The organism is Pseudomonas sp. PVC-5-1, assembly GCF_057444345.1.
The window spans coordinates 497,501-553,283 of record NZ_CM172024.1; the positions used below are offsets into that span (position 1 = coordinate 497,501).

Annotated in this window: 57 protein-coding genes, 6 tRNA genes and 3 rRNA genes (1 of these 66 only partly in view); 64 read left to right on the plus strand and 2 right to left on the minus strand. The window is 58.3% G+C overall.

Annotated features, from left to right (window positions below; genetic code table 11):
- From AC2T3R_RS02150 to bfr, 55 genes are all read left to right on the plus strand, one after another.
- Window positions 1–160 (plus strand): 16S ribosomal RNA (locus AC2T3R_RS02150); it begins 1,377 nt to the left of the window's first position.
- Window positions 161–237: 77 nt separating this feature from the next.
- Window positions 238–314: transfer RNA gene (locus tag AC2T3R_RS02155), tRNA-Ile, on the plus strand.
- Between the two features lie 6 nt (window positions 315–320).
- Window positions 321–396 (plus strand) — tRNA-Ala (locus AC2T3R_RS02160).
- 243 nt (window positions 397–639) lie between these two features.
- Window positions 640–3,531 (plus strand): 23S ribosomal RNA (locus AC2T3R_RS02165).
- Between the two features lie 131 nt (window positions 3,532–3,662).
- Window positions 3,663–3,778 (plus strand): 5S ribosomal RNA (gene rrf / locus AC2T3R_RS02170).
- Together the 16S, 23S and 5S rRNA genes with 2 tRNA genes alongside form the textbook arrangement of a ribosomal RNA operon.
- 284 nt (window positions 3,779–4,062) lie before the next feature.
- Window positions 4,063–5,022 (plus strand): bifunctional biotin--[acetyl-CoA-carboxylase] ligase/biotin operon repressor BirA, encoded by a 960-nt coding sequence (gene birA / locus AC2T3R_RS02175; protein ID WP_486745262.1) that lies wholly within the window; start codon window positions 4,063–4,065, stop codon window positions 5,020–5,022.
- The gene (locus tag AC2T3R_RS02180; protein ID WP_013970624.1) at window positions 5,012–5,761 is read left to right on the plus strand and encodes a pantothenate kinase; all 750 of its coding nucleotides are present in this window, start codon (window positions 5,012–5,014) and stop codon (window positions 5,759–5,761) included. The genes birA and AC2T3R_RS02180 overlap by 11 nt, the downstream gene beginning before the upstream one ends.
- 7 nt (window positions 5,762–5,768) lie before the next feature.
- Window positions 5,769–6,194, plus strand: a complete 426-nt coding sequence (locus AC2T3R_RS02185) for a hypothetical protein (RefSeq protein WP_023662661.1) — start codon at window positions 5,769–5,771, stop codon at window positions 6,192–6,194.
- A 152-nt stretch (window positions 6,195–6,346) separates the two neighbouring features.
- Window positions 6,347–6,430: transfer RNA gene (locus AC2T3R_RS02190), tRNA-Tyr, on the plus strand.
- A 24-nt stretch (window positions 6,431–6,454) separates the two neighbouring features.
- Window positions 6,455–6,528 (plus strand) — tRNA-Gly (locus tag AC2T3R_RS02195).
- A gap of 29 nt (window positions 6,529–6,557) precedes the next feature.
- Window positions 6,558–6,633: transfer RNA gene (locus AC2T3R_RS02200), tRNA-Thr, on the plus strand.
- A gap of 78 nt (window positions 6,634–6,711) precedes the next feature.
- Window positions 6,712–7,905: an elongation factor Tu gene (gene tuf / locus AC2T3R_RS02205; protein ID WP_013970626.1), complete on the plus strand. Its 1,194-nt coding sequence runs from the start codon at window positions 6,712–6,714 to the stop codon at window positions 7,903–7,905.
- A gap of 54 nt (window positions 7,906–7,959) precedes the next feature.
- Window positions 7,960–8,035, plus strand: a tRNA-Trp gene (locus AC2T3R_RS02210).
- Window positions 8,036–8,079: 44 nt separating this feature from the next.
- Window positions 8,080–8,448, plus strand: coding sequence for a preprotein translocase subunit SecE (gene secE, locus AC2T3R_RS02215; protein WP_003257081.1), 369 nt, complete (start codon window positions 8,080–8,082; stop codon window positions 8,446–8,448).
- 9 nt (window positions 8,449–8,457) lie between these two features.
- On the plus strand, window positions 8,458–8,991 hold the full coding sequence (gene nusG / locus AC2T3R_RS02220) for a transcription termination/antitermination protein NusG (RefSeq protein WP_003255501.1): 534 nt from the start codon (window positions 8,458–8,460) through the stop codon (window positions 8,989–8,991).
- Between the two features lie 119 nt (window positions 8,992–9,110).
- Window positions 9,111–9,542, plus strand: coding sequence for a 50S ribosomal protein L11 (gene rplK, locus AC2T3R_RS02225; RefSeq protein WP_003255500.1), 432 nt, complete (start codon window positions 9,111–9,113; stop codon window positions 9,540–9,542).
- Window positions 9,542–10,237, plus strand: coding sequence for a 50S ribosomal protein L1 (gene rplA / locus AC2T3R_RS02230; protein WP_013970629.1), 696 nt, complete (start codon window positions 9,542–9,544; stop codon window positions 10,235–10,237). The genes rplK and rplA overlap by 1 nt, the downstream gene beginning before the upstream one ends.
- Before the next feature lie 197 nt (window positions 10,238–10,434).
- The gene (rplJ, locus tag AC2T3R_RS02235; protein ID WP_003257082.1) at window positions 10,435–10,935 is read left to right on the plus strand and encodes a 50S ribosomal protein L10; all 501 of its coding nucleotides are present in this window, start codon (window positions 10,435–10,437) and stop codon (window positions 10,933–10,935) included.
- 78 nt (window positions 10,936–11,013) lie between these two features.
- On the plus strand, window positions 11,014–11,385 hold the full coding sequence (gene rplL, locus AC2T3R_RS02240) for a 50S ribosomal protein L7/L12 (RefSeq protein WP_013970630.1): 372 nt from the start codon (window positions 11,014–11,016) through the stop codon (window positions 11,383–11,385).
- A 220-nt stretch (window positions 11,386–11,605) separates the two neighbouring features.
- Window positions 11,606–15,679 carry a DNA-directed RNA polymerase subunit beta gene (rpoB, locus tag AC2T3R_RS02245; protein ID WP_013970631.1) on the plus strand — a complete coding sequence of 1,358 codons (4,074 nt, stop codon included), beginning with the start codon at window positions 11,606–11,608 and terminating at the stop codon, window positions 15,677–15,679.
- Window positions 15,680–15,743: 64 nt separating this feature from the next.
- Complete coding sequence (gene rpoC, locus AC2T3R_RS02250; protein WP_410953387.1) at window positions 15,744–19,943, plus strand: DNA-directed RNA polymerase subunit beta'; 4,200 nt, start codon at window positions 15,744–15,746, stop codon at window positions 19,941–19,943.
- A gap of 211 nt (window positions 19,944–20,154) precedes the next feature.
- Entirely contained in the window at window positions 20,155–20,526 is a 372-nt protein-coding gene (rpsL, locus tag AC2T3R_RS02255) for a 30S ribosomal protein S12 (RefSeq protein ID WP_003257088.1), read from the plus strand.
- Between the two features lie 106 nt (window positions 20,527–20,632).
- On the plus strand, window positions 20,633–21,103 hold the full coding sequence (rpsG, locus tag AC2T3R_RS02260; RefSeq protein ID WP_003246741.1) for a 30S ribosomal protein S7: 471 nt from the start codon (window positions 20,633–20,635) through the stop codon (window positions 21,101–21,103).
- Window positions 21,104–21,133: 30 nt separating this feature from the next.
- On the plus strand, window positions 21,134–23,281 hold the full coding sequence (fusA, locus tag AC2T3R_RS02265; protein ID WP_410953386.1) for an elongation factor G: 2,148 nt from the start codon (window positions 21,134–21,136) through the stop codon (window positions 23,279–23,281).
- Between the two features lie 27 nt (window positions 23,282–23,308).
- A complete protein-coding gene (tuf, locus tag AC2T3R_RS02270) occupies window positions 23,309–24,502 on the plus strand; it encodes an elongation factor Tu (RefSeq protein ID WP_013970626.1) in 1,194 nt (397 codons plus the stop codon).
- Window positions 24,503–24,643: 141 nt separating this feature from the next.
- Entirely contained in the window at window positions 24,644–24,955 is a 312-nt protein-coding gene (gene rpsJ / locus AC2T3R_RS02275) for a 30S ribosomal protein S10 (RefSeq protein WP_003186070.1), read from the plus strand.
- Window positions 24,956–25,035: 80 nt separating this feature from the next.
- Window positions 25,036–25,671, plus strand: coding sequence for a 50S ribosomal protein L3 (gene rplC / locus AC2T3R_RS02280; protein ID WP_003257089.1), 636 nt, complete (start codon window positions 25,036–25,038; stop codon window positions 25,669–25,671).
- 12 nt (window positions 25,672–25,683) lie between these two features.
- Window positions 25,684–26,286: a 50S ribosomal protein L4 gene (gene rplD / locus AC2T3R_RS02285; RefSeq protein WP_008089819.1), complete on the plus strand. Its 603-nt coding sequence runs from the start codon at window positions 25,684–25,686 to the stop codon at window positions 26,284–26,286.
- Window positions 26,283–26,582, plus strand: coding sequence for a 50S ribosomal protein L23 (rplW, locus tag AC2T3R_RS02290; RefSeq protein ID WP_003255484.1), 300 nt, complete (start codon window positions 26,283–26,285; stop codon window positions 26,580–26,582). Before rplD ends, rplW begins: the two co-directional genes overlap by 4 nt.
- Before the next feature lie 14 nt (window positions 26,583–26,596).
- Entirely contained in the window at window positions 26,597–27,421 is an 825-nt protein-coding gene (rplB, locus tag AC2T3R_RS02295; protein ID WP_015268750.1) for a 50S ribosomal protein L2, read from the plus strand.
- A 16-nt stretch (window positions 27,422–27,437) separates the two neighbouring features.
- On the plus strand, window positions 27,438–27,713 hold the full coding sequence (gene rpsS / locus AC2T3R_RS02300; protein ID WP_003255482.1) for a 30S ribosomal protein S19: 276 nt from the start codon (window positions 27,438–27,440) through the stop codon (window positions 27,711–27,713).
- 11 nt (window positions 27,714–27,724) lie between these two features.
- On the plus strand, window positions 27,725–28,057 hold the full coding sequence (rplV, locus tag AC2T3R_RS02305; RefSeq protein WP_003103908.1) for a 50S ribosomal protein L22: 333 nt from the start codon (window positions 27,725–27,727) through the stop codon (window positions 28,055–28,057).
- A gap of 13 nt (window positions 28,058–28,070) precedes the next feature.
- Entirely contained in the window at window positions 28,071–28,757 is a 687-nt protein-coding gene (rpsC, locus tag AC2T3R_RS02310) for a 30S ribosomal protein S3 (protein WP_003255481.1), read from the plus strand.
- Window positions 28,758–28,769: 12 nt separating this feature from the next.
- Window positions 28,770–29,183, plus strand: a complete 414-nt coding sequence (gene rplP, locus AC2T3R_RS02315; RefSeq protein WP_003255479.1) for a 50S ribosomal protein L16 — start codon at window positions 28,770–28,772, stop codon at window positions 29,181–29,183.
- A complete protein-coding gene (gene rpmC, locus AC2T3R_RS02320) occupies window positions 29,183–29,374 on the plus strand; it encodes a 50S ribosomal protein L29 (RefSeq protein WP_002555481.1) in 192 nt (63 codons plus the stop codon). Before rplP ends, rpmC begins: the two co-directional genes overlap by 1 nt.
- A 2-nt stretch (window positions 29,375–29,376) precedes the next feature.
- Window positions 29,377–29,643, plus strand: a complete 267-nt coding sequence (gene rpsQ, locus AC2T3R_RS02325; protein ID WP_003255478.1) for a 30S ribosomal protein S17 — start codon at window positions 29,377–29,379, stop codon at window positions 29,641–29,643.
- A gap of 23 nt (window positions 29,644–29,666) precedes the next feature.
- Window positions 29,667–30,035: a 50S ribosomal protein L14 gene (rplN, locus tag AC2T3R_RS02330; RefSeq protein WP_002555479.1), complete on the plus strand. Its 369-nt coding sequence runs from the start codon at window positions 29,667–29,669 to the stop codon at window positions 30,033–30,035.
- An 11-nt stretch (window positions 30,036–30,046) separates the two neighbouring features.
- Complete coding sequence (gene rplX / locus AC2T3R_RS02335; protein WP_013970637.1) at window positions 30,047–30,361, plus strand: 50S ribosomal protein L24; 315 nt, start codon at window positions 30,047–30,049, stop codon at window positions 30,359–30,361.
- 20 nt (window positions 30,362–30,381) lie between these two features.
- The gene (gene rplE, locus AC2T3R_RS02340; protein ID WP_003257095.1) at window positions 30,382–30,921 is read left to right on the plus strand and encodes a 50S ribosomal protein L5; all 540 of its coding nucleotides are present in this window, start codon (window positions 30,382–30,384) and stop codon (window positions 30,919–30,921) included.
- 13 nt (window positions 30,922–30,934) lie between these two features.
- Window positions 30,935–31,240, plus strand: a complete 306-nt coding sequence (rpsN, locus tag AC2T3R_RS02345; RefSeq protein ID WP_013970638.1) for a 30S ribosomal protein S14 — start codon at window positions 30,935–30,937, stop codon at window positions 31,238–31,240.
- Between the two features lie 209 nt (window positions 31,241–31,449).
- Window positions 31,450–31,842: a 30S ribosomal protein S8 gene (gene rpsH, locus AC2T3R_RS02350; RefSeq protein ID WP_009681971.1), complete on the plus strand. Its 393-nt coding sequence runs from the start codon at window positions 31,450–31,452 to the stop codon at window positions 31,840–31,842.
- Between the two features lie 12 nt (window positions 31,843–31,854).
- Window positions 31,855–32,388, plus strand: a complete 534-nt coding sequence (gene rplF, locus AC2T3R_RS02355; RefSeq protein WP_009681972.1) for a 50S ribosomal protein L6 — start codon at window positions 31,855–31,857, stop codon at window positions 32,386–32,388.
- Between the two features lie 10 nt (window positions 32,389–32,398).
- Window positions 32,399–32,749, plus strand: a complete 351-nt coding sequence (rplR, locus tag AC2T3R_RS02360; RefSeq protein WP_009397496.1) for a 50S ribosomal protein L18 — start codon at window positions 32,399–32,401, stop codon at window positions 32,747–32,749.
- A 3-nt stretch (window positions 32,750–32,752) separates the two neighbouring features.
- Window positions 32,753–33,253, plus strand: coding sequence for a 30S ribosomal protein S5 (gene rpsE / locus AC2T3R_RS02365; protein ID WP_003255465.1), 501 nt, complete (start codon window positions 32,753–32,755; stop codon window positions 33,251–33,253).
- Between the two features lie 2 nt (window positions 33,254–33,255).
- Window positions 33,256–33,432, plus strand: a complete 177-nt coding sequence (rpmD, locus tag AC2T3R_RS02370) for a 50S ribosomal protein L30 (protein ID WP_003255463.1) — start codon at window positions 33,256–33,258, stop codon at window positions 33,430–33,432.
- 3 nt (window positions 33,433–33,435) lie between these two features.
- Window positions 33,436–33,870, plus strand: a complete 435-nt coding sequence (gene rplO, locus AC2T3R_RS02375; protein WP_003257107.1) for a 50S ribosomal protein L15 — start codon at window positions 33,436–33,438, stop codon at window positions 33,868–33,870.
- The gene (gene secY / locus AC2T3R_RS02380) at window positions 33,871–35,202 is read left to right on the plus strand and encodes a preprotein translocase subunit SecY (protein ID WP_003257108.1); all 1,332 of its coding nucleotides are present in this window, start codon (window positions 33,871–33,873) and stop codon (window positions 35,200–35,202) included.
- Between the two features lie 28 nt (window positions 35,203–35,230).
- On the plus strand, window positions 35,231–35,347 hold the full coding sequence (rpmJ, locus tag AC2T3R_RS02385; RefSeq protein ID WP_002555468.1) for a 50S ribosomal protein L36: 117 nt from the start codon (window positions 35,231–35,233) through the stop codon (window positions 35,345–35,347).
- Between the two features lie 131 nt (window positions 35,348–35,478).
- Entirely contained in the window at window positions 35,479–35,835 is a 357-nt protein-coding gene (gene rpsM / locus AC2T3R_RS02390) for a 30S ribosomal protein S13 (protein WP_003257112.1), read from the plus strand.
- Window positions 35,836–35,853: 18 nt separating this feature from the next.
- Window positions 35,854–36,243, plus strand: a complete 390-nt coding sequence (gene rpsK / locus AC2T3R_RS02395) for a 30S ribosomal protein S11 (RefSeq protein WP_003255454.1) — start codon at window positions 35,854–35,856, stop codon at window positions 36,241–36,243.
- Window positions 36,244–36,258: 15 nt separating this feature from the next.
- Window positions 36,259–36,879 (plus strand): 30S ribosomal protein S4, encoded by a 621-nt coding sequence (rpsD, locus tag AC2T3R_RS02400; RefSeq protein ID WP_003257114.1) that lies wholly within the window; start codon window positions 36,259–36,261, stop codon window positions 36,877–36,879.
- Between the two features lie 22 nt (window positions 36,880–36,901).
- On the plus strand, window positions 36,902–37,903 hold the full coding sequence (locus tag AC2T3R_RS02405; protein WP_003255452.1) for a DNA-directed RNA polymerase subunit alpha: 1,002 nt from the start codon (window positions 36,902–36,904) through the stop codon (window positions 37,901–37,903).
- A gap of 42 nt (window positions 37,904–37,945) precedes the next feature.
- Window positions 37,946–38,332: a 50S ribosomal protein L17 gene (gene rplQ, locus AC2T3R_RS02410; protein WP_003255451.1), complete on the plus strand. Its 387-nt coding sequence runs from the start codon at window positions 37,946–37,948 to the stop codon at window positions 38,330–38,332.
- A gap of 172 nt (window positions 38,333–38,504) precedes the next feature.
- Window positions 38,505–39,944 (plus strand): catalase, encoded by a 1,440-nt coding sequence (locus tag AC2T3R_RS02415; protein ID WP_486744592.1) that lies wholly within the window; start codon window positions 38,505–38,507, stop codon window positions 39,942–39,944.
- Between the two features lie 163 nt (window positions 39,945–40,107).
- Window positions 40,108–40,572: a bacterioferritin gene (bfr, locus tag AC2T3R_RS02420; protein WP_003257116.1), complete on the plus strand. Its 465-nt coding sequence runs from the start codon at window positions 40,108–40,110 to the stop codon at window positions 40,570–40,572.
- Window positions 40,573–40,708: 136 nt separating this feature from the next.
- Here bfr and uvrA read toward each other — a convergent pair whose 3' ends face one another.
- Window positions 40,709–43,543, minus strand: a complete 2,835-nt coding sequence (uvrA, locus tag AC2T3R_RS02425; protein WP_410953384.1) for an excinuclease ABC subunit UvrA — start codon at window positions 43,541–43,543, stop codon at window positions 40,709–40,711.
- Between the two features lie 129 nt (window positions 43,544–43,672).
- On the opposite strand from uvrA, the gene AC2T3R_RS02430 reads away from it, so the two are divergent.
- From AC2T3R_RS02430 to AC2T3R_RS02440, 3 genes are all read left to right on the plus strand, one after another.
- Window positions 43,673–45,067, plus strand: coding sequence for an MFS transporter (locus AC2T3R_RS02430; RefSeq protein ID WP_061551338.1), 1,395 nt, complete (start codon window positions 43,673–43,675; stop codon window positions 45,065–45,067).
- Between the two features lie 9 nt (window positions 45,068–45,076).
- Complete coding sequence (locus AC2T3R_RS02435; protein WP_013970644.1) at window positions 45,077–45,619, plus strand: single-stranded DNA-binding protein; 543 nt, start codon at window positions 45,077–45,079, stop codon at window positions 45,617–45,619.
- 311 nt (window positions 45,620–45,930) lie between these two features.
- Window positions 45,931–46,389, plus strand: a complete 459-nt coding sequence (locus tag AC2T3R_RS02440; protein WP_039614600.1) for a hypothetical protein — start codon at window positions 45,931–45,933, stop codon at window positions 46,387–46,389.
- Window positions 46,390–46,621: 232 nt separating this feature from the next.
- On the opposite strand, the gene AC2T3R_RS02445 is transcribed toward AC2T3R_RS02440, so the two are convergent.
- The gene (locus AC2T3R_RS02445; protein WP_486744594.1) at window positions 46,622–48,004 is read right to left on the minus strand and encodes an aminotransferase-like domain-containing protein; all 1,383 of its coding nucleotides are present in this window, start codon (window positions 48,002–48,004) and stop codon (window positions 46,622–46,624) included.
- A gap of 199 nt (window positions 48,005–48,203) precedes the next feature.
- Here AC2T3R_RS02445 and AC2T3R_RS02450 point away from each other — a divergent pair, with 199 nt between their 5' ends.
- From AC2T3R_RS02450 to fdhE, 6 genes are all read left to right on the plus strand, one after another.
- Window positions 48,204–48,989, plus strand: a complete 786-nt coding sequence (locus tag AC2T3R_RS02450) for a sulfite exporter TauE/SafE family protein (protein WP_412481558.1) — start codon at window positions 48,204–48,206, stop codon at window positions 48,987–48,989.
- A 21-nt stretch (window positions 48,990–49,010) separates the two neighbouring features.
- Entirely contained in the window at window positions 49,011–49,772 is a 762-nt protein-coding gene (locus AC2T3R_RS02455) for an SDR family NAD(P)-dependent oxidoreductase (RefSeq protein ID WP_486744595.1), read from the plus strand.
- Between the two features lie 271 nt (window positions 49,773–50,043).
- Entirely contained in the window at window positions 50,044–53,112 is a 3,069-nt protein-coding gene (fdnG, locus tag AC2T3R_RS02460) for a formate dehydrogenase-N subunit alpha (protein ID WP_137108957.1), read from the plus strand.
- Window positions 53,112–54,062, plus strand: a complete 951-nt coding sequence (gene fdxH, locus AC2T3R_RS02465; protein WP_039614605.1) for a formate dehydrogenase subunit beta — start codon at window positions 53,112–53,114, stop codon at window positions 54,060–54,062. The genes fdnG and fdxH overlap by 1 nt, the downstream gene beginning before the upstream one ends.
- Complete coding sequence (locus AC2T3R_RS02470; RefSeq protein WP_100413299.1) at window positions 54,059–54,715, plus strand: formate dehydrogenase subunit gamma; 657 nt, start codon at window positions 54,059–54,061, stop codon at window positions 54,713–54,715. The genes fdxH and AC2T3R_RS02470 overlap by 4 nt, the downstream gene beginning before the upstream one ends.
- Before the next feature lie 4 nt (window positions 54,716–54,719).
- Window positions 54,720–55,640, plus strand: coding sequence for a formate dehydrogenase accessory protein FdhE (fdhE, locus tag AC2T3R_RS02475; RefSeq protein WP_410953383.1), 921 nt, complete (start codon window positions 54,720–54,722; stop codon window positions 55,638–55,640).
- The last annotated feature ends 143 nt before the right edge of the window (window positions 55,641–55,783 follow it).

Genomic DNA, 55,783 nt, shown 5'->3' on the forward strand with positions numbered 1-55,783 from the left:
CCGGGCCTTGTACACACCGCCCGTCACACCATGGGAGTGGGTTGCACCAGAAGTAGCTAGTCTAACCTTCGGGAGGACGGTTACCACGGTGTGATTCATGACTGGGGTGAAGTCGTAACAAGGTAGCCGTAGGGGAACCTGCGGCTGGATCACCTCCTTAATCGACGACATCAGCCTACTGATGAGCTCCCACACGAATTGCTTGATTCATGGTTGAAGACGATCAAGACCATATATAGGTCTGTAGCTCAGTTGGTTAGAGCGCACCCCTGATAAGGGTGAGGTCGGCAGTTCAAATCTGCCCAGACCTACCAATATGCGGGGCCATAGCTCAGCTGGGAGAGCGCCTGCCTTGCACGCAGGAGGTCAGCGGTTCGATCCCGCTTGGCTCCACCACTTTCGCCGTACGCAGTAGCTTGTCAGAACTTAGAAATGAACATTCAGCTCGAATGTTGATTTCTGACTTTTGTCAGATCGTTCTTTAAAAATTCGGATATGTGATAGATATAGACTGATGGCCAGTTTCACTGCTGGTTAATCAGGCTAAGGTAAAATTTGTGAGTTCTGCTCGAAAGAGCAACATGCGAATTTTCGGCGAATGTCGTCTTCACAGTATAACCAGATTGCTTGGGGTTATATGGTCAAGTGAAGAAGCGCATACGGTGGATGCCTTGGCAGTCAGAGGCGATGAAAGACGTGGTAGCCTGCGATAAGCTTTGGGGAGTCGGCAAACAGACTGTGATCCAGAGATCTCTGAATGGGGGAACCCACTCAGCACAAGCTGAGTATCTTGTACTGAATACATAGGTGCAAGAGGCGAACCAGGGGAACTGAAACATCTAAGTACCCTGAGGAAAAGAAATCAACCGAGATTCCCTTAGTAGTGGCGAGCGAACGGGGACCAGCCCTTAAGTTGATTTGAGATTAGTGGAACGCTCTGGAAAGTGCGGCCATAGTGGGTGATAGCCCCGTACACGAAAATCTCTTGTCAATGAAATCGAGTAGGACGGAGCACGAGAAACTTTGTCTGAATATGGGGGGACCATCCTCCAAGGCTAAATACTACTGACTGACCGATAGTGAACCAGTACCGTGAGGGAAAGGCGAAAAGAACCCCGGAGAGGGGAGTGAAATAGAACCTGAAACCGTATGCGTACAAGCAGTGGGAGCCTACTTTGTTAGGTGACTGCGTACCTTTTGTATAATGGGTCAGCGACTTATATTCAGTGGCGAGCTTAACCGAATAGGGGAGGCGTAGCGAAAGCGAGTCTTAATAGGGCGTTTAGTCGCTGGGTATAGACCCGAAACCGGGCGATCTATCCATGGGCAGGTTGAAGGTTAGGTAACACTGACTGGAGGACCGAACCGACTACCGTTGAAAAGTTAGCGGATGACCTGTGGATCGGAGTGAAAGGCTAATCAAGCTCGGAGATAGCTGGTTCTCCTCGAAAGCTATTTAGGTAGCGCCTCATGTATCACTCCAGGGGGTAGAGCACTGTTTCGGCTAGGGGGTCATCCCGACTTACCAAACCGATGCAAACTCCGAATACCTGGAAGTGCCGAGCATGGGAGACACACGGCGGGTGCTAACGTCCGTCGTGAAAAGGGAAACAACCCAGACCGTCAGCTAAGGTCCCAAAGTCATGGTTAAGTGGGAAACGATGTGGGAAGGCTTAGACAGCTAGGAGGTTGGCTTAGAAGCAGCCACCCTTTAAAGAAAGCGTAATAGCTCACTAGTCGAGTCGGCCTGCGCGGAAGATGTAACGGGGCTCAAACCATGCACCGAAGCTACGGGTGTCATCTTTGATGACGCGGTAGAGGAGCGTTCTGTAAGCCTGTGAAGGTGAGTTGAGAAGCTTGCTGGAGGTATCAGAAGTGCGAATGCTGACATGAGTAACGACAATGCGAGTGAAAAACTCGCACGCCGAAAGACCAAGGTTTCCTGCGCAACGTTAATCGACGCAGGGTTAGTCGGTCCCTAAGGCGAGGCTGAAAAGCGTAGTCGATGGAAAACAGGTTAATATTCCTGTACTTCCAGTTATTGCGATGGAGGGACGGAGAAGGTTAGGCCAGCCTGGCGTTGGTTGTCCAGGTTTAAGGTGGTAGGCTGGAATCTTAGGCAAATCCGGGATTTCAAGGCCGAGAGCTGATGACGAGTTGCCTTTAGGCGACGAAGTGGTTGATACCATGCTTCCAAGAAAAGCTCCTAAGCTTCAGATAACTGGGAACCGTACCCCAAACCGACACAGGTGGTTAGGTAGAGAATACCAAGGCGCTTGAGAGAACTCGGGTGAAGGAACTAGGCAAAATGGCACCGTAACTTCGGGAGAAGGTGCGCCGGCGAGGGTGAAGGACTTGCTCCGTAAGCCCATGCCGGTCGAAGATACCAGGCCGCTGCGACTGTTTATTAAAAACACAGCACTCTGCAAACACGAAAGTGGACGTATAGGGTGTGACGCCTGCCCGGTGCCGGAAGGTTAATTGATGGGGTTAGCGCAAGCGAAGCTCTTGATCGAAGCCCCGGTAAACGGCGGCCGTAACTATAACGGTCCTAAGGTAGCGAAATTCCTTGTCGGGTAAGTTCCGACCTGCACGAATGGCGTAACGATGGCGGCGCTGTCTCCACCCGAGACTCAGTGAAATTGAAATCGCTGTGAAGATGCAGTGTATCCGCGGCTAGACGGAAAGACCCCGTGAACCTTTACTATAGCTTTGCACTGGACTTTGAATTTGCTTGTGTAGGATAGGTGGGAGGCTTTGAAGTGGGGACGCCAGTTCTCATGGAGCCATCCTTGAAATACCACCCTGGCAACTTTGAGGTTCTAACTCAGGTCCGTTATCCGGATCGAGGACAGTGTATGGTGGGTAGTTTGACTGGGGCGGTCTCCTCCCAAAGAGTAACGGAGGAGTACGAAGGTGCGCTCAGACCGGTCGGAAATCGGTCGTAGAGTATAAAGGCAAAAGCGCGCTTGACTGCGAGACAAACACGTCGAGCAGGTACGAAAGTAGGTCTTAGTGATCCGGTGGTTCTGTATGGAAGGGCCATCGCTCAACGGATAAAAGGTACTCCGGGGATAACAGGCTGATACCGCCCAAGAGTTCATATCGACGGCGGTGTTTGGCACCTCGATGTCGGCTCATCACATCCTGGGGCTGAAGCCGGTCCCAAGGGTATGGCTGTTCGCCATTTAAAGTGGTACGCGAGCTGGGTTTAGAACGTCGTGAGACAGTTCGGTCCCTATCTGCCGTGGACGTTTGAGATTTGAGAGGGGCTGCTCCTAGTACGAGAGGACCGGAGTGGACGAACCTCTGGTGTTCCGGTTGTCACGCCAGTGGCATTGCCGGGTAGCTATGTTCGGAAGAGATAACCGCTGAAAGCATCTAAGCGGGAAACTTGCCTCAAGATGAGATCTCACTGGGATCTTGAATCCCCTGAAGGGCCGTCGAAGACTACGACGTTGATAGGTTGGGTGTGTAAGCGCTGTGAGGCGTTGAGCTAACCAATACTAATTGCCCGTGAGGCTTGACCATATAACACCCAAGCAATTTGCTAGCGCAGATTGCGGTGGTGAAGACGAAACAACCGAAAGTTCGCAACATCACAAATATCGCATATCCGAATTCGCTGGGCTGTCCATCTGGACATTCTGGCAACAGAATTTCTTGACGACCATAGAGCATTGGAACCACCTGATCCCATCCCGAACTCAGCAGTGAAACGATGCATCGCCGATGGTAGTGTGGGGTTTCCCCATGTGAGAGTAGGTCATCGTCAAGATTCATTTCGCAAAACCCCTATCTGCGCATGCAGGTAGGGGTTTTGTCTTTGTGGTGCAAAAATTCCCGGGCATACGCAGTCCCTGTGGGAGCGGGTTCACCCGCGAACACCGGCAAGGCCGGTGCCATCCACCGCGTCGCCTGCTTTGCGGCGAAAGCCCATAAGTGCGGCGGGGTCTTCAGGGTATGCTGCAGGATCCCCATCGCCTTGCCGGCGGGCCCTTTTCCTATGCAAGCCAACGGCCCATAGCTATCATGCCTGCCTTATTCCAAGTCGAGACTGGCATGCTGAAGTTGTTGAATCTCCTCAAGGATGGTCGGTTCCATTCCGGAGAAGCTCTGGGGGCGGCCCTCGGGGTAAGTCGCAGCGCCGTTTGGAAACAGCTGCAGCACCTGGAGAGCGAGCTGAACCTTAGTATTCACAAGGTTCGTGGGCGCGGCTATCAGCTGTCGGCGCCACTGGCTTTGCTCGATGCACATGCGATCTCCGAGTTTGCCGAAGGCGAGCATTGGCCCGTGTTCATCCACGAAAGCATCGACTCGACCAATGCCGAAGGCCTGCGGCTAGCCGGGGAAGGGCAGGTCGCTCCATTTCTGGTCCTGGCCGAGCGCCAGAGCGCCGGCCGGGGTCGTCGCGGTCGGCAGTGGGTCAGCCCGTTTGCCGAAAACCTGTATTACAGCCTGGTTCTCCGCGTAGATGGTGGCATGCGCCAGCTCGAGGGCTTGAGCCTGGTGGTGGGGTTGGCAGTAATGCGTACCCTGCAGGCTTTTGGGGTAAAGGATGTGGGGCTCAAATGGCCCAACGATGTCCTCGTACGCGGGCAAAAGATCACCGGTATCCTCCTGGAGTTGGTGGGCGACCCTGCAGATGTTTGTCATGTGGTGCTGGGTATCGGCATCAATGTGAACATGCAGACCAACGATCAGGTCGACCAGGTGTGGACCTCGATGCGTCGCGAAGTAGGTGCGGCAATCGATCGTAACCGGCTGGTAGCGTTGCTCAATCAGCAGTTGCAGCACGAATTGGCACGGCATCGTCGCTATGGGTTTGCCGCATTCCAGGAAGAATGGGAACAGGCGCACCTCTGGCAGGGGCGCAGTGTTTCTCTGGTTGCCGGTAGCATGCGTATTGATGGCGTGGTTCTTGGCGTCGACGGGCAGGGCGGCTTGCGCCTTGAGGTGGACGGGGTGGAGAAGAGCTTCAGTGGTGGTGAGCTCAGTTTGAGGTTGCGTGATGATTCTTGAGCTCGATTGCGGTAACAGCTTCATCAAATGGCGAGTAATCCATGTCGCTGATGCAGTGATTGAAAGCGGCGGTATCGTCGACTCCGATCAGGCGCTGGTGGCCGAAGTGGCTGCACTGGCTTCGGTGCGTCTCAGCGGTTGCCGCATTGTCAGTGTGCGCAGTGAGGAAGAAACCGATGCGCTTTGCGCGCTGATTGCCCAGGCGTTTGCCGTGCAGGCACGGGTGGCGCACCCGGCCCGGGAAATGGCGGGTGTGCGCAATGGCTATGACGATTACCAGCGCCTGGGCATGGACCGTTGGTTGGCGGCGCTGGGAGCCTTTCACTTGGCCAGGGGCGCCTGCCTGGTCATTGATCTGGGGACCGCTGCAAAAGCGGATTTCGTTGCGGCGGATGGCGAGCATCTGGGTGGCTACATCTGCCCGGGGATGCCATTGATGCGTAGCCAGTTGCGTACGCACACCCGGCGTATCCGTTATGACGATGCTTCCGCCGAGCGGGCATTGGCCAGTCTGGCGCCGGGACGCTCGACGGTCGAGGCGGTCGAGCGCGGTTGCGTGTTGATGCTTCAGGGTTTTGCGCGTACCCAGCTCGAACAGGCGCGTGCATTGTGGGGGGAGGATTTCACGGTGTTCCTCACAGGTGGCGATGCGCCGCTGGTAAAGGAGGCCGTCCCCCAGGCGCGTGTCGTGCCTGACCTGGTTTTCGTAGGCCTGGCCATGGCCTGCCCATTGGATTGAGGTGCCTATGCGTTGGTTGTTTCTGCTGTTACTGGTGCTTAACGTCTTCTATTACGTGTGGCACCAGCAGGAAGCCCCGCTGAAGGTCAAGGAAGTCGCGCCCTTGTCGCTGTACAAGGGCAATCAGCAAGAAATCCGCCTGTTGCGCGAAACAGGGGTGTCGGCACCGCCCAAGCGGCGGGACGAGTGCCTGGTGGTCGGTGGTGTGATGGGGCAGGGGCAGCTCGATGCGCTGCGTCAGCGTTTGGTGAGCTTGGATATTGCCACGCTGCCGGTGGTGGGGCAGCTGCCAGGGGCGGACGGTCGTTGGCTCAAGGTTGCCCCGGAAAGCGAGCGTTTGCTGGATCAAACCGTCCTTGCGACTCTTTCCAACGATTTCAAAGACTTAAAACACAAAATTATTTTCTGCCAGGGTATTGCAACTGGCGAATAGCTTGATAGAATGGCGCCCGCTTCACAGGGAACACCACTCAGGTGGCAGAACTGGAAGCAGTGTCAAAGCAGCTAAGTTTCAGATTTGATTGAAAAAATTTGAAAAAACGCTTGACACTAGGACGGCAGACAAATAGAATGCCGGCCACATCTGGAGGGATTCCCGAGCGGTCAAAGGGGACGGACTGTAAATCCGTTGCGAGAGCTTCGAAGGTTCGAATCCTTCTCCCTCCACCAGTTTTAGCGAGAGCCGCAAGCTCCGCGGGTATAGTTTAGTGGTAGAACCTCAGCCTTCCAAGCTGATGATGCGGGTTCGATTCCCGCTACCCGCTCCAAGTTTGCTGGATTTTGCACAAAGTGTTTCGCTCTTGTAGCTCAGTTGGTAGAGCACACCCTTGGTAAGGGTGAGGTCAGCGGTTCAAGTCCGCTCAAGAGCTCCATATAAACAAGGCAGATATGAAAATATCTGCCTTTGTTTTATCAGCGCAAGACTATTTCTTCTGCGGAGGATTGTATCGATGGCTAAGGAAAAGTTTGATCGTTCCCTTCCCCACGTTAACGTCGGCACTATCGGCCACGTTGACCACGGTAAGACCACTCTGACCGCAGCTCTGACTCGCGTCTGCTCCGAAGTTTTCGGTTCGGCAGTCGTTGAGTTCGACAAGATCGACTCGGCTCCGGAAGAAAAAGCGCGCGGTATCACCATCAACACCGCTCACGTCGAGTACAACTCGAACATTCGTCACTACGCTCACGTTGACTGCCCAGGTCACGCTGACTACGTGAAGAACATGATCACCGGTGCTGCTCAGATGGATGGCGCGATCCTGGTTTGCTCGGCCGCCGATGGTCCGATGCCACAAACCCGTGAGCACATCCTGCTGTCCCGTCAGGTAGGCGTACCTTACATCGTGGTCTTCCTGAACAAGGCTGACCTGGTAGACGACGCCGAGCTGCTGGAACTGGTCGAGATGGAAGTTCGCGACCTGCTGTCCACCTACGACTTCCCAGGCGACGACACCCCGATCATCATCGGTTCGGCTCGTATGGCCCTGGAAGGCAAAGACGACAACGAAATGGGTACTACCGCTGTCAAGAAGCTGGTAGAAACTCTGGATGCCTACATCCCTGAGCCAGTTCGTGCCGTTGACCAGCCGTTCCTGATGCCGATCGAAGACGTATTCTCGATCTCGGGTCGTGGTACCGTTGTTACCGGTCGTATCGAGCGTGGTATCGTCCGCGTTCAGGATCCGCTGGAAATCGTTGGTCTGCGTGACACCACCACCACCACCTGCACCGGTGTTGAGATGTTCCGCAAGCTGCTGGATGAAGGCCGTGCTGGTGAGAACTGCGGCGTTCTGCTGCGTGGTACCAAGCGTGACGACGTTGAGCGTGGCCAGGTTCTGGTCAAGCCAGGTTCGGTCAAGCCGCACACCAAGTTCACTGCAGAAGTCTACGTTCTGTCGAAGGAAGAAGGCGGTCGTCACACTCCGTTCTTCAAAGGCTACCGTCCTCAGTTCTACTTCCGTACCACTGACGTGACCGGTAACTGCGAACTGCCGGAAGGCGTTGAAATGGTAATGCCAGGTGACAACATTCAGATGACTGTCACCCTGATCAAGACCATCGCAATGGAAGACGGTCTGCGCTTCGCTATCCGTGAAGGCGGTCGTACCGTCGGCGCCGGCGTCGTAGCAAAAATTATTGAATAAGTAGTTGATTTACTTGATCAGGCCGGTATAATGGCCGGCCTGATACAGCGTTACAGGTCAGTAGCTCAATTGGCAGAGCGACGGTCTCCAAAACCGTAGGTTGGGGGTTCGATTCCCTCCTGACCTGCCATTTCACCTCGGTGTGATGGCTTTCTTCTCACAGGATCCTCCTCGATGACTCCCAAAACTGAAGCCCAAGAATCGCGTTTTGATCTGTTCAAGTGGCTGGCTGTAGTGGCTTTGGTGGTTGTCGGTGTAGTGGGTAACCAGTATTACTCCGCCTCTCCGATCCTGTATCGCGTCCTTGCACTTCTCGTCCTGGCTGCTGTCGCGGGCTTTGTAGCTCTGCAGACTGCGAAGGGCAAGTCGTTCTTTGCGCTGGCGAAGGAAGCTCGTACCGAGATTCGTAAAGTCGTGTGGCCGACCCGCCAGGAAACCACCCAGACCACGCTGATTGTCGTGGCTGTCGTGCTGGTTATGGCACTGCTGCTGTGGGGTCTTGATTCCCTGCTCGGCTGGGCGGTCTCCTTGATCGTTGGCTAAAGGTGTCCCGTGGCTAAGCGTTGGTATGTTGTGCATGCTTACTCGGGTTACGAGAAGCATGTAATGCGCTCCCTGATCGAGCGCGTCAAGCTGGCTGGCATGGAAGACGGTTTCGGCGAGATCCTGGTCCCGACCGAAGAAGTCGTCGAAATGCGCAACGGCCAGAAGCGCAAGAGTGAGCGTAAATTCTTCCCTGGCTATGTACTGGTCCAGATGGAGATGAACGAAGGGACTTGGCACTTGGTCAAGGACACCCCTCGTGTGATGGGCTTTATTGGCGGCACCGCAGACAAGCCTGCGCCGATCACCGATAAAGAAGCAGAGGCTATCCTGCGTCGCGTTGCCGACGGTAGCGATAAGCCGAAGCCGAAGACGCTGTTCGAGCCGGGTGAAGTGGTTCGAGTCATTGACGGTCCGTTCGCTGACTTCAATGGTAGTGTCGAAGAGGTTAACTACGAAAAGAGTCGCCTGCAGGTAGCGGTGCTCATTTTCGGTCGCTCTACTCCGGTGGAGCTCGAGTTCAGCCAGGTCGAAAAGGTCTAGGCGGACGAAGCATCCCATACCCCGCAGCCCTGTGTGCTGCGGGGTTTTGTCGTCACTGGGATAAAACGCAAGTCATCCGGGGAGCCAACAGGCGTTCGTACCCGATTTTGGAGTAGCTCATGGCTAAGAAGATTCAGGCTTACATCAAGCTGCAAGTTAAGGCCGGCCAGGCCAACCCAAGCCCACCCGTTGGTCCAGCACTGGGTCAACACGGTGTGAACATCATGGAATTCTGCAAGGCCTTCAACGCCCGTACCCAGGGTCAAGAAGCCGGCCTGCCGACTCCTGTGATCATCACTGTCTACAGCGACCGTAGCTTCACCTTCGAGACCAAGAGCACCCCTGCCTCGGTTCTGCTGAAGAAAGCTGCTGGCCTGACCAGTGGTTCGGCTCGCCCGAACACCGTTAAAGTCGGTACCGTTACCCGTGCTCAGCTGGAAGACATCGCCAAAGCTAAACAGGCTGATCTGACTGCCGCTGACCTGGACGCTGCTGTACGCACCATCGCTGGCTCTGCCCGCAGCATGGGCCTGAACGTGGAGGGTGTGTAATGGCTAAGCTGACCAAACGCCAAAAGGCAATCGCCGAGAAAATCGAAGCAGGCAAGGCCTACAACTTCGAAGAAGCGGCCACTCTGCTGGCTTCGCTGCCGGCTGCCAAGTTCGTAGAATCCTACGACATCGCCGTTAACCTCGGTGTTGACCCGCGTAAATCCGACCAGGTCGTACGTAGCGCTACCGTGCTGCCGCACGGCACTGGCAAGACCGTTCGCGTTGCTGTCTTCACCCAGGGTCCAGCTGCTGAAGCCGCTCTGGCTGCCGGCGCTGACCGCGTAGGTATGGACGATCTGGCTGCCGAAATGAAAGGCGGCGACCTGAACTATGACGTCGTTATCGCATCGCCTGATGCCATGCGCGTTGTAGGTCAGCTGGGTCAGGTTCTGGGTCCTCGCGGCCTGATGCCTAACCCGAAAGTTGGTACCGTGACCCCAGACGTAGCCGGCGCCGTCAAGAACGCCAAGGCTGGTCAGGTTCGCTACCGTACCGACAAGAACGGTATCATCCACACCTCCGTTGGCAAGGTCGGCTTCGAAGCCGGCAAGCTGAAGGAAAACGTTGAAGCCCTGATCGCTGATCTGAAGCGTATCAAGCCAGCTTCCTCGAAAGGTATCTACGTCAAGCGCGTTACCCTGAGCACCACCATGGGCCCAGGTCTGGTCATCGATCAGAGCTCGCTGAACGTGTAAGAACATGGTGGCGCGACCTGTCGCGCCACCAGCAAAAATTGGGGTCCCTGCCTGGCGGGGGCTATCCAAGACCGTAGGCGGCGCAAGCCTTAAAACACCAGCCCACGCAGATGGTGCTCCCGATTCGTTACCGAATCAGACACCAAAACGACATCCGGCCTCGGCCAGATGAAACGGTAAAAACCAGGAGTAAACCCGTGGCAATTAAACTCGAAGACAAGAAGGCCATCGTCGCTGAAGTCAACGAGGCTGCCAAAGTCGCTCTGTCCGCTGTCGTGGCTGATGCCCGTGGTGTGACTGTAGGCGCAATGACCGGACTCCGTAAAGAGGCCCGCGAAGCTGGCGTTTACGTACGTGTCGTACGTAACACCCTGCTGAAGCGCGCTGTTGAAGGCACCGAATTCTCGATCCTCAACGACGCGTTCAAAGGCCCGACCCTGATTGCTTTCTCCAACGAACACCCGGGCGCTGCTGCTCGTCTGTTCAAAGAGTTCGCCAAGGGTCAGGACAAGTTCGAGATCAAGGCAGCTGCGTTCGACGGCAAGTTCCTTGCCGCTAACCAGATCGACGTGCTGGCAACCCTGCCAACTCGCGACGAGGCTATCGCACAGCTGATGAGCGTAATCCAAGGTGCAACCAGCAAGCTGGCTCGTACCCTGGCAGCTCTGCGCGACCAGAAAGAAGCTGCTGCTGCCTAAGGCACGCGCAACTCTTTCAAAATCATACGTTTAATTTGATGGCTGCGTAGGCTGTCACCCCAATACAGGATTGAAGTCATGTCTCTGACTAACGAGCAAATCATCGAAGCAATCGGCCAGAAAACTGTTCTGGAAATTGTTGAACTGATCAAAGCGATGGAAGAAACCTTCGGCGTTACCGCTGCTGCCGCTGTTGCCGCTGGCCCAGCTGCTGGCGCTGCTGCCGCTGTTGAAGAGCAGACCGAGTTCAACGTCGTTCTGACCGAAGCTGGCGACAAGAAAGTAAACGTGATCAAGGCCGTTCGTGAACTGACCGGTCTGGGCCTGAAAGAAGCCAAAGAGAAAGTCGACGGCGCTCCTCAGGTTATCGCTGAAGGCGTTTCGAAAGAAGCCGCTGAAGACGCGAAGAAGAAGCTGGAAGAAGCTGGCGCTAAAGTCGAGCTGAAGTAATCTCGACCTTGCGACTCCAGTCCGAGCGTTGAGCGAAGGGCTGATGGCTGGTGGCTTATGCCACCGGCCTTTTTCCGTTATTGGTGGCCGGTCAGGCCGGCCCCGATAACAAGCTGCAAGACACCCATGTGGGTGGCGCAAACCAAGGGGTTTGCACGATTTTCTGGCTGCTCCCGCCGGGAGAAGCCAAACAAGCAGGTGACCAAGCTGGGGAACGCTGATGGCTTACTCATACACTGAGAAAAAACGTATCCGCAAGGACTTTAGCAAGTTGCCGGACGTCATGGATGTGCCTTACCTCCTGGCCATCCAGCTGGATTCGTATCGCGAATTCCTGCAAGCGGGAGCATCCAAGGATCAGTTCCGCGACGTCGGCCTGCACGCGGCCTTCAAATCGGTATTCCCGATCATCAGCTACTCCGGCAATGCTGCCCTGGAGTACGTAGGCTATCGCCTGGGCGAACCCGCCTTCGATGTGAAGGAATGTGTCCTGCGTGGCGTGACCTTCGCGGTCCCACTGCGGGTCAAGGTGCGCCTGATCATCTTCGACAAGGAGTCGTCGAACAAAGCGATCAAGGACATCAAAGAGCAAGAAGTCTACATGGGTGAAATCCCCCTGATGACTGAGAACGGTACCTTCGTTATCAACGGTACCGAGCGTGTGATCGTTTCCCAGCTGCACCGTTCGCCTGGTGTGTTCTTCGACCACGACCGTGGCAAGACTCACAGCTCCGGCAAGCTGCTGTACTCCGCTCGCATCATCCCGTACCGCGGCTCCTGGCTGGACTTCGAGTTCGACCCGAAGGACTGCGTGTTCGTACGTATCGACCGTCGCCGCAAACTGCCGGCCTCGGTGCTGCTGCGTGCCCTGGGTTACAGCACTGAAGAAGTGCTGAATACCTTCTACACCACCAACGTGTTCCACATTTCCGGCGAGAAACTCAGCCTGGAACTGGTACCGCAGCGTTTGCGTGGTGAGGTTGCAGTCATGGATATCCATGACGAAACCGGCAAAGTCATCGTCGAGCAGGGCCGCCGTATTACCGCGCGCCACATCAACCAGCTCGAGAAGGCCGGCGTCAAGCAGCTGGACGTTCCTATGGAATACGTCCTGGGCCGCACTACCGCCAAGGCCATCGTGCATCCGGCTACCGGCGAGATCCTGGCCGAATGCAACACCGAGATGACCACCGAACTGCTGATCAAGGTCGCCAAGGCACAGGTCGTCCGTATCGAGACCCTGTACACCAACGACATCGATTGCGGTCCGTTCATCTCCGATACCCTGAAGATCGACACCACCAGCAACCAGCTGGAAGCCCTGGTCGAGATCTACCGCATGATGCGTCCTGGCGAGCCGCCAACCAAGGATGCTGCCGAGACCCTGTTCAACAACCTGTTCTTCAGCGCCGAGCGTTACGACCTGTCCGCCGTTGGCCGCATGAAGTTCAACCGTCGTATCGGTCGTACCGAGATCGAAGGTTCGGGCGTGCTGAGCAAGGAAGATATCGTCGAGGTTCTGAAGACCCTGGTCGACATCCGTAACGGCAAAGGCATCGTCGACGACATCGACCACCTGGGTAACCGTCGTGTACGTTGCGTTGGTGAGATGGCCGAGAACCAGTTCCGCGTTGGCCTGGTGCGTGTTGAGCGCGCGGTCAAGGAACGCCTGTCGATGGCGGAAAGCGAAGGCTTGATGCCGCAAGACCTGATCAACGCCAAGCCGGTTGCGGCAGCGGTGAAAGAGTTCTTCGGTTCCAGCCAGCTGTCCCAGTTCATGGACCAGAACAACCCGCTCTCCGAGATCACCCACAAGCGCCGCGTCTCCGCACTCGGCCCAGGCGGTCTGACCCGTGAGCGTGCCGGCTTCGAAGTCCGTGACGTACACCCGACCCACTACGGCCGTGTGTGCCCGATCGAGACCCCAGAAGGTCCGAACATCGGTCTGATCAACTCCCTGGCAGCCTATGCCCGCACCAACCAGTACGGCTTCCTGGAAAGCCCGTACCGCGTGGTGAAGGAAGGCGTGGTCAGCGACGACATCGTGTTCCTGTCGGCCATTGAAGAAGCGGATCACGTCATCGCCCAGGCTTCGGCCGCGATGAACGAGAAGAAGCAACTGATCGATGAGCTGGTAGCTGTTCGTCACCTGAACGAATTCACCGTCAAGGCGCCGGAAGACGTCACCCTGATGGACGTTTCGCCGAAGCAGGTTGTTTCCGTCGCTGCGTCGTTGATTCCGTTCCTCGAGCACGACGACGCCAACCGTGCATTGATGGGTTCCAACATGCAGCGTCAGGCTGTACCGACCCTGCGCGCCGACAAGCCGCTGGTAGGTACCGGCATGGAGCGCAACGTTGCCCGTGACTCCGGTGTCTGCGTGGTTGCTCGCCGCGGTGGTGTGATCGACTCGGTCGACGCCAGCCGTATCGTTGTTCGCGTTGCCGACGACGAAGTGGAAACCGGCGAAGCAGGTGTGGATATCTACAACCTGACCAAGTACACCCGTTCGAACCAGAACACCTGCATCAACCAGCGTCCGCTGGTGAGCAAGGGTGACAAGGTTCAGCGTGGCGACATCATGGCCGACGGCCCGTCCACCGACATGGGTGAACTGGCACTGGGTCAGAACATGCGCATCGCGTTCATGGCGTGGAACGGCTTCAACTTCGAAGACTCCATCTGCCTGTCCGAGCGTGTGGTTCAGGAAGACCGCTTCACCACCATCCACATCCAGGAACTGACCTGTGTGGCGCGTGACACCAAGCTTGGCCCAGAGGAAATCACTGCGGACATCCCGAACGTGGGTGAAGCCGCACTGAACAAGCTGGACGAAGCCGGTATCGTCTACGTGGGTGCCGAAGTCGGCGCTGGCGACATCCTGGTCGGCAAGGTAACGCCAAAAGGCGAAACCCAGCTGACTCCGGAAGAAAAACTGCTGCGCGCAATCTTCGGTGAGAAGGCCAGCGACGTTAAGGACACCTCCCTGCGCGTGCCAACCGGCACCAAGGGTACCGTCATCGACGTACAGGTCTTCACCCGTGATGGCGTCGAGCGCGACAGTCGCGCCCTGGCCATCGAGAAGATGCAGCTGGACGAGATCCGCAAGGACCTCAATGAAGAGTTCCGCATCGTCGAAGGTGCAACCTTCGAGCGTCTGCGTTCTGCTCTGAACGGCCAGGTGGTCGACGGTGGCGCGGGCCTGAAGAAAGGCACCGTGATCACTGACGAAGTGCTGGATGGTCTGGAGCACGGGCAGTGGTTCAAACTGCGCATGGCCGAAGATGCACTGAACGAGCAGCTGGAAAAGGCTCAGCAGTACATCGTCGATCGTCGCCGTCTGCTGGACGACAAGTTCGAAGACAAGAAGCGCAAGCTGCAGCAGGGTGATGACCTGGCACCGGGCGTACTGAAGATCGTTAAGGTTTACCTGGCAATCCGCCGTCGCATCCAGCCGGGTGACAAGATGGCCGGTCGTCACGGTAACAAGGGTGTGGTCTCGGTAATCATGCCGGTCGAAGACATGCCGCACGACGCCAACGGTACTCCGGTCGATGTCGTACTGAACCCGCTGGGTGTACCTTCGCGTATGAACGTCGGTCAGATCCTCGAAACCCACCTGGGCCTGGCGGCCAAGGGTCTGGGCGAGAAGATCGACCGCATGATCGAAGAGCAGCGCAAGGCCGCTGAACTGCGCGTGTTCCTGACCGAGGTCTACAACGAGATCGGCGGTCGCCAGGAAAACCTGGACGAGTTCACCGACGAAGAGATCCTGGCCCTGGCCCACAACCTGAAGAAGGGCGTGCCAATGGCTACCCCGGTCTTCGATGGTGCCAAGGAGCGCGAGATCAAGGCCATGCTGAAGCTGGCCGACCTGCCAGAGAGCGGCCAGATGGTGCTGTTCGATGGCCGTACCGGCAACAAGTTCGAGCGTCCTGTGACCGTTGGTTACATGTACATGCTCAAGCTGAACCACTTGGTGGACGACAAGATGCACGCGCGTTCCACTGGTTCCTACAGCCTGGTTACCCAGCAGCCGCTGGGTGGTAAGGCGCAGTTCGGTGGTCAGCGTTTCGGGGAGATGGAAGTGTGGGCGCTGGAAGCATACGGCGCGGCATACACCCTGCAAGAAATGCTCACAGTGAAGTCGGACGACGTGAACGGCCGTACCAAGATGTACAAGAACATCGTGGATGGCGATCACCGTATGGAGCCGGGCATGCCCGAGTCCTTCAACGTGTTGATCAAAGAGATCCGTTCGCTCGGTATCGATATCGATCTGGAAACCGAATAACACGTGACGCGAAGGGGAGTGGGGCAGGTAATGCCCGCTCCCTGCTCCGCCAGGAGGAAAGGCCTTGAAAGACCTACTGAATTTGCTGAAAAACCAGGGTCAAGTCGAAGAGTTCGACGCCATCCGCATCGGTCTGGCGTCGCCTGAAATGATCCGTTCGTGGTCGTTCGGTGAAGTTAAGAAGCCGGAAACCATCAACTACCGTACGTTCAAACCTGAGCGTGACGGCCTGTTCTGCGCCAAGATCTTTGGCCCAGTCAAGGACTACGAGTGCCTGTGCGGCAAGTACAAGCGCCTCAAGCATCGCGGCGTGATCTGCGAGAAGTGCGGCGTTGAAGTTGCCCTGGCAAAAGTTCGTCGTGAGCGCATGGCGCACATCGAACTGGCCTCTCCGGTTGCCCACATCTGGTTCCTGAAGTCGCTGCCGTCCCGTATCGGCCTGCTGATGGACATGACCCTGCGTGACATCGAGCGCGTGCTCTACTTCGAGAGCTACGTCGTTATCGACCCGGGCATGACCACCCTGGAAAAAGGCCAGCTGCTGAACGACGAGCAGTACTTCGAAGCGCTGGAAGAGTTCGGTGATGACTTCGACGCCCGCATGGGTGCCGAGGCTGTCCGCGAACTGCTGCACGCTATCGACCTGGAGCACGAGATCGGTCGCCTGCGCGAAGAGATTCCGCAGACCAACTCGGAAACCAAGATCAAGAAGTTGTCCAAGCGCCTGAAGCTGATGGAAGCGTTCCAGGGTTCGGGCAACCTGCCTGAGTGGATGGTCCTGACCGTCCTGCCAGTGCTGCCGCCGGATCTGCGTCCGCTGGTACCGCTGGATGGCGGCCGCTTCGCGACCTCCGACCTGAACGACCTGTATCGTCGGGTGATCAACCGTAACAACCGTCTGAAGCGCCTGCTGGATCTGTCGGCGCCGGACATCATCGTGCGCAACGAAAAGCGCATGCTGCAGGAAGCGGTCGACGCCCTGCTGGACAACGGCCGTCGCGGTCGCGCCATCACTGGCTCGAACAAGCGTCCGCTGAAGTCCCTGGCCGACATGATCAAAGGTAAGCAAGGTCGCTTCCGTCAGAACCTGCTCGGTAAGCGTGTGGACTACTCTGGCCGTTCGGTAATTACCGTAGGCCCGACCCTGCGTCTGCACCAGTGCGGTCTGCCGAAGAAGATGGCCCTCGAGCTGTTCAAACCGTTCATTTTCGGCAAGCTGGAAATGCGTGGTCTGGCGACCACCATCAAGGCTGCCAAGAAGATGGTCGAGCGCGAGCTGCCAGAGGTGTGGGACGTACTCGCCGAGGTGATCCGCGAACACCCCGTGCTGCTCAACCGTGCACCGACCCTGCACCGTCTGGGTATCCAGGCATTTGAACCGGTTCTGATCGAAGGTAAGGCTATCCAGCTGCACCCGCTGGTCTGCGCCGCGTACAACGCCGACTTCGACGGTGACCAGATGGCCGTTCACGTGCCGCTGACCCTGGAAGCCCAGCTCGAAGCGCGCGCGCTGATGATGTCGACCAACAACATCCTGTCGCCAGCCAACGGTGAGCCAATCATCGTTCCGTCGCAGGACGTGGTACTGGGTCTGTACTACATGACCCGTGAGGCCATCAACGCCAAGGGCGAAGGTCGCGTGTTCGCCGACCTGCAGGAAGTCGACCGCGTATTCCGCGCCGGCGAGGCTGCCCTGCACGCGAAAATCAAGGTTCGTATCAACGAAACCGTGAAAGAGCGTGACGGTTCCGTGGTCAAGAACACCCGCATCGTCGACACCACCGTCGGCCGTGCGCTGCTGTTCCAGGTTGTACCGGCAGGTCTGCCCTACGACGTGGTCAACCAGCCGATGAAGAAGAAGGCGATCTCCAAGCTGATCAACCAGTGCTACCGCGTGGTTGGTCTGAAAGAGACCGTAATCTTTGCTGACCAGCTGATGTACACCGGTTTCGCTTACTCGACCATTTCCGGCGTTTCGATTGGTGTTAACGACTTCGTTATCCCGGACGAGAAAGCTCGCATCATCGGTACCGCTACCGACGAAGTGAAGGAAATCGAGAGCCAGTACGCCTCCGGCCTGGTAACCCAGGGCGAGAAGTACAACAAGGTCATCGACTTGTGGTCGAAGGCGAACGACGAAGTGTCCAAGGCGATGATGGCCAACCTCTCGAAAGAGAAGGTCATCGATCGCGAAGGCAAGGAAGTCGAGCAAGAGTCCTTCAACTCGATGTACATGATGGCTGACTCCGGTGCGCGGGGTTCCGCAGCCCAGATCCGTCAGCTGGCCGGTATGCGTGGCCTGATGGCCAAGCCGGACGGCTCCATCATCGAGACGCCGATCACTGCGAACTTCCGTGAAGGTCTGAGCGTTTTGCAGTACTTCATTTCGACCCACGGTGCTCGTAAGGGTCTGGCGGATACCGCACTGAAGACTGCGAACTCCGGTTACCTGACTCGTCGTCTGGTAGACGTTGCCCAGGATCTGGTGGTTACCGAGATCGACTGCGGTACCGACCAGGGTCTGCTGATGACTCCGCACATCGAAGGCGGCGACGTTGTAGAGCCGCTGGGTGAGCGCGTACTGGGTCGTGTGATCGCCCGTGACGTGTTCAAGCCAGGCACCGAGGACGTCATCGTTCCGGCCGGTACCTTGGTCGACGAGAAGTGGGTCGAGTTCATCGAGCTGAACAGCATCGACGAAGTGATCGTGCGTTCGCCGATCAACTGCGAAACCCGCTACGGCATTTGCGCCAAGTGCTACGGCCGTGACCTGGCTCGCGGTCACCAGGTGAACATCGGTGAAGCTGTCGGCGTTATCGCCGCCCAGTCGATCGGTGAGCCGGGTACCCAGCTGACCATGCGTACGTTCCACATCGGTGGTGCTGCAAGCCGTACCTCGGCTGCCGACAGCGTCCAGGTGAAGAACGGCGGTATGGTGCGTCTGCACAACCTGAAGCAGGTAGAACGTGCCGATGGCAACCTGGTTGCCGTATCGCGTTCGGGCGAGTTGGCCATTGCCGACGAGTTCGGTCGTGAGCGTGAGCGCTACAAGCTGCCTTATGGTGCGGTAATTTCGGTCAAGGAAGGTGAAAAGGTCGAAGCTGGCGCCATCGTCGCCAAGTGGGACCCGCACACCCACCCGATCGTTACCGAGCTGAAAGGTACCGTGACCTTCGTGGGCATGGAAGAAAACATCACCATCAAGCGTCAGACCGATGAGCTGACCGGTTTGACCAACATTGAAGTACTGGACGTCAAGGATCGCCCTGCGGCAGGCAAGGAAATCCGTCCGGCAATCAAGATGGTCGACGCCGCTGGCAAGGACCTGTACCTGCCAGGTACCGACGTACCTGCCCAGTACTTCCTGCCGGCCAACGCCCTCGTCGGCGTGGCTGACGGTGCCCAGATCGGTGTTGGTGACGTTATCGCGCGTATCCCGCAAGAAACGTCGAAGACCCGTGACATCACCGGTGGTCTGCCGCGCGTTGCCGACCTGTTCGAAGCGCGCCGTCCGAAAGAGGCCTCGATTCTGGCTGAAGTCAGCGGCACCATCGCGTTCGGCAAGGAGACCAAGGGCAAGCGTCGTCTGGTCATCACCCCGACCGACGGTAGCGATCCGTACGAAGAGCTGATTCCGAAGTGGCGCCACCTCAACGTCTTCGAAGGCGAACAGGTAAACCGCGGCGAAGTTATCTCCGACGGCCCGAGCGATCCGCACGACATCCTGCGTCTGCTGGGTGTGAGCGCGCTGGCTAAGTACATCGTCAACGAGATCCAGGACGTTTACCGTCTGCAAGGCGTTAAGATCAACGACAAGCACATCGAGACCATCCTGCGTCAGATGCTGCGCAAGGTCGAGATCACCGAGTCGGGTGACTCCAGCTTCATCAAGGGCGACCAGATGGAACTGACCCAAGTACTGGTAGAGAACGAGCGTCTCGCCAGCGAGGACAAGTTCATCTCCAAGTTCTCCCGCGTGCTGCTGGGTATCACCAAGGCCTCGCTGTCGACCGAGTCGTTCATCTCCGCGGCTTCCTTCCAGGAAACCACCCGCGTACTGACCGAAGCGGCGGTAACCGGCAAGCGCGACTACCTGCGCGGCCTGAAAGAGAACGTGGTCGTGGGTCGTCTGATTCCGGCCGGTACTGGTCTGGCCTACCACAGCGAGCGTAAGCGTCGCCGTGATGCCGACAAGCCGCTGCGTGTGAGCGCCAGTGAGGTGGAAGCCGCACTGACCGAAGCGCTGAACTCCAGCGGTAACTAAGTACAGGGCAGGGCCCCGGCAAGCCCCGGGCGATCAGCGGCGACATGAAATGTTGCCGATGATCGGGCGGGGAGGGCCGGGGCCTCGTCTTGACTGGGTGCAAGATCCTCTTTAGACTTTTGTACCCTTAAATTTGGTGAGGCTCCGTCTCGCCAATTTTTGGCTTTCTTGCAAGACAATAGCGTCGCAAGACAATCAGTGGAGCTAGTAGATGGCAACTATCAACCAGCTGGTACGTCAGCCGCGTAAGCGTACCGTCGAGAAATCCGACGTACCTGCGCTGCAGAACTGCCCGCAGCGTCGTGGCGTGTGCACCCGCGTGTACACCACCACGCCGAAAAAACCTAACTCGGCACTGCGTAAAGTATGCCGTGTGCGTCTGACCAACGGTTTCGAGGTTTCCTCGTACATCGGTGGTGAAGGCCACAACCTGCAAGAGCACAGCGTCGTCCTGATCCGTGGCGGCCGTGTAAAAGACTTGCCAGGTGTTCGTTACCACACCGTTCGCGGCTCTCTGGATACTTCGGGCGTTAAAGGCCGTAACCAGGGTCGTTCGAAGTACGGTACCAAGCGTCCGAAGTAATCGGCCGTTTGCAGACATCCATTTATTTGAGTCGATAAGAGTAAGGTCGGGCAGGGGTCGAAAGACCTGGTCCCGGGCTAACCTGAAGACCGTTTGAGGGCTTATCATGCCAAGACGTCGTGTAGCAGCAAAACGTGAGATCCTTGACGATCCGAAGTACGGATCCCAGATTCTCGCCAAGTTCATGAACCACGTGATGGAAAGCGGCAAGAAGGCCGTAGCCGAGCGCATCGTTTACGGTGCCCTGGATACCGTCAAAGCACGCAAGAACAGCGACCCCCTGGAAATCTTCGAGAAAGCTCTCGACGCCATCGCTCCGCTGGTCGAAGTTAAGTCCCGCCGTGTTGGCGGTGCCACTTACCAGGTTCCGGTTGAAGTTCGTCCGTCCCGTCGTAACGCTCTGGCAATGCGCTGGCTCGTAGACTACGCCCGCAAGCGCGGCGAGAAGTCGATGGCCCTGCGCCTGGCCGGCGAACTGCTGGATGCTGCTGAAGGCAAGGGTGCTGCAGTCAAGAAGCGTGAAGACGTGCACCGTATGGCCGAGGCCAACAAAGCGTTCTCGCACTACCGCTTCTAATTCAAGCATCAATCATTTTGCGAGGGCTTTATGGCTCGTACTACAGCAATTAACCGCTACCGTAACATCGGTATCTGCGCCCACGTTGACGCGGGCAAGACTACCACTACCGAGCGGATCCTGTTCTACACAGGTCTGAGCCACAAAATGGGCGAGGTGCACGACGGCGCCGCGACCACCGACTGGATGGTGCAGGAGCAGGAGCGCGGTATCACCATTACCTCCGCTGCCGTTACCACCTTCTGGAAAGGTTCCCGTGGTCAGTACGACAACTACCGCGTAAACGTCATCGATACCCCCGGCCACGTTGACTTCACCATTGAAGTAGAGCGTTCGCTGCGTGTACTCGACGGCGCGGTCGTTGTGTTCTGCGGTACCTCCGGCGTTGAGCCACAGTCCGAAACCGTATGGCGTCAGGCCAACAAGTACGGCGTTCCACGTGTTGTCTACGTGAACAAGATGGACCGTGCTGGTGCCAACTTCCTGCGCGTTGTCGGTCAGATCAAGAACCGCCTGGGTCACACCCCGGTTCCGGTCCAGCTGGCTATCGGTGCAGAAGACGACTTCCAGGGTCAGGTCGACCTGATCAAGATGAAAGCCATCTACTGGAACGAAGACGACAAGGGCACCACCTACCGCGAAGAAGAAATTCCAGCGGACATGGTCGACCTGGCTAACGAATGGCGCAACAACATGGTTGAAGCCGCCGCCGAAGCCAGCGAAGAGCTGATGAACAAGTACCTTGAAGAAGGTGAGCTGACCGTCGAAGAAATCAAGGCAGGCCTGCGCGCGCGCACCCTGGCCAGCGAGATCGTTCCGGCTGTCTGCGGTTCGTCGTTCAAGAACAAGGGCGTTCCCCTGGTTCTCGACGCCGTTATCGACTACCTGCCTGCTCCGACCGAAATTCCTGCGATCAAGGGTATCCACCCTGATCTGGCCGAAGTGCCGAAGGATGAAGTCACCCCAGAGCAGTACGACGAGCGTCATGCTGACGACGATGAGCCGTTCTCGGCTCTGGCGTTCAAGATTGCCACCGACCCGTTCGTTGGTACTCTGACCTTCGTTCGCGTTTACTCGGGCTTCCTGACCTCCGGTGACTCCGTCATCAACTCGGTCAAGGGCAAGAAAGAGCGCGTTGGTCGTATGGTGCAGATGCACGCCAACCAGCGTGAAGAGATCAAGGAAGTGCGTGCGGGCGATATCGCCGCTCTGATCGGCATGAAGGACGTCACCACTGGTGACACCCTGTGCAACGCCGACAAGCCGATCATCCTCGAGCGTATGGACTTCCCGGAGCCTGTGATTTCGCTCTCCGTAGAGCCGAAAACCAAGGCTGACCAGGAGAAGATGGGTATCGCACTGGGCAAGCTGGCCCAGGAAGACCCGTCGTTCCGCGTCAAGACCGACGAAGAAACTGGTCAGACCATCATCTCCGGTATGGGTGAGCTGCACCTGGACATCCTCGTTGACCGCATGAAGCGCGAGTTCAACGTCGAAGCCAACATCGGCAAGCCGCAGGTTTCGTACCGCGAGAAGATCACCAAGTCCAACGTCGAGATCGAAGGCAAGTTCGTTCGTCAGTCGGGCGGTCGTGGTCAGTTCGGTCACTGCTGGATCCGTTTCTCGGAGCCGGATCAGGACGAGAAGGGCAACATCACCGAAGGTCTGGTGTTTGCCAACGAAGTCGTTGGTGGTGTGATTCCTAAGGAATACATCCCTGCGATCCAGAAGGGTATCGAAGAGCAGATGAAGAACGGCGTTGTTGCCGGCTATCCTCTGATCGGCCTGAAGGCCGCGGTATTTGACGGTTCGTACCACGACGTCGACTCCAACGAAATGGCGTTCAAGATCGCTGCTTCGATGGCAACCAAGCAACTGGCCCAGAAGGGCGGTGGCGTGGTTCTCGAGCCGATCATGAAGGTCGAAGTTGTAACCCCGGAAGACTACCTGGGTGACGTGATGGGTGACCTGAACCGTCGTCGTGGTCTGGTCCAGGGTATGGATGAGTCGGTCTCTGGCCGTGTCGTCCGCGCTGAAGTTCCGCTCGGAGAAATGTTCGGTTACGCAACCGACGTTCGTTCCATGTCTCAGGGTCGCGCAAGCTACTCCATGGAATTCTCCAAATACGCCGAAGCTCCGTCGAACATCGTCGAAGCACTCGTTAAAAAACAAGGCTAATCCCCTTTAGGCAAGAGGTTCACTGTCGTGGCTAAAGAAAAATTTGATCGTTCCCTTCCCCACGTTAACGTCGGCACCATCGGCCACGTTGACCACGGTAAGACCACTCTGACCGCAGCTCTGACTCGCGTCTGCTCCGAAGTTTTCGGTTCGGCAGTCGTTGAGTTCGACAAGATCGACTCGGCTCCGGAAGAAAAAGCGCGCGGTATCACCATCAACACCGCTCACGTCGAGTACAACTCGAACATTCGTCACTACGCTCACGTTGACTGCCCAGGTCACGCTGACTACGTGAAGAACATGATCACCGGTGCTGCCCAGATGGACGGCGCGATCCTGGTTTGCTCGGCCGCCGATGGTCCGATGCCACAAACCCGTGAGCACATCCTGCTGTCCCGTCAGGTAGGCGTACCTTACATCGTGGTCTTCCTGAACAAGGCTGACCTGGTAGACGACGCCGAGCTGCTGGAACTGGTCGAGATGGAAGTTCGCGACCTGCTGTCCACCTACGACTTCCCAGGCGACGATACCCCGATCATCATCGGTTCGGCTCGTATGGCCCTGGAAGGCAAAGACGACAACGAAATGGGTACTACCGCTGTCAAGAAGCTGGTAGAAACTCTGGATGCCTACATCCCTGAGCCAGTTCGTGCCGTTGACCAGCCGTTCCTGATGCCGATCGAAGACGTATTCTCGATCTCGGGTCGTGGTACCGTTGTTACCGGTCGTATCGAGCGTGGTATCGTTCGCGTTCAGGACCCGCTGGAAATCGTTGGTCTGCGTGACACCACCACCACCACCTGCACCGGTGTTGAGATGTTCCGCAAGCTGCTGGACGAAGGTCGTGCTGGCGAGAACTGCGGCGTTCTGCTGCGTGGTACCAAGCGTGACGACGTTGAGCGTGGCCAGGTTCTGGTCAAGCCAGGTTCGGTCAAGCCGCACACCAAGTTCACCGCAGAAGTCTACGTTCTGTCGAAGGAAGAAGGCGGTCGTCACACTCCGTTCTTCAAAGGCTACCGTCCTCAGTTCTACTTCCGTACCACTGACGTGACCGGTAACTGCGAACTGCCGGAAGGCGTTGAAATGGTAATGCCAGGTGACAACATTCAGATGACTGTCACCCTGATCAAGACCATCGCAATGGAAGACGGTCTGCGCTTCGCTATCCGTGAAGGCGGTCGTACCGTCGGCGCCGGCGTCGTAGCAAAAATCATCGAGTAATCACTCGACCGATTGAAAAAACCCCCGCTCAGCGGGGGTTTTTTTTATTGGGTTGACACTAAATGGGGGCGTCTATAGAATCACGCCTCCTTTTAGCGGGCGTAGTGCGTCCGTTGGGAACAGCCTGGAGTCTGAAATCCAATGCAAAATCAGCAAATCCGTATCAGGTTGAAGGCTTTCGACCATCGCCTGATCGACCAATCCACCCAGGAAATCGTGGAAACCGCGAAACGTACTGGTGCACAAGTGCGTGGTCCAATTCCACTGCCTACCCGCAAAGAGCGTTTCACCGTTCTGGTTTCCCCGCACGTCAACAAAGACGCGCGTGACCAGTACGAGATCCGCACTCATAAGCGTGTTCTGGACATCGTCCAGCCAACGGATAAAACCGTTGATGCGCTGATGAAGCTTGATCTGGCGGCAGGTGTGGAAGTACAGATCAGCCTCGGCTAAGACTTCGGTCTGGTCGTGTAACGCTCTGAAATGGGCGGCCATAGCGGGTGAAAGCCCCGTACACTCATGAGGTTTACAACATGACTATTGGTGTAATCGGTCGCAAGTGCGGTATGACCCGCATTTTCACCGAAGAAGGTGTCTCCATTCCGGTCACGGTCATCGAGATCGAGCCGAATCGCGTCACCCAGTTCAAAACTGAAGAAACCGATGGCTACCGTGCAGTGCAAGTCACTGTCGGCGAGCGTCGTGCTTCGCGCGTGACTGCCGCTCAGGCAGGCCACTTCGCCAAGGCCAACGTTGCCGCTGGTCGCGGTGTCTGGGAGTTCCGTCTTGAAGAAGGCGATTTCCAGGCTGGCGATCTGATCAAAGCTGAACTCTTCACTGCAGGCCAGCTGGTAGACGTTACTGGTCAGTCCAAAGGTAAAGGCTTCGCCGGTACCATCAAGCGCTGGAACTTCCGTGGCCAGGACAACACCCACGGTAACTCCGTGTCGCACCGTGTCCCAGGTTCCATCGGCCAGTGCCAGACTCCTGGTCGTGTGTTCAAGGGCAAGAAAATGTCCGGTCACATGGGCGCCGAGCGCGTGACTGTTCAGTCCCTGGAAGTAGTTCGCGTAGACGCTGAACGCAACCTGCTGCTGGTCAAGGGTGCCGTTCCAGGCGCTACTGGCGGCGACGTGGTTGTACGTCCAGCTGTCAAGGCTCGCGGTTAAGGGGAAACTGACATGCAACTCAATGTAAATGACGCTCAGGCGATCGAAGTTTCCGAACTGACTTTCGGTGGCGAATTCAACGAGACGCTGGTACACCAAGCAGTCGTGGCCTACATGGCCGGCGGCCGTCAGGGCACCAAGCAGCAGAAGACCCGTTCCGACGTGGCTGGTGGCGGTAAGCGCCCATGGCGTCAGAAGGGTACTGGCCGTGCTCGTGCTGGTACCACTCGTGGTCCGATCTGGCGTGGCGGTGGTGTAACCTTCGCAGCTCGCCCTCAAGATCACTCGCAGAAGCTCAACAAGAAGATGTACCGCGCAGCTCTGCGCTCCATCCTCGCTGAGCTGGTGCGTAGCGACCGTCTGGTCGTGGTTCAGGACTTCGCTGTTGAAGCACCGAAAACCAAAGATCTGCTGAACAAGCTGAACGGCATGGGTCTGAACGACGTACTGATCGTTTCCGACGCTGTTGATCAGAACCTGTACCTGGCTGCTCGCAACCTGCCGCACGTTGATGTACGTGACGTACAAGGTTCCGACCCGGTCAGTCTGATCGCATACGAGAAAGTGTTGATCACTGTCTCGGCCGTGAAGAAATTCGAGGAGCTGCTGGGATGAACCAGGAACGCGTATTCAAAGTCCTCCTTGGCCCGCACGTTTCCGAGAAGGCTACCGTTCTGGCTGAGAAAAAAGGCCAGTTCGTATTCAAGGTTGCTACCGATGCAACCAAGCTGGAAATCAAGAAAGCTGTCGAAGGCCTGTTCAACGTAAAAGTTGAAAACGTGTCGACTGTTAACGTTCTGGGTAAAACCAAGCGTACCGCACGTGGTCTGGGCAAGCGTAATGACTGGAAGAAGGCGATCGTCTCCCTTCAGCCAGGCCAAGATCTCGATTTCAGCAGCAGTGCTGAGTAAGGAAGGGGTGCATCATGGCAATCGTTAAATGCAAACCGACTTCCCCTGGCCGCCGTTTCGTGGTCAAGGTGGTCAACCAGGAGCTGCACAAAGGCGCTCCTCACGCACCGCTGATCGAGAAAAAATCGAAGTCTGGTGGTCGTAACAACAATGGCCGCATCACCACTCGTCACGTTGGTGGTGGTCATAAGCAGCATTACCGTCTGGTCGACTTCCGTCGCAACGACAAAGATGGCATCCCAGCCACTGTCGAGCGTATCGAATACGACCCGAACCGTACTGCTCACATCGCCCTGCTGTGCTACGCAGACGGTGAGCGTCGCTACATCATCGCCCCTAAAGGCGTGAGCGCTGGTGACCAGCTGATCGCAGGTGCCCTGGCCCCAATCAAGGCCGGTAACTCCCTGCAGCTGCGCAATATCCCAGTAGGTAGCACCATTCACGGCATCGAACTGAAGCCGGGTAAAGGTGCTCAGATCGCTCGTTCCGCTGGTGCTTCGGCTCAGCTGATCGCTCGTGAAGGCGTCTACGTGACTCTGCGTCTGCGTTCCGGTGAGATGCGTAAAGTACTGGCTGAGTGCCGTGCCACCCTGGGCGAAGTCTCGAACTCCGAGCACAGCCTGCGTTCGCTGGGTAAAGCTGGTGCCAAACGCTGGCGCGGCGTTCGCCCAACCGTTCGTGGTGTTGCCATGAACCCGGTTGACCACCCACATGGTGGTGGTGAAGGTCGTACCTCCGGTGGTCGTCATCCGGTATCGCCATGGGGCTTCCCAACCAAGGGTGCGAAGACCCGTGGTAATAAGCGTACCGACAACATGATCGTCCGTCGTCGCAAGTAACTAGAGGGATACGACAGTGCCACGTTCTCTGAAAAAAGGTCCTTTTATCGATCTTCACCTGCTGAAGAAGGTCGAAGTGGCGGTGGAGAAGAACGATCGCAAGCCAGTTAAAACCTGGTCGCGCCGTTCGATGATCCTGCCACAAATGGTCGGTCTGACCATCGCGGTACACAACGGTCGTCAACATGTCCCAGTTCTGGTGAACGAAGACATGGTCGGCCACAAACTGGGCGAGTTCGCCGGTACCCGCACCTATCGCGGGCACGTGGCTGACAAGAAAGCCAAGCGTTAAGGGGTAAGGAAATGGAAGTAGCCGCTAAGTTGTCGGGCGCTCGCATCTCCGCCCAGAAAGCCCGCTTGGTCGCCGACCAGATCCGCGGGAAGAAGGTGGGCGAAGCGCTCAACCTGTTGGCCTTCAGCAGCAAAAAAGCCGCTGAAATCATGAAGAAAGTCCTCGAGTCGGCCGTTGCCAACGCCGAACACAACGAAGGCGCAGACGTTGATGACCTGAAGGTCTCCACCGTCTTCGTCAACGAAGGGCGTTCGCTGAAGCGCATCATGCCACGTGCCAAAGGCCGTGCTGATCGCATCGTCAAGCGGTCTTGCCATATCACTGTCAAGGTTGCGGACAAGTAACGGAGTCGATCAGATGGGTCAGAAAGTACATCCCACTGGCATTCGCCTGGGAATCGTCAAGGAGCACACCTCCGTCTGGTACGCAGACGGTGCTACTTACGCAGATTACCTGTTGAAGGATCTGAAAACGCGTGAGTACCTCCAAGACAAACTAAAAAGCGCGTCCGTAAGCCGTATCGATATTCATCGTCCGGCTCAAACTGCACGCATCACCATCCACACCGCTCGTCCCGGTATCGTTATCGGTAAGAAAGGTGAAGATGTCGAGAAGCTGCGTCAGGACCTGACCAAGCAGATGGGTGTGCCTGTGCACATCAACATCGAAGAGATCCGCAAGCCGGAACTCGACGCTATGCTGGTTGCGCAGAGCGTAGCTCAGCAGCTGGAGCGCCGCGTAATGTTCCGTCGCGCCATGAAGCGCGCCGTACAGAACGCCATGCGTATTGGTGCCAAGGGCATCAAGATCCAGGTGAGCGGTCGTCTCGGCGGTGCTGAGATTGCTCGTACCGAGTGGTATCGCGAAGGTCGTGTGCCTCTGCACACCCTGCGTGCCGATATCGACTACAACACCTACGAAGCTCACACCACTTACGGTGTGATCGGTGTGAAGGTTTGGATCTTCAAAGGCGAAGTTATTGGTGGTCGCCAAGAAGAACTGAAACCACAAGCACCAGCGCCTCGTAAAAAAGCTGCTAAGTAAGGGGTACGCCAAATGTTGCAACCAAAGCGTACAAAATTCCGCAAGCAGATGACTGGCCACAACCGTGGTCTGGCACTGCGCGGTAGCAAAGTCAGCTTCGGCGAATTCGCCCTGAAAGCTGTTGCTCGCGGTCGCCTCACCGCTCGCCAGATCGAGTCCGCACGTCGTGCGCTGACCCGTCACGTAAAACGTGGCGGTAAGATCTGGATCCGTGTGTTCCCGGACAAGCCGATCTCCAAGAAGCCTCTCGAGGTTCGTATGGGTAAAGGTAAGGGTTCCGTGGAATACTGGGTTGCCCAGATTCAGCCAGGCAAAGTCCTGTATGAAATCGAGGGTGTTTCTGAAGAGCTGGCGCGCGAAGCTTTCGCCCTGGCTGCTGCAAAGCTGCCTCTCGCCACCTCCTTTGTTAAGCGGACGGTGATGTGATGAAAGCGAATGAACTTCGTGAAAAATCGGCACAGCAACTGAATGAGCAACTGCTCGGCTTGCTGCGCGACCAGTTCAATCTGCGTATGCAGAAAGCAACTGGCCAGTTGGGGCAGTCGCACCTGCTCTCGCAAGTTAAGCGTGACATCGCTCGCGTGAAAACTGTGCTCAACCAGCAGGCAGGTAAGTGATCATGGCTGAAGCTGAAAAAACCGTCCGTACGCTGACTGGCCGTGTCGTCAGCGACAAAATGGACAAGACCATCACCGTTCTGATCGAGCGTCGCGTAAAGCACCCGATCTACGGTAAATACGTTAAGCGTTCGACTAAGCTGCACGCGCACGACGAAGCCAACCAGTGCAAGATCGGCGACAAGGTTTCCATCCGTGAAACCCGTCCGCTGGCCAAGACCAAGTCCTGGGCACTGGTTGAAGTCCTCGAACGCGCTGTTGAAGTCTAAGGGCTAGGGGTCGGAGAAATTTTATGATTCAGACTCAATCCATGCTCGATGTGGCCGATAACAGCGGCGCTCGTCGCGTCATGTGCATCAAGGTGCTCGGCGGTTCGCACCGCCGTTACGCCGGCATCGGTGACATCATCAAGGTAACCGTCAAGGAAGCAATTCCGCGCGGTAAGGTCAAGAAAGGCCAAGTGATGACTGCTGTTGTCGTGCGCACCCGTCACGGTGTTCGTCGCGCTGACGGTTCCATCATTCGTTTCGACGGCAACGCTGCTGTTCTGCTGAACAACAAGCAAGAGCCGATCGGCACTCGCATCTTCGGGCCAGTGACCCGTGAACTTCGTACTGAGAAGTTCATGAAGATCGTCTCGCTCGCCCCTGAAGTGCTGTAAGGAGATCCGACATGCAAAAGATTCGTCGTGACGACGAGATCATCGTGATCGCCGGCAAAGACAAAGGTAAGCGCGGTAAGGTGCTGAAGGTTCTGGCTGACAACCGTCTGGTTGTTGGTGGTGTGAACCTGGTCAAGCGTCATACCAAGCCTAACCCGATGGCGGGCGTACAGGGCGGTATCGTCGAAAAAGAAGCGCCTCTGCACGCTTCCAACGTTGCCATCTTCAACGGCGAAACCAACAAGGCTGACCGCGTTGGTTTCAAAGTAGAAGACGGTAAAAAAATTCGTGTCTTCAAGTCGACCCAAAAAGCGGTTGATGCTTGAACACTGCTAGGTAGAAGACCATGGCACGACTGAAAGAGATTTACCGGAACGAAATCGCTCCTAAGCTTAAGGAAGAACTTAAGCTGTCGAACGTGATGGAAGTTCCGCGCGTTACCAAGATCACCCTGAACATGGGTCTGGGCGAAGCGATCGGCGACAAGAAAGTCATCGAGCACGCTGTTGCCGACCTGGAAAAGATCACCGGTCAAAAGCCGGTAGTGACTTTCGCTCGTAAATCCATCGCGGGCTTCAAAGTCCGTGAAGGCTGGCCGATCGGTGTCAAGGTGACCCTGCGTCGCGACAAGATGTACGAATTCCTGGACCGCCTGCTGGCGATCTCCCTGCCTCGGGTTCGCGACTTCCGCGGCCTGAATGCCAAGTCCTTCGATGGCCGTGGCAACTACAGCATGGGCGTGAAAGAGCAGATCATCTTCCCGGAAATCGACTACGACAAGATCGATGCTCTGCGCGGTTTGGACATCACCCTGACCACCACTGCTCGTTCGGACGACGAAGGCCGCGCTCTGCTGCGCGCTTTCAAGTTCCCGTTCCGCAACTGATTGGAGTAGGAAAATGGCCAAGAAGAGCATGAAAAACCGCGAGCTGAAGCGTCAGCTCACGGTAGCCAAGTACGCCAAAAAGCGTGCCGAGCTGAAAGCGACCATCGTCAACCTGAACGCCTCTCCTGAAGAGCGTTTCGCTGCCGTTGTCGCCCTGCAGAAGCAGCCACGTGATGCCAGCGCTTCGCGTCTGCGCAACCGTTGCCGCCTGACCGGTCGTCCTCACGGTGTATACCGTAAGTTCGGCCTGGGCCGTAACATGCTGCGTCAAGCTGCAATGCGCGGTGACGTACCAGGTCTGGTCAAGGCCTCCTGGTAATCGCTGCAGGCTGGATCCCGGCGGAAGGGGGGCAATCTTCCGACCGCCGGTGACCTCGCCAACAAACAAGCCCCTATATGGGGCTTGTTTCGTTTCTACCTTGTGTCTAGAATGACCGGCTCACCTGAGCCTGGGTTTTTTGCCCTGTCCGCTCGGGTGGTTGTGATAGCCGCAAGGCTAATAATTCTTGTATCAGGAGCATCTAGCCCATGAGTATGCAGGACCCGTTAGCGGACATGCTAACTCGCATCCGTAATGCCCAGATGGCTGAAAAGTCCGTCGTAAGCATGCCTTCCTCCACCCTGAAGGTCGCGGTTGCCAAAGTTCTGAAAGACGAAGGTTACATCGCCGGCTACCAGGTAACTGGTGAGGCCAAGCCTTCCCTGTCGATCGAACTGAAGTACTTCGAAGGCCGTCCGGTCATCGAGGAACTGAAGCGCTCCAGCCGTCCAGGCCTGCGCCAGTACAAGTCCGTCGCAGAACTGCCGAAAGTACGTGGCGGTCTGGGCGTGTCTATCGTCTCCACCAACAAAGGTGTGATGACTGATCGCGCTGCGCGCGCTGCCGGTGTCGGCGGCGAAGTTCTGTGCACAGTGTTCTAAGGGGAGATAGGCATGTCTCGCGTCGCTAAGAACCCCGTTAAGCTGCCAGCAGGCGTCGAAGTCAAATTCGCCGGCCAGCAGCTTTCGGTGAAGGGTGCCAAAGGCACTCTCGAACTGAACGTTCACTCGTCTGTTGAAGTTACCGAAGAGTCTGGCGAGCTGCGTTTCGTCGCTCGTAACGGTGACCAGCAAGCTCGCGCCATGGCCGGTACCACCCGCGCTCTGGTGAACAACATGGTCCAGGGCGTAAGCCAAGGCTTCGAGCGCAAGCTCCAGCTGGTCGGTGTTGGTTACAAGGCACAGGCCAAGGGCACCGTCCTGAACCTGGCCCTGGGCTTCTCGCACCCAGTGGACTACGAACTGCCAGCCGGTATCACCGCTGAAACCCCAAGCCAGACCGACATCCTGATCAAGGGTATCGACAAGCAGCTGGTGGGTCAGGTGGCCGCTGAAATCCGCGACTTCCGTCCGCCAGAGCCTTACAAAGGCAAGGGTGTGCGTTACGCGGACGAAGTAGTCCGTCGTAAAGAAGCCAAGAAGAAGTAGGGCCTAGCAAATGACCGACAAAAAAGTTACTCGACTGCGTCGCGCTCGCAAAGCACGTCTCAAGATGCACGAACTCGAAGTCGTGCGCCTGTGCGTGTTCCGCTCCTCGCAGCACATCTACGCCCAGGTCATTTCGGCCGACGGCAGCAAGGTTCTGGCAAGCGCCTCGACCTTGGACAAAGAACTGCGTGATGGCGCCACTGGCAACATCGACGCGGCCACTAAGGTTGGCAAGCTGGTAGCTGAGCGTGCGAAAGCCGCCGGTGTATCTCAAGTTGCCTTTGACCGTTCCGGCTTCAAGTACCATGGCCGCGTCAAAGCGCTGGCCGATGCTGCTCGTGAAGGCGGGCTGGAGTTCTAAGTTATGGCAAATAACGATCAAAAGCGCGACGAAGGCTACATCGAGAAGCTGGTTCAAGTTAACCGCGTTGCCAAAACCGTAAAAGGCGGCCGTATCTTCACTTTCACCGCGCTGACCGTGGTAGGTGATGGTAAGGGCCGTGTTGGCTTCGGCCGTGGCAAATCGCGTGAAGTACCTGCCGCGATCCAGAAAGCCATGGAAGCTGCTCGCCGCAACATGATCCAGGTTGACCTGAAGGGCACCACCCTGCAGTACGCCACCAAGGCTGCCCACGGCGCCTCGAAGGTTTACATGCAGCCTGCCTCGGAAGGTACCGGTATCATCGCCGGTGGCGCAATGCGTGCTGTCCTGGAAGTTGCTGGTGTTCAGAACGTTCTGGCCAAGTGCTACGGTTCGACCAACCCAGTGAACGTGGTTTACGCCACCTTCAAGGGTCTGAAAGCCATGCAATCTCCTGAATCCATTGCTGCCAAGCGCGGCAAGAGCGTCGAGGAGATCTTCTGATCATGGCAACCGTAAAAGTAACGCTGATCAAGAGCGTCTCGGGCCGTCTGCCTAACCACAAGCTGTGCGTTAAGGGCCTGGGTCTGCGTCGCATCGGTCACACTGTAGAAGTCCAGGATACTCCCGAAAACCGCGGGATGATCAACAAGGCTTACTACATGCTGAAGGTCGAGGGTTAATCGATGAAACTCAATGATCTGAGTCCAGCGCCGGGTTCCCGTCGCGAGAAGCATCGTCCAGGTCGTGGTATCGGTAGCGGTCTGGGTAAGACCGGCGGCCGTGGCCACAAAGGTCAGACTTCCCGTTCGGGTGGTTCGATCGCTCCTGGCTTCGAAGGCGGTCAACAGCCGCTGCACCGTCGTCTGCCGAAGTTCGGCTTCGTTTCCCTGAAAGCCATGGACCGCGCCGAAGTGCGTCTGTCCGAGCTGGCCAAGGTGGAAGGCGACGTGATCTCCGTGCAATCCCTGAAGGATGCCAACGTGATCGGCCAGAACGTACAGCGCGTGAAAATCATGCTGTCTGGCGAAGTCACTCGCGCAGTCACCATCAAGGGTATCGCAGCCACCAAGGGTGCGCGTGCGGCTATCGAAGCAGCTGGCGGCAAGTTCGAGGAATAAATGGCTAAGCAAGGTGCTCTCTCTTCGCTCGGTAAGGGCGGGATGTCGGAACTCTGGGCTCGTCTGCGCTTTCTGTTCATGGCGATCATCGTCTATCGGATAGGTGCGCATATCCCGGTTCCTGGCATCAATCCAGACCGTCTGGCGGATCTGTTTCGGCAGAATGAGGGGACCATTCTTAGCTTGTTCAACATGTTTTCCGGTGGCGCGCTTGAGCGCATGAGCATCTTTGCACTGGGGATCATGCCGTACATCTCGGCATCGATCATCATGCAGCTGATGACGGCGGTCAGCCCGCAACTGGAACAGTTGAAGAAGGAAGGTGAAGCTGGCCGTCGCAAGATCAGCCAGTACACCCGCTACGGCACCGTTATCCTGGCACTGGTTCAAGCCATTGGCATGTCCATTGGCCTGGCCAACCAGGGCGTTGCGTTTTCTGTAGGCCTGGGCTTCCATGTCGTTGCCGTCTCCACCTTCGTGGCAGGCGCGATGTTCATGATGTGGCTGGGCGAGCAGATCACCGAGCGCGGTGTGGGCAACGGTATCTCGATGTTGATCTTCGCGGGTATCGTTGCCGGTCTTCCGAGAGCAATCGGGCAGTCTTTCGAGTCTGCGCGTACAGGCGATATCAACATTTTCGCCCTGGTCGCTATCGGTTTGCTGGCAGTAGCGATTATCGGTTTTGTGGTGTTCATTGAGCGTGGTCAGCGTCGTATCGCCGTTCACTACGCCAAGCGTCAGCAGGGCCGCAAGGTCTTCGCTGCGCAGACCAGCCACTTGCCGCTGAAGGTGAACATGGCGGGGGTTATCCCGGCCATTTTCGCGAGCAGCATTCTGCTGTTCCCGGCTTCGCTGGGTGCCTGGTTCGGTCAGTCCGAAGGTATGGGCTGGCTGCAGGACATCTCGCAGTCGATCGCTCCTGGTCAGCCGTTGAACATTCTGCTGTTTAGTGCAGGGATCATTTTCTTCTGCTTCTTCTACACAGCGTTGATGTTCAACCCGAAAGACGTAGCGGAAAACCTGAAGAAGTCCGGTGCCTTTATTCCGGGTATCCGTCCTGGTGAGCAGTCGGCACGCTACATTGATGGCGTTCTGACCCGTCTGACCATGTTCGGTGCTCTTTACATGATGGCCGTCTGCCTTCTGCCCCAGTTCCTGGTGGTGGCAGCAAATGTGCCGTTCTACCTTGGCGGGACCTCGTTGCTGATTGTGGTAGTGGTTGTGATGGACTTCATGTCCCAAGTACAATCGCACCTCGTTTCGCACCAGTACGAATCCCTGATGAAGAAAGCCAACCTGAAAGGCTACGGTGGCAGCGGTCTGCTGCGCTGATACGCCCCTAAGGTTCGAGGAGTCGGTAATGAAAGTTCGTGCATCGGTGAAAAAGCTGTGCCGTAACTGCAAGATCATCCGTCGCGAAGGCGTCGTACGAGTGATCTGCAGCGCGGAACCGCGTCACAAACAGCGCCAAGGCTGAGTGTGATCTGCGCTTCAAACCCAGCAGCTAGTGTGCTGCTGGGTTGATTATTCGTTTCTACAGCGATATTATCTCGCGCCCTATTTCTTGGCTTCCGGGGCGTAGGTAGCTGTCAATTGGAGTCCCACTGAATGGCCCGTATTGCAGGCGTCAACATTCCAGATAACAAGCATGCTGTTATCTCGCTGACCTACATCTATGGTGTCGGTCGCACTACTGCACAGAAGATCTGTGCAGACGCTGGTGTAAACCCAGCCGCTAAGATCAAGGATCTGAGCGACGAGCAAATCGAAACCCTGCGTGGCGAAGTCGCGAAGTTCACCACCGAAGGTGACCTGCGTCGTGACATCAACATGAAGATCAAGCGCTTGATGGACCTGGGTTGCTACCGCGGCCTGCGTCATCGTAAAGGTCTGCCGGTTCGCGGTCAGCGCACCAAGACCAACGCACGCACCCGTAAGGGCCCGCGTAAGCCGATCCGCAAGTAATCGCCCAGGAATATAGACATGGCAAAACCTGCTGCTCGTCCTCGTAAGAAAGTCAAAAAGACAGTGGTTGATGGCATCGCCCACATCCATGCCTCTTTCAACAACACCATCGTGACCATCACCGACCGTCAGGGCAACGCTTTGTCCTGGGCGACCTCCGGTGGTTCGGGTTTCCGTGGTTCGCGCAAATCCACCCCGTTCGCAGCCCAGATCGCTGCTGAGCGTGCTGGTCAAGCTGCGCTGGAATACGGTCTGAAGAACCTCGACGTAAACGTCAAGGGTCCAGGTCCAGGTCGTGAGTCCGCCGTTCGTGCACTGAACAGCTGCGGCTACAAGATCGCCAGCATCACCGACGTGACGCCAATCCCGCACAACGGGTGCCGTCCGCCGAAGAAGCGTCGCGTGTAATCAGGAGACAGATAAATGGCACGTTACATTGGTCCAAAATGCAAACTGTCTCGTCGTGAAGGCACTGACCTGTTCCTGAAGAGCGGCGTTCGCGCTCTGGAATCGAAGTGCAACATCGAAGCAGCCCCAGGTATCCACGGCCAGCGCCGTGGCCGTCAGTCCGACTACGGTACCCAGCTGCGCGAGAAGCAAAAAGTTCGTCGTATCTACGGTGTTCTGGAGCGTCAGTTCCGCGGTTACTACCAGGCTGCAGCCTCGAAAAAAGGCGCAACCGGTGAGAACCTGCTGCAACTGCTCGAGTGCCGTCTGGATAACGTCGTCTACCGTATGGGCTTCGGCTCGACTCGTTCCGAGTCCCGTCAGCTGGTTTCGCACAAAGCGATCAGCGTCAACGGTAAGACTGTAAACATTCCATCCTACCAAGTTCGTCCGGGTGACGTGGTCGCGGTTCGCGAGAAGTCGCTGAACCAGCTGCGCATTGTTCAAGCCCTTGAACTGTGCGCCCAGCGTGGCCGCGTTGAGTGGGTTGACGTGGATGCTGCTAAAAAGTCGGGCGTTTTCAAGAACGTTCCTGCTCGCAGCGACCTGTCTGCCGACATCAACGAGAACCTGATTGTCGAGCTCTACTCCAAGTAAGGGCTAGAAAATAGGTGCATCCATGCAGATTTCGGTAAATGAGTTCCTGACTCCCCGCCACATTGATGTGCAGGTAGTCAGTCCGACCCGCGCCAAGATTACGCTCGAGCCTCTCGAGCGTGGTTTCGGCCATACCCTGGGCAACGCGCTGCGCCGCATCCTGTTGTCCTCCATGCCTGGCTGTGCAGTAGTCGAGGCCGAGATCGACGGCGTACTCCACGAGTACTCCGCGATCGAAGGTGTTCAGGAAGACGTCATTGAAATCCTGTTGAACCTGAAAGGCCTGGCTATCAAACTGCACGGTCGTGACGAAGTTACGCTGACCTTGTCGAAAAAGGGTTCGGGGGTGGTTACCGCTGCCGATATTCAGCTGGATCACGATGTCGAGATCGTCAACCCCGATCACGTAATCGCGAACCTGGCGTCGAACGGCGCCCTGAACATGAAGCTCACTGTAGCTCGTGGTCGTGGTTACGAGCCGGCCGACTCCCGTCAAACCGACGAAGACGAAAGCCGTAGCATTGGCCGTCTGCAGTTGGACGCTTCGTTCAGCCCGGTGCGTCGTATCGCCTATGTGGTCGAGAACGCCCGTGTTGAACAGCGTACCAACCTGGACAAGCTGGTCATTGATCTGGAAACCAACGGCACCCTGGATCCTGAAGAGGCTATCCGCCGCGCTGCGACCATCCTGCAACAGCAGCTGGCCGCGTTCGTCGACCTCAAAGGTGACAGCGAGCCTGTCGTAGTCGAGCAGGAAGACGAGATCGATCCGATCCTGCTGCGTCCGGTTGACGACCTGGAACTGACTGTACGTTCGGCCAACTGCCTCAAGGCGGAGAACATCTACTACATCGGCGACCTGATTCAGCGTACCGAAGTAGAGCTGTTGAAGACTCCTAACCTGGGCAAGAAGTCCCTGACTGAAATCAAGGACGTCCTGGCCTCTCGTGGTCTGTCTCTCGGCATGCGCCTCGACAACTGGCCGCCTGCAAGTCTTAAGAAAGACGACAAGGCGACCGCCTGATCGTCGTAATCACCGAACGTAGTGTTTGGTAAGGAATGAATCATGCGTCATCGTAAAAGTGGACGTCACCTGAGCCGTACCAGCTCTCACCGCAAGGCTATGTTCCAGAACATGGCAGTGTCGCTGATCGAGCACGAGCTGATCAAAACCACCCTGCCGAAAGCCAAGGAACTGCGCCGCGTTGCCGAGCCGCTGATCACCCTGGCCAAGGAAGACAGCGTAGCTAACCGCCGTCTGGCCTTCGATCGTACCCGTTCGAAGTCCGCTGTTGGCAAGCTGTTCAACGACCTGGGCAAGCGTTACGCCACCCGTCAGGGCGGCTACCTGCGCATCCTGAAGTGCGGTTTCCGCGCTGGCGACAACGCTCCTATGGCGTACGTCGAGCTGGTTGATCGTCCGGTCGGCGGTGCTGTAGAAGCTGCTGAGTAAGACGTTCTGTCTGCTACAGAGAACCGGGCCTAGTGCCCGGTTTTTTGTTTCAAGATGTATTGATTATCTCTATTGATTCAAGTCATGTAATGCATTTGTTCTTGTAATCTTGCTCGTCAATACTCTCTCCAGAGCCGATTAGCCGGCGCTTGAAGACCGATAAGGAGAGCCCATGAGCAAGATTCTCACCACCGCCAGCGGTGCACCTGTAGCAGACAACCAGAATTCCCGTTCCGCCGGCCCGCGCGGCCCGCTGCTGCTCGACGACTTCCACCTGATCGAGAAGCTCGCCCACTTCAACCGCGAGAACATTCCTGAGCGCCGCGTACACGCAAAAGGCTCGGGCGCCTACGGCACCTTTACCGTCACCCGCGATATCACCGATTACACCAGTGCCAAGTTGTTTGAACAGGTTGGCAAGCAGACCGAAACCTTCCTGCGCTTCTCCACCGTTGGTGGTGAGCGTGGCTCCGCTGATACCGAGCGCGATCCCCGTGGTTTTGCCGTCAAGTTCTACACCGAGGAAGGCAACTGGGACATCGTCGGCAACAACACGCCGGTGTTCTTCATCCGCGACCCACTGAAGTTTCCGGACTTTATCCACACCCAGAAGCGTCACCCACAATCCAACCTGAAGAACGCCCAGATGATGTGGGACTTCTGGTCGCACTCTCCCGAGGCGCTGCATCAGGTCACCATTCTGTTCTCCGATCGCGGCATTCCGGACGGCTACCGCCACATGCACGGTTTCGGTAGCCATACCTACAGCCTGATCAATGCCAAGGGTGAACGCACCTGGGTCAAATGGCACTTCAAGACCCAGCAAGGCATCAAGAACCTCGCACCGGCAGATGCCGCGCGCCTGGCAGGTACTGACCCGGACTACGCCCAGCGCGACCTGTTCGAAGCCATCGAGCGGGGCGATTACCCACGCTGGACCGTATGCATCCAGGTGATGAGCGAAGCCGAGGCTGCCAGCCGCGACGAAAACCCCTTCGACGTGACCAAGACCTGGTCGCAGAAGGACTACCCGCTGATTGAAGTGGGCGTGCTGGAGCTCAACCGTAACCCGCTCAACTACTTTGCCGAGGTCGAGCAGGCTGCGTTTGGCCCGAGCAACATGGTGCCGGGTGTTGGCCTGTCGCCGGACCGCATGCTGCAAGGGCGGGTATTCGCCTACGCCGACGCGCACCGCTACCGGGTGGGCACCAACCATCAGCAACTGCCGGTGAACGCACCACGCTGCCCGGTCAACAGCTACCAGCGTGATGGTTCCATGGCCACTGCCACTTACGGCAGCGCGCCGAACTATGAGCCCAACAGCTACAGCGATGCGCCAAAGCAGTCACCAAGCCACGCCGAGCCTGCACTGGCCCTGAATGGTTCGGCAGACCGCTACGACCACCGCGAGGACACCGACTACTACAGCCACGCCGGCGCGCTGTTCCGCCTGATGAACGATGAGCAGAAAGCCCTGCTGATAAACAACATTGCCGGCACCATGGCAGGCGTCAGCGAAGACGTGATCCAGCGTCAGCTGCAATACTTCTTCAAGGCCGATCCGGCCTACGGCGAAGGGGTTGCCAAGGCCTTGGGCATCAATCTCGCCTAAGTCGAAGTGATAAGAAGAACCGCCCTCATTTGGGCGGTTTTTCAATGAATATCACTACTGTTTAACCGATTTTTTGCTTCTAATTGCGCGGTTTTCAGTGACCGCAGGCAAAAGCTGGTTCACACTGTGTGACATAGACGTTTTCACATGGAGAAGCAGGGCGATGCAAGGTCACCCGGACGTAATCAACTACCTCGTTACGCTGCTGAAGGGCGAACTGGCGGCGCGTGACCAGTACTTCATTCACTCGCGTATGTACGAAGACTGGGGCCTGTCCAAGCTCTACGAGCGCATCAACCACGAAATGGAAGAAGAGACGCAGCACGCCGATGCCCTGATGCGTCGCATCCTCATGCTCGAAGGCACCCCTGACATGCGCGCGGATGACCTGGAAGTGGGCAGCACCGTGCCGGAAATGATCGAGGCCGACCTCAAGCTCGAGTACAAGGTACGCGGCGCGCTGTGCAAAGGCATCGAACTGTGCGAATTGCACAAGGACTACATCAGCCGCGATATCCTGCGCGCACAGTTGGCTGATACCGAAGAAGATCACACCTACTGGCTGGAGAAGCAGCAGGGGCTGATCAAGGCCATTGGCCTGGAGAATTACCTGCAGTCGCAGATGTAAAAGCCTGGGGCTGCTTTGCAGCCCTATCGCGACACAAGGCCGCTCCTACATTTGAACGCGTCAATCCAGAGATTACGCGATCGCCTGTAGGAGCGGCCTTGTGTCGCGAAAGGGGCGCAAAGCGCCCCCCAAGGCCTTATGCCCGATCCCGCTCCAGCAACGGTTTCAGGTAGTGCCCGGTATACGACTGCTTCATCGTACTCAGTTCTTCCGGCGTACCGCAGGCAATGATCTGCCCGCCTTTCGAACCACCCTCCGGCCCCAGATCCACCAGCCAATCCGCGGTCTTGATCACATCCAGGTTGTGCTCGATCACCACCACGGTATTGCCGTGGTCGCGCAGGCGATGCAGGACGTCCAGCAACTGCTGAATATCGGCAAAGTGCAGGCCCGTGGTCGGCTCGTCGAGGATGTACAGGGTCTTGCCGGTGTCACGCTTGGACAGTTCGCGCGACAGCTTCACTCGCTGTGCCTCACCGCCCGACAGCGTGGTCGCCGACTGGCCCAGCTTGATGTATGACAGCCCCACATCCATCAACGTCTGCAGCTTGCGCGCCAGCGCCGGCACTGCGTCGAAGAACTCGCGGGCATCCTCGATGGTCATTTCCAGCACCTCGTGGATGTTCTTGCCCTTGTACTTGATCTCCAGGGTTTCGCGGTTGTAGCGCTTGCTCTTGCACACGTCGCACGGCACATAGATGTCCGGCAGGAAGTGCATCTCCACCTTGATCAGGCCATCGCCCTGGCAGGCCTCGCAACGGCCTCCCTTGACGTTGAACGAGAAACGCCCCGGACCATAGCCGCGCGAACGCGATTCCGGCACACCGGAGAACAGCTCGCGGATCGGCGTGAAGATGCCGGTGTAGGTCGCCGGGTTCGAGCGAGGGGTGCGGCCGATCGGGCTCTGGTCGATGTCCACTACCTTGTCCAGGTGCTGCAGGCCATCCATGCTGGCATGCGGCGCCGCTTCCAGGCTGCTTGAGCCATTCAGGGCGGTCGCGGCCAGTGGGAACAGGGTGTTGTTGATCAGTGTCGACTTGCCCGAACCGGACACCCCGGTCACGCAGGTCAGCAGGCCGATCGGGATTTCAAGGTCGACGTTTTGCAGGTTGTTGCCACGCGCGCCCTTGAGCTTGAGTTGCAGCTTCTTGTTGCGCGGCGTGCGCTTGGCCGGCACTACGATCTTCTTGCGCCCTGACAGGTACTTGCCGGTCAGCGAGTCGGGGTGCTCCATGACCTCCTGCGGCGACCCCTCGGCGACGATCTGACCGCCGTGCACGCCGGCCCCAGGGCCGATGTCCACCACGTAGTCGGCCAGGCGGATGGCGTCCTCGTCGTGTTCCACCACGATCACCGTGTTGCCCAGGTCGCGCAGGTGGTTGAGGGTGGCCAGCAGGCGGTCATTGTCACGTTGATGAAGGCCGATGGACGGCTCATCGAGGATGTACATCACTCCCACCAGGCCAGCACCGATCTGGCTGGCCAGGCGGATACGCTGCGCTTCGCCACCGGACAGGGTATCAGCGCTGCGGTCCAGGGTGAGATAGTCGAGACCGACGTTCACCAGGAACTGCAGGCGCTCGCAGATTTCCTTGAGGATCTTCGCCGCAATCTCGCCACGGCGTCCGGTCAGAGTCAGCTCGCCGAAGTAGTTGCTGGCTTCACCGATCGGCAGGTTGGTCACTGCCGGTAGCGTTTTTTCGCCCACCCACACATGCCTTGCCTCACGGCGCAGGCGGGTGCCGCGGCAATCGGGGCACGGCTGGGTGCCGAGGAACTTGGCCAGTTCTTCGCGCACGGTGGCCGACTCGGTCTCGCGGTAGCGACGCTCCAGGTTCGGCACGATGCCTTCGAACGGGTGCGAGCGCTTGACGATGTCGCCACGGTCGTTGAGGTACTTGAAGTCGACGCTCTGCTTGCCGCTGCCCTGCAGGATCACCTTCTGGTGCTCGACCGAAAGCTGGCCGAATGGTTCCTCCAGGCTGAAGCCGTAATGCGCGGCCAGCGAGCCGAGCATCTGGAAGTAGTACACGTTGCGCCGGTCCCAGCCGCGGATTGCGCCTTCGGCCAAGGTGAGCTCGGCATTGACCAGGCGCTTGGTGTCGAAGAACTGCTTCACCCCCAGGCCATCGCAGGTCGGGCAGGCGCCGGCGGGGTTGTTGAAGGAGAACAGCTTCGGCTCCAGCTCGCTGATGGCATGGCCACAGACCGGGCAGGCGAAACGCGCGGAGAAGATCGTCTCTTCGCCGGGCTCGTCATCCATCGGCGCTACCAGGGCTATGCCGTCGGCCAGCTTGAGCGCTGTCTCGAACGACTCGGCCAGGCGCTGTTGCAGGTCGGCGCGGACCTTGAAACGGTCCACCACCACATCGATGCTGTGTTTTTTCTGCTTGTCCAGCTTGGGCAGTTCGTCGAGCTCGTAGAGCTTGCCGTTGACCCGGGCGCGCACAAAGCCCTGGGCCCGCAGCTCGTCGAACACCGCCAGGTGCTCGCCCTTGCGCTCGCGCACCACCGGCGCCAGCAGCATCAGCTTGCTGCCTTCCGGTCGCTCCAGCACCAGGTCGACCATCTGGCTGATCGTTTGCGCTTCCAGCGGGATATCGTGATCCGGGCAGCGTGGGGTACCCACGCGAGCGTACAGCAGGCGCAGATAGTCGTAGATTTCGGTGATGGTGCCGACCGTGGAGCGGGGGTTGTGCGAGGTCGACTTCTGCTCGATGGAAATGGCTGGCGACAGTCCTTCGATGGTATCGACGTCGGGCTTTTCCATCATCGACAGGAACTGCCGGGCGTAGGCCGACAGCGATTCCACATAGCGGCGCTGGCCTTCGGCGTACAGGGTGTCGAACGCCAGGGACGACTTGCCGGAACCGGACAGGCCGGTGATCACGATCAGCTTGTCCCGGGGCAGGGTCAGGTCAATGTTCTTCAGGTTGTGGGTACGTGCCCCACGAATCAGGATCTTGTCCACTGCGGCCTCGCTCGGCGGGCATAAACAAGGAAGTATACGGCGCCCTGCCATTACGCGGCAAAGCGTCGCGTAGATGCCGTCAAGCTGTCGGACTGATAGAATCGCCGCCGGTTCACACGAGGTTAATCCATGCACGACACCCACAACGAGCGTATGAGTGGCGGCGAAACCCGCGCCGCTGGCGGCCTGGCCCTGGTCTTTGCCTTTCGTATGCTGGGCATGTTCATGGTCTTGCCGGTGCTGGCCACCTACGGCATGGACCTGGCCGGTGCCACGCCTGCGCTGATCGGCCTGGCCATTGGTGCCTATGGCCTGACCCAGGCCGTATTGCAGATCCCGTTCGGGATCATTTCCGATCGCATCGGCCGCCGGCCTGTGATTTACCTGGGGCTGGTCATCTTTGCCCTGGGCAGTGTATTGGCGGCCCAGGCCGACTCTATCTGGGGGGTGATTGCCGGGCGTATCCTGCAGGGGGCCGGGGCGATTTCCGCTGCGGTCATGGCGCTGCTGTCCGACCTCACCCGCGAGCAGCATCGGACCAAGGCCATGGCCATGATCGGCATGAGCATCGGCCTTTCGTTTGCCGTCGCCATGGTCGTCGGCCCATTGCTGACTCGTGCCTTTGGCTTGTCAGGATTGTTCCTCGCCACGGCAGGACTTGCCCTGGTCGGCATCCTGCTGATCGCCTTTGTGGTGCCCAATACCCACAGCATCCTGCAGCACCGTGAGTCGGGTGTGGCGCGCCAGGCCATCGGCCCGACCCTGCGCCATCCGGACCTTCTGCGCCTGGATGTGGGCATCTTCATCCTCCACGCCATCCTCATGGCCAGCTTCGTCGCATTGCCACTGGCCTTTGTCGAGCGCGGCGGCCTGCCGAAGGAGCAGCACTGGTGGGTATACCTGACCGCATTGTTCATCTCATTTTTTGCAATGGTCCCGTTCATCATCTATGGCGAAAAAAAGCGCAAGATGAAACGCGTGCTGGCCGGGGCGGTCAGTGTGTTGCTGCTGGTGGAGGTGTTCTTCTGGCAGTGGGCTGACGGTTTGCGCGGACTGGTGATCGGCACCGTGGTATTCTTTACTGCATTCAACCTGCTGGAGGCATCGCTGCCTTCGCTGGTGAGCAAGGTGTCGCCTGCAGGTGGCAAGGGGACGGCAATGGGGGTTTACTCCACCAGCCAGTTCCTCGGTGCTGCCCTGGGAGGAATCCTCGGTGGCTGGTTGTTCCAGCACGGCGGGCTGAACATGGTGTTCCTCGGTTGTGCGGTACTGTGTGCCATCTGGTTGGTCGTCGCCTTGCGCATGAACGAGCCGCCCTATGTGACCAGCCTGCGCATGCCGCTGACGCCAGAGGCAGTCCGGGAAGCCGGCCTGACCGAGCGCCTGATGGCTGTACCGGGTGTGACCGACGCCGTCGTGGTGGCGGAAGAAGCCGCCATCTATATCAAACTGGATACGAAAATTTTGGACCGTACGACCCTCGAGCGCCTGGTGAACCCGGCCTCTTCGGCGTGCGAAGCCTAGGAGAACGTTATGGCCCGTGGGGTTAACAAAGTCATTCTGGTCGGCACCTGTGGCCAGGATCCCGAAGTCCGCTACCTGCCCAACGGTAACGCCGTGACCAACCTGAGCCTGGCTACCAGCGAGCAGTGGACCGACAAGCAGTCGGGCCAGAAGGTCGAGCGTACCGAGTGGCACCGTGTGTCGCTGTTCGGCAAGGTTGCCGAAATCGCCGGCGAATATCTACGCAAAGGTTCGCAGTGCTACATCGAAGGCAAGCTGCAGACCCGCGAGTGGGAAAAAGACGGCATCAAGCGCTACACCACCGAGATCATCGTCGACATCAACGGCACCATGCAGCTGCTCGGCGGTCGCCCGCAGAACCAGCAGCAGGGCGGTGACCCGTACAACCAAGGTGGCGGCAACTACGGTGGCGGCCAGCCGCAGCAGTACAACCAGGCCCCACGCCAGCAGGCCCCGCGCCCGCAACAGGCTCCTCAGCGCCCGGCCCCGCAGCAGCCAGCCCCGCAGCCGGCGGCTGACTTCGACAGCTTCGATGACGATATTCCGTTCTGATCCAAGCCGTTAAGCAGCTGGCAAAAAACCAAAAACCCAAGGCAGATGTCTTGGGTTTTTTTATGAGCAAACAGTGGTAGTGCTGTGCGGGCTTTCCTCTAGAAAGAAAGCGGCGAGGATAGGGCGCCAGCTTCGCGATATTGCGGGAATCTCGGCAGCCCATTGAGTAGGAAAAATGCCTATAAGATATTGCCAATTTTATATGGTTATAGGAAACGCTGACCGTAAATGTCAGAGACTTCTGAAGTTTTAGTGGCGCGCACTTTTTCTTTCCCTGATCGCTTAGTATTCACTTTTTAAAGGAGTGGATCATGCAAAGTGCTGAGAAGGAATGCCTGTTAGGTCAAATAAACCTGAAATCAGACGCGCGAAACTACGATGTCTCCGGTTTTTCCGAGATGTATGCGGCTCATCTTGAGGGGCCTGCTGGGGACGCTGCGTTTTACGGTCGAGTACTAATAGGCATTGGTTTCGCAATTTCCGCACTGGGCCTTGGCATCTTCCTGTTTGGGCCTGAGGTTATTTATTATGACCGGTTTTCAGGCCCAACTCTGATTCAACACATACAAGCGAATTCCGGCCTCGTTGCAATGGCCGGCGGGTTGATAATGGCGTGGGGCGGGAAGCAGCGGGATGAAGGCATTGTTTATCGGGAGGATTTTCTCCTGTCCCATTACAAGTTTGTAACGGAAGATGGGCAAGATGTTAGCGGTCAGGTTTCTGTCCGATATCTGGAAGGAGATAATTTCAGTGTATTCATCGACTTGTAGTCGAGCGAGTATGTTCGGGCTTTGTTAGAGTCACATTCGTCATTGATTCAAGTTATGCCTCTTGCTTGACAGTCTGCCCTCAGATCTTTTGGCTGGTGCCGTTCTGCTGTACCTGTTTGGTTGACGGCTACAAATCGAGCCCTGTGACACCGAGTGCCTGTTGGAGTGGTCTCGCGTCGCGAAACGGGCGCATAGTGCCCCAATGGCACGACTACACCAATACCAGTCCAGTTCAATAAAACAACCGCGGCTCCGGCGAGTCCAGCAAGCTGACCAGCTTGGTCAGGGCAAAGCCCAACTCCTGACGGCTGGGGGCCATCAAGGCGATGCGCACGCCGCGGCTGGCGTGGCTGCGCTCTGGCAGGAACTGGCTGCCACTGACTACAGTGACGCCGTTGTTACGCGCCAGGTTGGCGAATTCGTCGCTGGTCCACGGCTCGGGCAACTCCAGCCAGATGTGGAAGCTGTTGGGCTGGCTGCGGATCTTGTACTTGCCAAGGATCTCCTGGGCCATTTGCTGGCGCGCGGCAGCCTCTTCCTGTTGTTCTCGCACCAACTGGTCGGCCATGCCGCTGTTGATCAGGTTGCTGGCCAGTTGTGCCATCAACGGCGATGGCATCCAGACGCTGCTGCGTACCATCGACGATAGCCGCGAGAGGGTTTGCGGTGGGGCGTACAGGTAACCGATACGCAGCGCCGGCAGCACACTTTTGGACAGGCTGGTGAGATACACCGAACGTTCTGGCGCATACGCTGCCAGTGGCTGGTAATCCGGAGCGGGTTCAAGGAAGCCGTAGATATCGTCATCGACGATGAACAGGTCGAACTCGCGGGCGATCTCTGCGATGGCCTGGCGCCGTGCGTGGGGCATGATCGAGTTGGTGGGGTTCTGGTGGGTGGTGACACACACCAACAGGGAAGGGCGATGCTCCAGGCAGGCCGCGCGCAATGCCTCGGGAATAAGGCCATGCTCGTCCATGGCCACGCCACGCAGGCGGCGGCCCATGCTGTGGGCCAGGGAGATGATGCCGGGATAGCAGAACGATTCACACAGCAACACATCGTCGCTCTTCGACAGGCTGCTGATGGCCACCAATAGTCCATGCTGGGCGCCAGAGGTCAGTACAACCTGTTGCCAGCGCGCATCAGGCAGCCAGCGCCGAATCCAGTCTGCACCTGCTTGTTTGTGGGAGGTGTGACCACCTTCTGTCACATAGTCGAGTACCTGTCCCAGGTCCGCAGAGGTGGCCAGCTCGCTGATGGCCGCACCCAGCCACTCACTCATGTGGGCGTCGTTGGGTTTGATGATCGAGAGATCGATCTGGCTGCTTTCGCCAGTAACTGGTGTAGGCACCGACGGGGCGGATAACCGCTGTCGCAACTGCCTGACAAATGTGCCACGGCCTACCTCTCCAACCACCAGGCCGCGCTTGGCGGCTTCGTCGTAGGCTCTTCCAACGGTGCCGGGGGTTACATTCAGTGCCTCGGCAAGGTCTTTGAGGGTGGGCAAACGATCGCCTGCTGCAAGCCGACCACTTTCGATGTCCTGTTCAAGGGCATTAGCGATCATCAGGTAAACCGGCTGGGTTTGATCGCCGTATTGAGGGACCCACATGGAAATGGCACCAGATTCTGCAATTGCGCGCAGCCTAACATGAAAGCCAAGATGCGGGTAATGATGGCAATCTTCGTCATTGAGTCGATTTAATTCGATATTGCATCGATTCAATTTTTGTAATTACAATCATCGCGCTGATTGGGACATGCACATTTGCGTTGTGCTTGGCAGAAAACTCCACTGGATGGACTTCGCTATGGAAATTCTGGGCGCTTTCTGGGCGGAACACTGGTTGCTGGCGGTGCTCATGCTTGGGGCTATCGCTTTCGTTGCCGGCTTCGTAGACAGCATTGCCGGTGGCGGCGGGTTGTTCCTGGTGCCGGGCTTTCTGCTGGTCGGCATGCCACCGCAGGTTGCCCTCGGCCAGGAAAAACTGGTCAGTACCCTTGGCACACTGGCAGCCATTCGCAACTTCCTGGCCAACAGCAAGATGGTCTGGCAGGTGGCGCTGGTCGGCGTGCCATTCTCGTTGCTCGGTGCCTACCTGGGAGCGCACCTGATCGTCTCGATCTCCCAGGAAGCCGTGGGCAAGATCATCCTGGCGCTGATCCCCTTCGGCATCCTCATCTTCCTCACCCCCAAGGACCGCCCGGTCGAGGAGCGTGAACTGTCATCGCGCATGCTCTTCACCGTGGTACCGCTGACCTGCCTGGCCATCGGCTTCTACGACGGCTTCTTCGGCCCGGGTACCGGCAGCATGTTCATCATCGCGTTCCACTACCTGCTGCGCATGGACCTGGTCTCCAGCTCGGCCAATTCAAAAACCTTCAACTTCGCATCCAACATCGGCGCTTTGGTGGCCTTCGTCATTGCCGGCAAGGTCGTCTACCTGTTGGCGGTGCCGCTGGTGGCCTGCAACATCCTCGGTAACCACCTTGGCAGTGCACTGGCCCTGCGCAAGGGCAACGAAGTGGTGCGCAAGGCGCTGGTGTTCTCGATGCTCTGCCTGTTCACCAGCCTGGGCGTTAAGTACCTGGCCTGACCCTTCCATAGGAGACAACTGATGAAAACTGCATTCGTAACCGGCGCCTCCTCGGGCTTTGGCCGCGCCATCTGCCGTACCTTGATCGGCAAAGGCTACCGCGTGATCGGTGGCGCCCGGCGCATGGACAAGCTGCAAGCGCTGGCCGCCGAGCTGGGCGTCAATTTCATTCCGCTGGCGCTGGATGTCACCGACCCGGTGTCGCTCGAGAAGGCGTTCGAGCAGATTAGTGATGCGTCACTGCAGGTCGACCTGCTGGTCAATAATGCCGGGCTGGCGCTGGGCGTGGACCGTGCCCAGGCCAGTAGTGCGGAAAACTGGCAGCGGATGATCGACACCAACATCACTGGCCTGGCCATGGTCACCCACAAGATCCTGCCGCAGATGGTGGAAGCTGACAGCGGCATGATCATCAATATCGGCTCGATCGCCGGCACCTATCCCTACCCGGGCGGTAACGTGTATGGCGCCAGCAAGGCCTTCGTTCGCCAGTTCAGCCTCAACTTGCGCGCCGATCTGGCGGGCACCCGCGTGCGAGTGAGCAACATCGAGCCTGGGCTGTGCTCGGGGACCGATTTCTCGGTGGTGCGCCTGAACGGTGATCTGGATGCCGTGCAGGCGCTGTATCGGGACGTGGAGGCCATCCTGCCCGAGGACATCGCGGCCACGGTGGCCTGGATTGCCGAGCAGCCGGCGCATGTGAACATCAATACCATCGAGATCATGCCGGTGGCCCAGAGCAGTGCGGCGCTGAACGTGGTGCGCAACCTGCCGCTTTGCTGATCGGCCGGTGGTGGATGGCACCGGCGTTGCCGGTGTTCGCGGGCACGCCCGCTTCCACAGGAATAGGCTCTGCTTCGTGCATGTGCAATACCTGTGGGAGCGGGTTCACCCGCGAATCAGGCAACACAGCGCCTTCAGCTGACCCATGTCATCGCACCTTCTCGATTCTTGGCTAGTCTTAACGGTTGACGGCCATCAATTGGCCGCCACCGTGACTACCAAGAGGCGCCGGCCATGTTCCGTGCGTCCACCACCTGATCAGGAGTGCACGATGGACTTGAACCGTCGGCAGTTCTTCAAGGTCGCCGCCGTCGGCCTTGGAGGCTCGAGCCTTGCGGCGTTGGGCATGGCCCCGACACCCGCATTCGCCGAGCAGGTGCGTCACTTCAAGCTGGCGCATACCAAGGAAACCCGTAACACCTGCCCTTACTGCTCGGTCGGCTGCGGCCTGATCATGTACAGCCAGGGCGATGCGGGCAAGAACGTCAAACAGAACATCATCCATATCGAAGGTGACGCCGACCACCCGGTCAACCGCGGCACCCTCTGCCCGAAAGGCGCTGGTCTGCTGGACTTCATCCACAGCCCGAGCCGCCTGCAGTACCCCGAGGTACGCAAGCCGGGCAGCAAGGAGTGGGTGCGGGTCAGCTGGGACGAGGCGCTCGATCGCGTTGCCGACCTGATGAAGCAGGACCGCGACGCCAACTTCATCGAAAAGAACGCCCAGGGGCAAACGGTCAACCGCTGGCTCACCACCGGCTTTCTTGCTGCTTCCGCCGCCTCCAGCGAGGCCGGCTACCTGACCCACAAGGTCATCCGCGCAACAGGCATGCTGGGGTTCGATAACCAGGCTCGTGTCTGACATGGCCCGACGGTGGCAAGTCTTGCCCCGACGTACGGCCGTGGCGCCATGACCAACCACTGGTCCGATATCGCCAATGCGAATCTGGTCCTGGTGATGGGTGGCAACGCAGCAGAAGCGCATCCGTGCGGCTTCAAGTGGGTGACCGAGGCCAAGGCGCACAACAAGGCGCGGCTGATCGTGGTCGACCCGCGGTTTACCCGTACCGCTTCGGTGGCCGACTACTACGCACCGATTCGTACCGGTACCGACATCGCCTTCATGGGCGGGTTGATCAATTACTTGCTGAGCAATGACAAGATCCAGCACGAGTACGTGCGCAACTACACCGATGTGTCGTTCATCGTCAAAGAGAACTATGGCTTCGAGGATGGCCTGTTCAGCGGGTACGACGAGGCCAAGCGCGTGTATTCCGATAAGTCCGGCTGGGGTTACGAGCTGGGTGAAGACGGCTTTGCCAAGGTCGACCCGACGCTGCAGCACCCGCGCTGCGTGTTCCAGCTGATGAAGCAGCACTACAGCCGCTATACACCGGAACTGGCAAGCATGACCTGTGGCATGCCGCAGGACGCCATGTTGAAGATCTGGGAAGAGATCGCCACCTGCTCGGTACCGGGCAAGACCATGACGATCCTCTACGCGCTGGGCTGGACGCAGCACTCGATCGGTGCGCAGATCATCCGCAGTGCGGCCATGGTGCAGTTGCTGCTGGGCAACGTCGGCATGCCGGGTGGCGGGGTCAACGCCTTGCGCGGGCACTCCAACATCCAGGGCCTGACCGACCTCGGCCTGCTGTCCAACTCGTTGCCGGGTTACTTGACCCTGGCCGGCGATGCCGAGCAGGACTATGCCGCCTATATCGACAAGCGCGCCTCCAAGCCACTGCGTCCTGGCCAACTGTCGTACTGGCAGAACTACGGCAAGTTCCATGTCAGCCTGATGAAGGCCTGGTACGGCGCCAATGCCACGGCGGAGAACAACTGGGGCTACGACTGGCTGCCCAAGCTCGATGTGCCGGCCTACGACGTGCTGCGCATGTTCGAGATGATGGGCCAGGGCAAGGTAAACGGCTACATGTGCCAAGGTTTCAACCCGATTGCCGCGCTGCCGGACAAGAACCGTGTCACTGCCGCCCTGAGCAAACTCAAGTGGCTGGTGATCATGGACCCGCTGGCCACCGAGACCTCGGAGTTCTGGCGCAACGCCGGGCCGTTCAACGATGTCGACACGGCCAACATCCAGACCGAAGTGATCCGCCTGCCCACTACCTGCTTTGCCGAGGAAGACGGCTCGCTGGTCAACAGCAGCCGCTGGCTGCAGTGGCACTGGAAGGGCGCCGACGGCCCGGGCGAGACCCGCACCGACGTTCACATCATGAGCGAGCTGTTCCTGCGCCTGCGCCGACGCTACCAGGCCGAAGGCGGCGCCTATCCTGACGCGCTGATGAACATCAACTGGCCATACAAGGTCCCTGAAGAGCCATCCCCGGAGGAGCTGGCCAAGGAAATGAACGGCTGGGCGGTGACGGACGTCACCGATCCGACTGGCGCAGTGCTCAAGGCCGGCCAGCAACTGGCGGGCTTTGGCCAGCTCAAGGACGACGGCAGCACTGCGTCCGGTTGCTGGATCTTCTCCGGCAGCTGGACCGAGCAGGGTAACCAGATGGCTCGCCGTGACAACAGCGACCCGTACGGCATGCACCAAGTGCAGAACTGGGCCTGGGCCTGGCCGGCCAACCGCCGCATCCTCTACAACCGTGCCTCCAGCGACCCGCAAGGCAAGCCGTGGGACCCGGAGAAGAAGCGCCTGGTGTGGTGGAACGGCAAGGCCTGGACCGGCACCGACGTGCCCGACTTCAAGGTCGACTCGCCGCCCGAGGCGGGGATGAACCCGTTCATCATGAACCCCGAAGGCGTGGCGCGGTTCTTCGCCATCGACAAGATGGCCGAAGGCCCGTTCCCCGAGCACTACGAGCCGTTCGAGACGCCGATTGGCATCAACCCGCTGCACCCGCAGAACAAGAAGGCCACCAGCAACCCGGCCGGGCGGGTATTCGACTCGGTGTGGGACACCCTCGGCAAGCACGACGAGTTCCCGTACGCGGCGACCACGTACAGGCTGACCGAGCACTTCCACTTCTGGAGCAAGCATTGCCGGCTCAACGCCATTGCCCAGCCCGAGCAGTTCGTCGAAATCGGCGAGGTGCTGGCCAACGAGAAAGGTATCAAGGCTGGTGACCGGGTGCGGGTATCGAGCAAGCGCGGGCATATCGATGCGGTGGCGGTAGTGACCAAGCGGATTCGCCCGCTCCAGGTCAACAACCAGACCGTGCACCAGATCGGCATCCCGCTGCACTGGGGCTTCACCGGGGCTACGCGGCATGGCTACCTGACCAACACCCTGGTGCCTTTCCTGGGTGACGGCAATACCCAGACGCCAGAGTCCAAGTCGTTCCTCGTCAAAGTGGAGAAACTCTGATGGCCAGCCAAGACATCATCGCCCGCTCGGCCACCACCACCGTACCGCCTTCGGTACGCCAGCAGCAGGAAGTCGCCAAGCTGATCGACACCACCAAGTGCATCGGCTGCAAGGCCTGCCAGGTGGCGTGTTCGGAGTGGAACGAGCTGCGTGACGAGGTCGGCCACAACCACGGCACCTACGACAACCCCCAGGACCTCACTGCCGAGACCTGGACCCTGATGCGCTTTACCGAGCACGAGCGCGACGACGGCAATCTGGAGTGGCTGATTCGCAAGGATGGCTGCATGCACTGCGCCGAGCCAGGTTGCCTGAAGGCGTGCCCGAGCCCGGGAGCGATCATCAAGCACGCCAACGGCATCGTCGACTTCAACCAGGACCACTGCATCGGTTGTGGGTACTGCATCACCGGTTGCCCGTTCAATATCCCGCGTATTTCGCAGAAGGACCACAAGGCGTACAAGTGCACCCTGTGTTCCGACCGCGTGACCGTGGGCCTGGAGCCGGCCTGCGTGAAAACCTGCCCGACCGGGGCGATCGTGTTCGGCACGAAGGATGAGATGAAGGTGCACGCAGCCGAGCGCATCGTTGATCTCAAGTCGCGAGGCTACGACAAGGCTGGGCTATACGACCCGGACGGCGTCGGTGGCACCCACGTGATGTATGTGCTGCACCATGCCGACACGCCGAAGCTGTACGCCGGCCTGCCGGACCAGCCGGTGATCAGCCCGCTGGTGGGGCTGTGGAAGGGCTTTACCAAGCCGCTGGCGCTGCTGGCCATGGGGGCTGCGGTGCTGGCCGGGTTCTTCCACTATGTGCGGGTAGGGCCACAACGGGTGGAGGAGGACGAACACCCGACACCCGCGGATGAAAGCGTGCACCAGGTGGACCCGTCGGTCCATGTCTATGATCCGACCAAGCCCGGTGGGCAAGGGGAGCAGCGACCATGAACGACAACAAACCCATCCTGCGCTACAACGCCAACGAGCGCAGTAACCACTGGGTCGTCGCGATCCTGTTCATCCTGGCTGGCCTGTCGGGGCTGGCGCTGTTCCATCCGGCGCTGTTCTGGCTCAGCAACCTGTTCGGCGGTGGGCCCTGGACACGCATCCTGCACCCCTTCCTCGGGGTGGCGATGTTCGTGTTCTTCCTCGGCCTGGTGCTGCGTTTCTGGCGCGCCAATTTCATCACTGCCAATGACCGACTGTGGCTGCGCCGGGTGGACCGGGTGATGCTCAACAAGGAGGAGGGTGTGCCACCGATCGGCAAGTACAACGCCGGGCAGAAGCTGTTGTTCTGGACCCTGCTGGTGTGCATGCTGGTTCTGCTGGTCAGCGGCGTGGTGATCTGGCGCGCATACTTCAGCCATTTGTTCGGCATCGAGGTCATTCGCCTGTCTACGCTGCTCCACGCCCTGGCGGCGTTCGTGCTGATCCTCAGCATCATCGTGCACATCTACGCCGGTATCTGGATCAAGGGCTCGATCGGCGCCATGCTGCATGGCTGGGTCAGCCGCGCCTGGGCGCGCAAGCACCATGAGTTGTGGTACCGCGAAGTGACTGGTGACAAGACGCCGGGCAATCACGGACGAAAAGAAGGATGAGCGCTTGAGCACGATACTCGAACCCGGGCAGATCGAAGCGTCGGCAGTGATGCCGCCGTTTCTGTACCTGCCCCCCGCCAACCTGTTCGAACTGCGCGCCGCGCGCCTGGAGCAGCTGGCCGAGGGCAATGCCCTTGGCGAATATCTGAAGCTGGTGGCTCGTTTGTGCCGTATCCAGCAGCAGCTTGTGGATAACCCCCCCGCTGGCATGCCGGTGGCCGAGGAGCGTCAGCGCCTGTGCATAAGTCATGGTTTGCCGCCACTGGCGGCGGACAGCCTGGTGCGTGAAGGGCCGTGGCTGGTCTGGCTGCAGGCCTTGCTTGAGCACCTCGACGCGGACACCAGCGGTCCGTTGGGGGAGGCGCTGCAAACCCTGCGCAGCAGTGACGACCATCAACGCAAGGGTTGGGGCATCGCCTTGCTCGCCGGCCAGTACGACGCAGTGCCCGCAGCACTGGTGCCGTTCATTGGGGCGGCCTTGCAGGCGGCCTGGTCCAGCTGGTTGCTGGCGCTGCCCGCGCCAGAGCTCAAGCCCGCCGACAGCCTGGCCCAGTGCCCGGCCTGCGGTTCGCCGGCGATGGCCGGGGTGGTGCGCAACCGCGGCAAGCACAATGGCCTGCGCTACCTGGCTTGTTCGCTGTGTGCCTGCGAATGGCACGTGGTGCGGGTCAAATGCGTGTACTGCGAGTCGAGCAAGGACCTGCGCTATACCAGCCTTGACGATGACCGCCATGCGCCGGGCAAGGCGCCGCTACGGGCGGAGTGCTGCCCGGAGTGCGAGAGCTACCTGAAGCAGAACTACCTGGAAAACGATGCGGCGGCCGAGCCGCTGGCCGATGACCTGGCCAGCCTGGCACTGGACATTCGCCTGGACGAGGAGGGCTTCCATCGGTTGGCACCGAACCTGATGCTCGCACCCGGGTAATGGAGAGTGTCTACACTGTAAGACCGAGTCGCCTTCTTCGCGGGTAAACCCGCTCCCACAGGGCCCGCGCAGCTTTTGAGGCTTGCGCGGCCCTTGTAGGAGCGGGTTTACCCGCGAAGAGGCCAGTACAGACAACGGATCAG

Excerpts from the sequence above, each read along its gene's own strand:
- tuf (WP_013970626.1), top strand. The coding sequence starts at position 6,712 with ATGGCTAAGGAAAAGTTTGATCGTTCCCTTCCCCACGTTAACGTCGGC.
- bfr (WP_003257116.1), top strand. The coding sequence starts at position 40,108 with ATGCAAGGTCACCCGGACGTAATCAACTACCTCGTTACGCTGCTGAAG.
- AC2T3R_RS02180 (WP_013970624.1), top strand. The coding sequence starts at position 5,012 with ATGATTCTTGAGCTCGATTGCGGTAACAGCTTCATCAAATGGCGAGTA.
- rplV (WP_003103908.1), top strand. The coding sequence starts at position 27,725 with ATGGAAGTAGCCGCTAAGTTGTCGGGCGCTCGCATCTCCGCCCAGAAA.
- rplQ (WP_003255451.1), top strand. The coding sequence starts at position 37,946 with ATGCGTCATCGTAAAAGTGGACGTCACCTGAGCCGTACCAGCTCTCAC.
- fusA (WP_410953386.1), top strand. The coding sequence starts at position 21,134 with ATGGCTCGTACTACAGCAATTAACCGCTACCGTAACATCGGTATCTGC.
- rpmC (WP_002555481.1), top strand. The coding sequence starts at position 29,183 with ATGAAAGCGAATGAACTTCGTGAAAAATCGGCACAGCAACTGAATGAG.
- birA (WP_486745262.1), top strand. The coding sequence starts at position 4,063 with ATGCTGAAGTTGTTGAATCTCCTCAAGGATGGTCGGTTCCATTCCGGA.
- AC2T3R_RS02430 (WP_061551338.1), top strand. The coding sequence starts at position 43,673 with ATGCACGACACCCACAACGAGCGTATGAGTGGCGGCGAAACCCGCGCC.
- AC2T3R_RS02470 (WP_100413299.1), top strand. The coding sequence starts at position 54,059 with ATGAACGACAACAAACCCATCCTGCGCTACAACGCCAACGAGCGCAGT.
- secY (WP_003257108.1), top strand. The coding sequence starts at position 33,871 with ATGGCTAAGCAAGGTGCTCTCTCTTCGCTCGGTAAGGGCGGGATGTCG.
- rplD (WP_008089819.1), top strand. The coding sequence starts at position 25,684 with ATGCAACTCAATGTAAATGACGCTCAGGCGATCGAAGTTTCCGAACTG.
- rplC (WP_003257089.1), top strand. The coding sequence starts at position 25,036 with ATGACTATTGGTGTAATCGGTCGCAAGTGCGGTATGACCCGCATTTTC.
- rpsC (WP_003255481.1), top strand. The coding sequence starts at position 28,071 with ATGGGTCAGAAAGTACATCCCACTGGCATTCGCCTGGGAATCGTCAAG.
- AC2T3R_RS02440 (WP_039614600.1), top strand. The coding sequence starts at position 45,931 with ATGCAAAGTGCTGAGAAGGAATGCCTGTTAGGTCAAATAAACCTGAAA.
- AC2T3R_RS02450 (WP_412481558.1), top strand. The coding sequence starts at position 48,204 with ATGGAAATTCTGGGCGCTTTCTGGGCGGAACACTGGTTGCTGGCGGTG.
- fdxH (WP_039614605.1), top strand. The coding sequence starts at position 53,112 with ATGGCCAGCCAAGACATCATCGCCCGCTCGGCCACCACCACCGTACCG.
- rplO (WP_003257107.1), top strand. The coding sequence starts at position 33,436 with ATGAAACTCAATGATCTGAGTCCAGCGCCGGGTTCCCGTCGCGAGAAG.
- rplB (WP_015268750.1), top strand. The coding sequence starts at position 26,597 with ATGGCAATCGTTAAATGCAAACCGACTTCCCCTGGCCGCCGTTTCGTG.
- AC2T3R_RS02185 (WP_023662661.1), top strand. The coding sequence starts at position 5,769 with ATGCGTTGGTTGTTTCTGCTGTTACTGGTGCTTAACGTCTTCTATTAC.
- rpsH (WP_009681971.1), top strand. The coding sequence starts at position 31,450 with ATGAGTATGCAGGACCCGTTAGCGGACATGCTAACTCGCATCCGTAAT.
- rpsJ (WP_003186070.1), top strand. The coding sequence starts at position 24,644 with ATGCAAAATCAGCAAATCCGTATCAGGTTGAAGGCTTTCGACCATCGC.
- AC2T3R_RS02435 (WP_013970644.1), top strand. The coding sequence starts at position 45,077 with ATGGCCCGTGGGGTTAACAAAGTCATTCTGGTCGGCACCTGTGGCCAG.
- rpoB (WP_013970631.1), top strand. The coding sequence starts at position 11,606 with ATGGCTTACTCATACACTGAGAAAAAACGTATCCGCAAGGACTTTAGC.
- rplA (WP_013970629.1), top strand. The coding sequence starts at position 9,542 with ATGGCTAAGCTGACCAAACGCCAAAAGGCAATCGCCGAGAAAATCGAA.
- rplF (WP_009681972.1), top strand. The coding sequence starts at position 31,855 with ATGTCTCGCGTCGCTAAGAACCCCGTTAAGCTGCCAGCAGGCGTCGAA.
- rplK (WP_003255500.1), top strand. The coding sequence starts at position 9,111 with ATGGCTAAGAAGATTCAGGCTTACATCAAGCTGCAAGTTAAGGCCGGC.
- rplL (WP_013970630.1), top strand. The coding sequence starts at position 11,014 with ATGTCTCTGACTAACGAGCAAATCATCGAAGCAATCGGCCAGAAAACT.
- rpsG (WP_003246741.1), top strand. The coding sequence starts at position 20,633 with ATGCCAAGACGTCGTGTAGCAGCAAAACGTGAGATCCTTGACGATCCG.
- secE (WP_003257081.1), top strand. The coding sequence starts at position 8,080 with ATGACTCCCAAAACTGAAGCCCAAGAATCGCGTTTTGATCTGTTCAAG.
- AC2T3R_RS02445 (WP_486744594.1), bottom strand. The coding sequence starts at position 48,004 with ATGTGGGTCCCTCAATACGGCGATCAAACCCAGCCGGTTTACCTGATG.
- rplE (WP_003257095.1), top strand. The coding sequence starts at position 30,382 with ATGGCACGACTGAAAGAGATTTACCGGAACGAAATCGCTCCTAAGCTT.
- rplR (WP_009397496.1), top strand. The coding sequence starts at position 32,399 with ATGACCGACAAAAAAGTTACTCGACTGCGTCGCGCTCGCAAAGCACGT.
- rplX (WP_013970637.1), top strand. The coding sequence starts at position 30,047 with ATGCAAAAGATTCGTCGTGACGACGAGATCATCGTGATCGCCGGCAAA.
- rpmJ (WP_002555468.1), top strand. The coding sequence starts at position 35,231 with ATGAAAGTTCGTGCATCGGTGAAAAAGCTGTGCCGTAACTGCAAGATC.
- rpmD (WP_003255463.1), top strand. The coding sequence starts at position 33,256 with ATGGCAACCGTAAAAGTAACGCTGATCAAGAGCGTCTCGGGCCGTCTG.
- rplN (WP_002555479.1), top strand. The coding sequence starts at position 29,667 with ATGATTCAGACTCAATCCATGCTCGATGTGGCCGATAACAGCGGCGCT.
- AC2T3R_RS02455 (WP_486744595.1), top strand. The coding sequence starts at position 49,011 with ATGAAAACTGCATTCGTAACCGGCGCCTCCTCGGGCTTTGGCCGCGCC.
- rpsK (WP_003255454.1), top strand. The coding sequence starts at position 35,854 with ATGGCAAAACCTGCTGCTCGTCCTCGTAAGAAAGTCAAAAAGACAGTG.
- rplP (WP_003255479.1), top strand. The coding sequence starts at position 28,770 with ATGTTGCAACCAAAGCGTACAAAATTCCGCAAGCAGATGACTGGCCAC.
- rpsN (WP_013970638.1), top strand. The coding sequence starts at position 30,935 with ATGGCCAAGAAGAGCATGAAAAACCGCGAGCTGAAGCGTCAGCTCACG.
- AC2T3R_RS02405 (WP_003255452.1), top strand. The coding sequence starts at position 36,902 with ATGCAGATTTCGGTAAATGAGTTCCTGACTCCCCGCCACATTGATGTG.
- rpsQ (WP_003255478.1), top strand. The coding sequence starts at position 29,377 with ATGGCTGAAGCTGAAAAAACCGTCCGTACGCTGACTGGCCGTGTCGTC.
- rpsL (WP_003257088.1), top strand. The coding sequence starts at position 20,155 with ATGGCAACTATCAACCAGCTGGTACGTCAGCCGCGTAAGCGTACCGTC.
- rpsE (WP_003255465.1), top strand. The coding sequence starts at position 32,753 with ATGGCAAATAACGATCAAAAGCGCGACGAAGGCTACATCGAGAAGCTG.
- rplW (WP_003255484.1), top strand. The coding sequence starts at position 26,283 with ATGAACCAGGAACGCGTATTCAAAGTCCTCCTTGGCCCGCACGTTTCC.
- AC2T3R_RS02415 (WP_486744592.1), top strand. The coding sequence starts at position 38,505 with ATGAGCAAGATTCTCACCACCGCCAGCGGTGCACCTGTAGCAGACAAC.
- rpsM (WP_003257112.1), top strand. The coding sequence starts at position 35,479 with ATGGCCCGTATTGCAGGCGTCAACATTCCAGATAACAAGCATGCTGTT.
- rpsD (WP_003257114.1), top strand. The coding sequence starts at position 36,259 with ATGGCACGTTACATTGGTCCAAAATGCAAACTGTCTCGTCGTGAAGGC.